42 protein-coding genes and 2 pseudogenes (1 of these 44 cut by a window edge) are annotated in these 55,470 nt (G+C 58.8%); 21 read left to right on the forward strand and 23 right to left on the reverse strand.

Going from position 1 to position 55,470, the window contains the following annotated elements:
• Together KGB21_RS11045 and KGB21_RS11050 are read left to right on the forward strand one after the other, a co-directional pair.
• A protein-coding gene (locus tag KGB21_RS11045) for a gamma-aminobutyraldehyde dehydrogenase (RefSeq protein WP_223505124.1) crosses the window boundary here: on the forward strand, positions 1 to 94 show its end. Its footprint begins 1,331 nt before the window's first position; the window shows 94 of its 1,425 coding nt (coding positions 1,332-1,425); its start codon lies beyond the left edge, outside the window; it ends in the stop codon at positions 92 to 94.
• Positions 95 to 326: 232 nt separating this feature from the next.
• Complete coding sequence (locus tag KGB21_RS11050; protein ID WP_034150758.1) at positions 327 to 1,811, forward strand: APC family permease; 1,485 nt, start codon at positions 327 to 329, stop codon at positions 1,809 to 1,811.
• A 77-nt stretch (positions 1,812 to 1,888) separates the two neighbouring features.
• On the opposite strand, the gene KGB21_RS11055 is transcribed toward KGB21_RS11050, so the two are convergent.
• Together KGB21_RS11055 and KGB21_RS11060 are read right to left on the reverse strand one after the other, a co-directional pair.
• A complete protein-coding gene (locus tag KGB21_RS11055; protein ID WP_223505125.1) occupies positions 1,889 to 2,290 on the reverse strand; it encodes a type II toxin-antitoxin system VapC family toxin in 402 nt (133 codons plus the stop codon).
• Positions 2,290 to 2,535, reverse strand: coding sequence for an AbrB/MazE/SpoVT family DNA-binding domain-containing protein (locus KGB21_RS11060; protein WP_223505126.1), 246 nt, complete (start codon positions 2,533 to 2,535; stop codon positions 2,290 to 2,292). Before KGB21_RS11060 ends, KGB21_RS11055 begins: the two co-directional genes overlap by 1 nt.
• Positions 2,536 to 3,051: 516 nt before the next feature.
• Here KGB21_RS11060 and KGB21_RS29590 point away from each other — a divergent pair.
• Positions 3,052 to 3,144, forward strand: a pseudogene (locus KGB21_RS29590) (phage antirepressor protein); the annotation flags it as partial.
• Positions 3,145 to 3,445: 301 nt separating this feature from the next.
• On the opposite strand, the gene KGB21_RS11065 reads toward KGB21_RS29590, so the two are convergent.
• Complete coding sequence (locus tag KGB21_RS11065) at positions 3,446 to 3,631, reverse strand: hypothetical protein (protein WP_034150759.1); 186 nt, start codon at positions 3,629 to 3,631, stop codon at positions 3,446 to 3,448.
• Between the two features lie 415 nt (positions 3,632 to 4,046).
• Between KGB21_RS11065 and KGB21_RS11070 the strand changes: the two genes are divergently transcribed.
• From KGB21_RS11070 to KGB21_RS11105, 8 genes are all read left to right on the forward strand, one after another.
• Complete coding sequence (locus KGB21_RS11070; RefSeq protein ID WP_034150760.1) at positions 4,047 to 5,672, forward strand: glucan biosynthesis protein D; 1,626 nt, start codon at positions 4,047 to 4,049, stop codon at positions 5,670 to 5,672.
• A 377-nt stretch (positions 5,673 to 6,049) separates the two neighbouring features.
• Complete coding sequence (locus KGB21_RS11075; protein ID WP_034150761.1) at positions 6,050 to 6,964, forward strand: glutamate/aspartate ABC transporter substrate-binding protein; 915 nt, start codon at positions 6,050 to 6,052, stop codon at positions 6,962 to 6,964.
• A gap of 195 nt (positions 6,965 to 7,159) precedes the next feature.
• Positions 7,160 to 7,906 carry an amino acid ABC transporter permease gene (locus KGB21_RS11080; protein WP_034150762.1) on the forward strand — a complete coding sequence of 249 codons (747 nt, stop codon included), beginning with the start codon at positions 7,160 to 7,162 and terminating at the stop codon, positions 7,904 to 7,906.
• The gene (locus tag KGB21_RS11085) at positions 7,906 to 8,577 is read left to right on the forward strand and encodes an amino acid ABC transporter permease (RefSeq protein ID WP_034150763.1); all 672 of its coding nucleotides are present in this window, start codon (positions 7,906 to 7,908) and stop codon (positions 8,575 to 8,577) included. Before KGB21_RS11080 ends, KGB21_RS11085 begins: the two co-directional genes overlap by 1 nt.
• Positions 8,574 to 9,308 carry an amino acid ABC transporter ATP-binding protein gene (locus tag KGB21_RS11090; protein ID WP_007975082.1) on the forward strand — a complete coding sequence of 245 codons (735 nt, stop codon included), beginning with the start codon at positions 8,574 to 8,576 and terminating at the stop codon, positions 9,306 to 9,308. The genes KGB21_RS11085 and KGB21_RS11090 overlap by 4 nt, the downstream gene beginning before the upstream one ends.
• A 220-nt stretch (positions 9,309 to 9,528) precedes the next feature.
• Complete coding sequence (locus KGB21_RS11095) at positions 9,529 to 11,433, forward strand: sensor histidine kinase (RefSeq protein WP_223505127.1); 1,905 nt, start codon at positions 9,529 to 9,531, stop codon at positions 11,431 to 11,433.
• Positions 11,430 to 12,758 carry a sigma-54-dependent transcriptional regulator gene (locus KGB21_RS11100; protein ID WP_034150765.1) on the forward strand — a complete coding sequence of 443 codons (1,329 nt, stop codon included), beginning with the start codon at positions 11,430 to 11,432 and terminating at the stop codon, positions 12,756 to 12,758. Before KGB21_RS11095 ends, KGB21_RS11100 begins: the two co-directional genes overlap by 4 nt.
• Positions 12,758 to 13,096 carry a GlpM family protein gene (locus KGB21_RS11105; RefSeq protein WP_223505128.1) on the forward strand — a complete coding sequence of 113 codons (339 nt, stop codon included), beginning with the start codon at positions 12,758 to 12,760 and terminating at the stop codon, positions 13,094 to 13,096. The genes KGB21_RS11100 and KGB21_RS11105 overlap by 1 nt, the downstream gene beginning before the upstream one ends.
• Before the next feature lie 47 nt (positions 13,097 to 13,143).
• Here KGB21_RS11105 and KGB21_RS11110 read toward each other — a convergent pair whose 3' ends face one another.
• The 4 genes from KGB21_RS11110 to KGB21_RS11125 form a co-directional block, all read right to left on the reverse strand.
• Positions 13,144 to 14,052 carry a hypothetical protein gene (locus KGB21_RS11110; RefSeq protein WP_223505129.1) on the reverse strand — a complete coding sequence of 303 codons (909 nt, stop codon included), beginning with the start codon at positions 14,050 to 14,052 and terminating at the stop codon, positions 13,144 to 13,146.
• Positions 14,049 to 14,744, reverse strand: a complete 696-nt coding sequence (locus KGB21_RS11115) for a hypothetical protein (RefSeq protein ID WP_223505130.1) — start codon at positions 14,742 to 14,744, stop codon at positions 14,049 to 14,051. The genes KGB21_RS11110 and KGB21_RS11115 overlap by 4 nt, the downstream gene beginning before the upstream one ends.
• 97 nt (positions 14,745 to 14,841) lie before the next feature.
• A complete protein-coding gene (locus KGB21_RS11120) occupies positions 14,842 to 15,507 on the reverse strand; it encodes a DsbA family oxidoreductase (protein ID WP_223505131.1) in 666 nt (221 codons plus the stop codon).
• Between the two features lie 151 nt (positions 15,508 to 15,658).
• Complete coding sequence (locus tag KGB21_RS11125) at positions 15,659 to 16,678, reverse strand: alpha/beta fold hydrolase (protein ID WP_223505132.1); 1,020 nt, start codon at positions 16,676 to 16,678, stop codon at positions 15,659 to 15,661.
• A gap of 195 nt (positions 16,679 to 16,873) precedes the next feature.
• Between KGB21_RS11125 and KGB21_RS11130 the strand changes: the two genes are divergently transcribed.
• Positions 16,874 to 22,090, forward strand: a complete 5,217-nt coding sequence (locus KGB21_RS11130) for a dermonecrotic toxin domain-containing protein (protein ID WP_223505133.1) — start codon at positions 16,874 to 16,876, stop codon at positions 22,088 to 22,090.
• Between the two features lie 106 nt (positions 22,091 to 22,196).
• Here KGB21_RS11130 and metE read toward each other — a convergent pair whose 3' ends face one another.
• Entirely contained in the window at positions 22,197 to 24,506 is a 2,310-nt protein-coding gene (gene metE, locus KGB21_RS11135; RefSeq protein ID WP_223505134.1) for a 5-methyltetrahydropteroyltriglutamate--homocysteine S-methyltransferase, read from the reverse strand.
• A gap of 108 nt (positions 24,507 to 24,614) precedes the next feature.
• Between metE and metR the strand changes: the two genes are divergently transcribed.
• The gene (gene metR / locus KGB21_RS11140; protein ID WP_223505135.1) at positions 24,615 to 25,532 is read left to right on the forward strand and encodes a transcriptional regulator MetR; all 918 of its coding nucleotides are present in this window, start codon (positions 24,615 to 24,617) and stop codon (positions 25,530 to 25,532) included.
• Positions 25,533 to 25,691: 159 nt separating this feature from the next.
• Here the strand turns inward: metR and KGB21_RS11145 are convergent, their stop codons facing one another.
• From KGB21_RS11145 to KGB21_RS11155, 3 genes are read right to left on the reverse strand one after another with little or no spacing between them, the layout of a single operon-like run.
• A complete protein-coding gene (locus tag KGB21_RS11145) occupies positions 25,692 to 26,207 on the reverse strand; it encodes a GNAT family N-acetyltransferase (RefSeq protein ID WP_223505153.1) in 516 nt (171 codons plus the stop codon).
• 2 nt (positions 26,208 to 26,209) lie between these two features.
• Positions 26,210 to 26,848, reverse strand: a complete 639-nt coding sequence (locus KGB21_RS11150; RefSeq protein ID WP_034150775.1) for a LysE family translocator — start codon at positions 26,846 to 26,848, stop codon at positions 26,210 to 26,212.
• 22 nt (positions 26,849 to 26,870) lie between these two features.
• Entirely contained in the window at positions 26,871 to 27,284 is a 414-nt protein-coding gene (locus KGB21_RS11155) for an NUDIX hydrolase (protein ID WP_223505136.1), read from the reverse strand.
• A 96-nt stretch (positions 27,285 to 27,380) separates the two neighbouring features.
• Here KGB21_RS11155 and KGB21_RS11160 point away from each other — a divergent pair.
• Both KGB21_RS11160 and KGB21_RS11165 read left to right on the forward strand, forming a co-directional pair.
• Positions 27,381 to 27,506: pseudogene (locus KGB21_RS11160) on the forward strand (helix-turn-helix transcriptional regulator); the annotation flags it as partial.
• A gap of 164 nt (positions 27,507 to 27,670) precedes the next feature.
• On the forward strand, positions 27,671 to 29,290 hold the full coding sequence (locus KGB21_RS11165) for an FMN-binding glutamate synthase family protein (RefSeq protein ID WP_223505137.1): 1,620 nt from the start codon (positions 27,671 to 27,673) through the stop codon (positions 29,288 to 29,290).
• 72 nt (positions 29,291 to 29,362) lie between these two features.
• On the opposite strand, the gene KGB21_RS11170 is transcribed toward KGB21_RS11165, so the two are convergent.
• The 3 genes from KGB21_RS11170 to KGB21_RS11180 are packed head-to-tail and all read right to left on the reverse strand — an operon-like array spanning position 29,363 to position 32,185.
• Positions 29,363 to 30,871, reverse strand: coding sequence for a glucosyltransferase domain-containing protein (locus KGB21_RS11170; protein WP_223505138.1), 1,509 nt, complete (start codon positions 30,869 to 30,871; stop codon positions 29,363 to 29,365).
• A gap of 1 nt (position 30,872) precedes the next feature.
• The gene (locus KGB21_RS11175) at positions 30,873 to 31,814 is read right to left on the reverse strand and encodes a glycosyltransferase family 2 protein (RefSeq protein WP_223505139.1); all 942 of its coding nucleotides are present in this window, start codon (positions 31,812 to 31,814) and stop codon (positions 30,873 to 30,875) included.
• Complete coding sequence (locus KGB21_RS11180; protein WP_034150781.1) at positions 31,811 to 32,185, reverse strand: GtrA family protein; 375 nt, start codon at positions 32,183 to 32,185, stop codon at positions 31,811 to 31,813. The genes KGB21_RS11175 and KGB21_RS11180 overlap by 4 nt, the downstream gene beginning before the upstream one ends.
• A 252-nt stretch (positions 32,186 to 32,437) precedes the next feature.
• On the opposite strand from KGB21_RS11180, the gene KGB21_RS11185 reads away from it, so the two are divergent.
• Positions 32,438 to 33,562 carry an OpgC family protein gene (locus KGB21_RS11185; RefSeq protein ID WP_223505140.1) on the forward strand — a complete coding sequence of 375 codons (1,125 nt, stop codon included), beginning with the start codon at positions 32,438 to 32,440 and terminating at the stop codon, positions 33,560 to 33,562.
• A 161-nt stretch (positions 33,563 to 33,723) separates the two neighbouring features.
• Here the strand turns inward: KGB21_RS11185 and KGB21_RS11190 are convergent, their stop codons facing one another.
• Positions 33,724 to 35,145 carry an amino acid permease gene (locus KGB21_RS11190; protein WP_223505141.1) on the reverse strand — a complete coding sequence of 474 codons (1,422 nt, stop codon included), beginning with the start codon at positions 35,143 to 35,145 and terminating at the stop codon, positions 33,724 to 33,726.
• A gap of 582 nt (positions 35,146 to 35,727) precedes the next feature.
• Here KGB21_RS11190 and KGB21_RS11195 point away from each other — a divergent pair.
• Positions 35,728 to 38,847 (forward strand): transglycosylase domain-containing protein, encoded by a 3,120-nt coding sequence (locus KGB21_RS11195; RefSeq protein WP_034150784.1) that lies wholly within the window; start codon positions 35,728 to 35,730, stop codon positions 38,845 to 38,847.
• A gap of 153 nt (positions 38,848 to 39,000) precedes the next feature.
• Complete coding sequence (locus KGB21_RS11200; protein ID WP_223505142.1) at positions 39,001 to 43,662, forward strand: dermonecrotic toxin domain-containing protein; 4,662 nt, start codon at positions 39,001 to 39,003, stop codon at positions 43,660 to 43,662.
• A gap of 180 nt (positions 43,663 to 43,842) precedes the next feature.
• On the opposite strand, the gene KGB21_RS11205 is transcribed toward KGB21_RS11200, so the two are convergent.
• From KGB21_RS11205 to KGB21_RS11230, 6 genes are all read right to left on the reverse strand, one after another.
• Positions 43,843 to 45,099: a hypothetical protein gene (locus KGB21_RS11205; RefSeq protein ID WP_223505143.1), complete on the reverse strand. Its 1,257-nt coding sequence runs from the start codon at positions 45,097 to 45,099 to the stop codon at positions 43,843 to 43,845.
• 12 nt (positions 45,100 to 45,111) lie between these two features.
• Entirely contained in the window at positions 45,112 to 45,612 is a 501-nt protein-coding gene (locus tag KGB21_RS11210; protein ID WP_223505144.1) for a CS1 type fimbrial major subunit, read from the reverse strand.
• A 63-nt stretch (positions 45,613 to 45,675) separates the two neighbouring features.
• Complete coding sequence (locus KGB21_RS11215) at positions 45,676 to 46,419, reverse strand: molecular chaperone (protein WP_223505145.1); 744 nt, start codon at positions 46,417 to 46,419, stop codon at positions 45,676 to 45,678.
• Between the two features lie 58 nt (positions 46,420 to 46,477).
• A complete protein-coding gene (locus KGB21_RS11220; protein ID WP_223505146.1) occupies positions 46,478 to 47,731 on the reverse strand; it encodes a hypothetical protein in 1,254 nt (417 codons plus the stop codon).
• Between the two features lie 43 nt (positions 47,732 to 47,774).
• On the reverse strand, positions 47,775 to 50,297 hold the full coding sequence (locus KGB21_RS11225) for a CS1-pili formation C-terminal domain-containing protein (RefSeq protein WP_223505147.1): 2,523 nt from the start codon (positions 50,295 to 50,297) through the stop codon (positions 47,775 to 47,777).
• Between the two features lie 109 nt (positions 50,298 to 50,406).
• Positions 50,407 to 50,889, reverse strand: coding sequence for a CS1 type fimbrial major subunit (locus KGB21_RS11230; RefSeq protein ID WP_223505148.1), 483 nt, complete (start codon positions 50,887 to 50,889; stop codon positions 50,407 to 50,409).
• A gap of 505 nt (positions 50,890 to 51,394) precedes the next feature.
• Between KGB21_RS11230 and KGB21_RS11235 the strand changes: the two genes are divergently transcribed.
• Together KGB21_RS11235 and KGB21_RS11240 are read left to right on the forward strand one after the other, a co-directional pair.
• Positions 51,395 to 51,970, forward strand: coding sequence for a PadR family transcriptional regulator (locus KGB21_RS11235; RefSeq protein ID WP_034150790.1), 576 nt, complete (start codon positions 51,395 to 51,397; stop codon positions 51,968 to 51,970).
• Complete coding sequence (locus tag KGB21_RS11240) at positions 51,967 to 52,752, forward strand: siderophore-interacting protein (RefSeq protein WP_223505149.1); 786 nt, start codon at positions 51,967 to 51,969, stop codon at positions 52,750 to 52,752. The genes KGB21_RS11235 and KGB21_RS11240 overlap by 4 nt, the downstream gene beginning before the upstream one ends.
• A gap of 36 nt (positions 52,753 to 52,788) precedes the next feature.
• Here the strand turns inward: KGB21_RS11240 and KGB21_RS11245 are convergent, their stop codons facing one another.
• Both KGB21_RS11245 and KGB21_RS11250 read right to left on the reverse strand, forming a co-directional pair.
• A complete protein-coding gene (locus KGB21_RS11245) occupies positions 52,789 to 53,442 on the reverse strand; it encodes a Pr6Pr family membrane protein (protein ID WP_223505150.1) in 654 nt (217 codons plus the stop codon).
• A gap of 2 nt (positions 53,443 to 53,444) precedes the next feature.
• Positions 53,445 to 53,675, reverse strand: coding sequence for a VF530 family DNA-binding protein (locus tag KGB21_RS11250; RefSeq protein WP_034150793.1), 231 nt, complete (start codon positions 53,673 to 53,675; stop codon positions 53,445 to 53,447).
• 344 nt (positions 53,676 to 54,019) lie between these two features.
• Here KGB21_RS11250 and KGB21_RS11255 point away from each other — a divergent pair, with 344 nt between their 5' ends.
• Positions 54,020 to 55,402 carry a carbohydrate porin gene (locus tag KGB21_RS11255; RefSeq protein ID WP_317846722.1) on the forward strand — a complete coding sequence of 461 codons (1,383 nt, stop codon included), beginning with the start codon at positions 54,020 to 54,022 and terminating at the stop codon, positions 55,400 to 55,402.
• The last annotated feature ends 68 nt before the right edge of the window (positions 55,403 to 55,470 follow it).

The raw sequence follows: 55,470 nt of genomic DNA on the forward strand, positions 1-55,470 counted from the left end.
CGGCGGTCAGAAATTGTCCGGGTACGGGAAGGACATGTCGATGTATGGATTGGAGGATTACACCATTGTGCGGCATGTGATGTTCAAGCATTAAAAAGCAAAAGCATCGCTGGCAAGCCAGCTCCCACATGATTTCCGCAGTCCCTGTGGGAGCTGGCTTGCCAGCGATGGTGTCACCTCGGTTTCAAGGCCGAAACTGGCATTAGGCACCACCAGGTTCCAGACCATAGAAGTCAAAACAATAACCACCGATCCGGACGGCGCTCCCAAAGCCCCGCCACGGTTTCGGACACCCGAAATCTGCCGATTTCATGGAGCAAACACACATGAGTGCATCACCCGATCTCTCAGCAGCCGTTGCCGACAGCGACGCCGAGCAGCTGCGCAAACTGGGTTACACCTCAAACTTCAACCGCAGCATGAGCCTGTGGGAAAACTTCGCCCTGGGCTTCACCTACCTCTCCCCGGTCGTAGGGGTTTATACCCTCTTCGGCCTGTGCCTCGCCGCTGGTGGGCCACCGATGTTCTGGGCCTACTTGCTGGTCGGTTGCGGCCAATTACTCGTGTGCCTGATCTTCGGTGAAGTGGTTTCTCAGTTCCCGATTTCCGGTGGCGTATACCCGTGGGCCCGTCGCCTGGTGGGCAAACGCTGGGCGTGGATGGTCGGCTGGATTTACTCCATCGCCCTGTGCGTGACCATCGCTGCCGTTGCGGTGGGTGCCGGACCTTACCTCGCTGCAATGCTCGGCTTTGAGCCCAGTAACAACACCAACATTGTCATCGCCCTGGTGCTGACGCTGTTCGCCACGCTGGTCAACCTCAGCGGCACCAAGGTGCTGGCGCGCATCGCCATGTTCGGCTTCCTCTGCGAGCTGGTCGGCGCGGTGATCGTCGGCGTTTACCTGCTGGTCTTCGAGCGTCATCAACCGATCAGCGTGTTGTTCAACACCTTCGATATCAGCGTCAACGGCTCGTATCTGCCGGCCTTCTTGACCGCTTCATTGGCGGGGATGTTCCTGTACTACGGCTTCGAGGCCTGCGGCGACGTGGCCGAAGAAACCCCGAACCCGAGCAAGCAGATCCCGATTGCCATGCGCATGACCATCTACATCGGCGGCATCGCGGCGATGTTCGCCTGCCTGGCGCTGATCCTCGCCGTGCCGGACATGCAAGCCGTGATCGACGGCACCGACAAGGACCCGGTCGGCACCATCCTCAACAACGCCTTCGGCCCGGTCGGTTCGAAAATGGTGATGGGCGTGGTGATGATTTCCTTCATCTCCTGCGTCATCAGCCTGCAAGCAGCGGCAAGTCGTCTGCTGTATTCCTACGCTCGTGACGAAATGGTCATCGGCAGCCGACTGCTGAAAAAGATTTCTCCTACGACCCAGGTTCCGGTTGCCGCGCTGTTCGTCTCCGGCGTCCTGCCGGCACTGATCATCATCCTCGGCTTCTTCCTGCAGGACGCCGTCGCCACCATCGTCAGCTTCGCCGCAATCGGCATCTACCTGGCCTTCCAGATGATCGTCCTCGCCGCTCTCTACGCCCGCATGAAGGGCTGGAAACCCAGCGGCAAATTCACCCTCGGCGCCTGGGGCTGGCCGGTCAACATCGGCGCGCTGGCCTACGGTGTCAGTGCGATCATCAACATGGCTTGGCCGCGTACACCTGATGCGGCGTGGTACATCAACTATGCGATGGTGCTGAGCACTGCGATCGTGATTGGCTTGGGCTTGCTCTATATGTGGATTGCCAAGCCGTATGACCACGGGACGGCGCCTGCGGGGGATGCGTGGAAGGTTAGTCGGTAAAATTAATCGCCCCGGTATCCAGCATGGTTCCGGGGTGGTTACCTAGCTGTAGCCTCGCTACCGAAATTCGATTCGGTTCACGCAGGGGCAATCAAACTGACCGACGGAAAATAACTGCGGTATCGCTTGGCATCTCGCGTTAATAAAGGCAACTTTTTCACGGCTGCATGGGCTCCAATGAAAAAATCTGCCAAAACATTGTGCTTGCTACCGCCCACTTTGCGGTATCGAACGAAAGCTTTACCGGCCAGAAACAAGGCCGGACGAGGAACCTCCTGCATCACCAGCCCCAGCTCATTCACCACTCCATCCAAGGTTTCAAATGTTGAGAACGTTTGAGACAACTCGGCATAGATGATTGGGTTGATCGCCAGTTCATGAACCCGGGATTGAGCGCGAAGTTGCTGGATAGACCAATCGGCCCAAACTGGATCGTCCTCCAGAACATCGATCAGGACATTAGTATCAACCAACACCATCAATCCTCTCCTCGAAGCAAGGCCATCAGGTCATCGGTTCGCCATTTGATATCCGCTTTGCCTCGCACGGCATCGAATCGGTCCGGAGTATTTGCGTTGCCTGATTTGATCTTTGCAGTGTGTAAAACGACCTCACCTTGAGCATTGACACTGAATTCTATGGCCGACCCTGGCGTCAGATGCAACGCATCTCGAATGGGCTTAGGAATAGTGACTTGGCCTTTACTGGTCATAGTGGTCGACATAACACGCCCCTCAAGTATTACTCGCTAGAACAACGTAATACCTGACGACAGCATCTGCAACTTCCGCTGATCGTTGGAATACGTTTCCCCAATCCTCGAAAAAATAGCTGAATAAGTGCGCCTCGCGTACCGCTTCTCTTCACTCAGTGCAAAAACAGGGAAATCCTACAGATTGAACCTTCGAGGTAAGGCACCGATTCCTACAGCACGCGTCGCCAGAGTAGACTTGGCGCCGCGAGCGCCTGACCGATAGGCTTCATTGCGTCGCTGCCAAATCAGCGACCCGGAGTCGAAGCCGGATCAAGTCAAAACGGTGCTCGTGTGCCCCCATAGAACTGTGGCTGTTTTATACCTTCAGTTCTGCAATATGGTGGGCCGTGTGGCGCGGGCCTTTCGGCTTCCGTTTTGACCTGGAAGTGTCCCGACTTCGAACGCCACTCGGTCCGCCACCCAATCTGTCGAAGGGTTGGTGGCGACTTTCCAAACCAAAACGGAAATCACGCCCTACTGGTCCACCATTACCAGCATCACGCGTGGATCAAATGGCGGGATATGCCTGAGTTGATGCAGGTACAACGCCCCTTCCCAATCGCGGGGAGTTGCAGTTGAAGGGATAAATCGAGCGGAAAAAAAGGGCAGACTTCACAGTCTGCCCCTTTGGTTTGAGCCCTCTTATCTAATTGTCCAACTCAATGAGTTGTTTCCACATGAACGAGACCGGCAGCATCAAACGAAACATCCTCCAAGTGATTCCTACTGACAACTCGTTTGCCCAGGTGTACCTCCATGAGCCGAACAGCAATCCGTCTGACAGCAAGCAATCGAGGCCGGCATAGCCGAAGCTGATGCCGGCAGGCTAACCGGCCTGGAAGCCGTGAAAGCCAAATGGCTCCCACGGTAACCGCACGCCTCAAAACCGCGAAACACTCCGCATCGCATCCACCAGATACCTCATCGCAATCCGGTCGCTCTCCGACAACTCCCGATAGCGCTCCAACAGTTTCATTTCCTCCGAATTGAGCCGACGCCTGCGTCGCCCTGTGGCCAGGCACGGAAAGATTCCCAGTATTTCGGTGATGCCTTGTACTTTCGACATGGACGATGTCCTTCTCTACGTCAAAGAAAACTTCAGAAACCGCATCGCCCTAACCTTTTTTCAGCAGCTGTCTGGTGCTCACTGAACCGCACCGGCCCGAAGGGCATAAACCGGTCATGCCCACAGAATAGAAACTATCCGGGCGCTGAAAAGCGGTTTTTAGAGTAATTAGTCGAAAAAAGCAGAAATGCCCTGTAAATCAGAAAGCGCTGTCGGAATTGTTTCCCGACATGTCTTGTTTCATTGCCGAACTAGCGCAGTGCCATCAATCAATTTTGCTCTGCAACCGAACGGTTTAAGCTATCCGGCATCTGTTTAAAGTCCGTCACGTTTGGCCGAAGGCATGTCCGAACCGTTATTTCTGATCCAGCACGTGCCAGGAACGGCGCGGGATCGTTCACGACAGGTTGTACTTATGCATCGCAGGAATTTGCTCAAAGCCTCCATGGCCATCGCTGCCTACACCGGTTTATCCGCCACCGGCCTGCTCGCCGCCCGTGCCTGGGCCGCCACCGGAGCCGCTGATGGTGAAGCCCAGGCCTTCGATTTCGATGCATTGAAGATTCAGGCCAAGCAGCTCGCCAGCAGTCGCTATCAGGACACCAAGCAAGTGTTGCCGCCGACCCTGGCGACCATGACTCCGCAGAATTTCAACGCGATCCGCTATGACGGCGACCATTCGTTGTGGAAGGAACTCAAAGGTCAGCTGGATGTGCAGTTTTTCCATGTCGGCATGGGTTTCAAGCAGCCGGTGCGTATGTACAGCGTCGATCCCAAGACGCGGATGTCGCGCGAGGTGCATTTCCGCCCGTCGCTGTTCAATTATGAAAAAACCACGGTCGACACCAAGCAGCTCACCGGCGACCTGGGGTTTTCCGGGTTCAAGCTGTTCAAGGCGCCCGAGCTGGATAAACACGACGTGGTGTCGTTCCTCGGCGCCAGCTACTTCCGCGCAGTGGACGCCACCGGCCAGTACGGCCTGTCGGCTCGCGGCCTGGCCATCGACACCTACGCCAAAAAGCGCGAAGAATTCCCCGACTTCACCAAGTTCTGGTTCGAGACGCCGGACAAGGACAGCACCCGCTTCGTGGTCTACGCCCTGCTCGATTCGCCAAGCGCCACCGGTGCCTACCGTTTTGACATCGATTGCCAGGCCGAGCGCGTGGTGATGGAAATCGACGCCCACGTCAACGCGCGTACCGCCATCGAACAATTGGGCATCGCACCGATGACCAGCATGTTCAGTTGCGGCACCCACGAACGCCGGATGTGCGACACCATTCACCCGCAAATCCACGATTCGGATCGCCTGGCGATGTGGCGTGGCAACGGCGAGTGGATCTGCCGCCCGCTGAACAACCCGGCCACCCTGCAATTCAACGCCTTCACCGACAAGGATCCGAAAGGTTTCGGCCTGGTGCAGACCGACCACGAGTTCGCCAATTACCAAGACACCGTCGACTGGTACAGCCGCCGCCCGAGCCTGTGGGTCGAACCGACCACGGCGTGGGGCGAAGGCTCGATCGATCTGTTGGAAATCCCTACCACCGGCGAAACGCTGGATAACATCGTCGCCTTCTGGACGCCGAAAAAACCAGTCGCGGCCGGCGATTCGCTGAACTACGGCTACAAACTCTACTGGAGCGCCCTGCCGCCGGTTGGCACACCGCTGGCGCGGGTCAACGCGACACGTTCAGGCATGGGCGGCTTTATCGAGGGCTGGGCACCGGGCGAGCATTATCCGCAAGTCTGGGCCCGTCGCTTCGCCGTAGACTTCACCGGTGGCGGCCTGGACCGTTTGCCTGAAGGCACGGGTATCGAGCCGGTGGTCACGTGCTCAAACGGTGAGGTCAAGGATTTCAGCGTGCTCAAGCTCGATGACATCAAGGGCTATCGCATCCTGTTTGACTGGTACCCGACCAATGACAGCGTCGAGCCGGTTGAGCTGCGCTTGTTCATCCGCACTAACGACCGGACGCTGAGTGAAACCTGGTTGTACCAATACTTCCCACCGGCACCGGACAAGCGCAAATATCCCTGACATACCCTCACTGTAGGCGCCGGCTTGCTGGCGATAGCGATCTGTCAGTCAGCTTGATTTGACTGATACACCGCTATCGCCAGCAAGCCGGCTCCTACAAATGACGATGAGAATTAACCCACCATTCGGTTTTCCGAACGCGACCTGACGGTCGGTTCGGTTAACCGGATTATTCGGTGGTACAGAACTCGCCATAAATATTTAATTCCCTTATAAATCAACTACTTGATTCATCAAGCCTGGCCTGGCACGAGTCATGCTCTACACTTCTTCGACGAATGCCTGTTGCGCCAACACTTCAGGAGCCGTCAGGCATTCGAAGCACAAAAGGGCCGATAAACTGGCTCCATAAAAAAAACAATGTCGAGGAAAATTTGATGCGCATCGTTCCCCATATCCTGGGCGCAGCCATTGCTGCCGCTCTGATCAGCACGCCAGTTTTCGCCGCCGAACTCACCGGCACCCTGAAGAAGATCAAAGAGTCCGGTGTCATCACCCTCGGGCATCGTGACGCTTCCATTCCTTTCTCCTACATCGCGGACGCTTCCGGCAAACCGGTCGGCTACTCCCACGACATCCAGCTGAAAGTCGTCGAAGCCATCAAAAAAGACCTGGACTTGCCGAACCTGCAGGTCAAATACAACCTGGTCACCTCGCAGACTCGTATCCCGCTGGTGCAGAACGGCACCGTGGACCTCGAGTGCGGCTCCACCACCAACAACGTCGAGCGTCAGCAGCAAGTTGACTTCTCCGTCGGCATCTTCGAAATCGGTACTCGCCTGCTGTCCAAGGCAGATTCCAAGTACAAGGATTTCCCGGACCTGGCCGGCAAGAACGTCGTGACCACCGCTGGTACCACGTCCGAGCGCATCCTCAAGGCGATGAACGCCGACAAGCAAATGGGCATGAACGTCATCTCCGCCAAAGACCACGGCGAATCCTTCCAGATGCTGGAATCGGGCCGTGCCGTTGCCTTCATGATGGACGACGCGCTGCTGGCCGGCGAAGCCGCCAAAGCCAAGAAGGCTACTGACTGGGCCGTGACCGGTACTCCACAGTCCTACGAAATCTACGGCTGCATGGTGCGCAAAGGCGACGAGCCGTTCAAAAAGGCTGTGGATGACGCCATCAAGGCCACCTACGCGTCGGGCGAGATCAACAAGATCTACGAAAAATGGTTCATGGCGCCAATCCCGCCTAAAGGCCTGAACCTGAACTTCCCGATGAGCGACGAACTCAAGGCCCTGATCGCCAATCCGACCGACAAAGCGGCTGACGACAAGAAATCCTGATTTCTGACTAACCTTATCTCCTGAGAGGGCTTCGGCCCTTTCAGGAGGTTGTCACTCCCTGCTGGCACTTTTGGAAACACTCGAACCGGTGGCTGTCGAGCCGTTCGTGTGTGCCTGACCGTCAAGGTTCGGGCGGGAACGGAGCTTCCCCCAAGCGGGTACTTGTACATCGATCGAATCCGAGGGGAGACCCTAATGAATTACAACTGGGACTGGGGCGTGTTCTTCAAGTCCACCGGCGTGGGCAGCGAGACGTATCTCGACTGGTACGTGTCCGGTCTGGCCTGGACCATCGGCATCGCCATCGCGGCCTGGATCATCGCCCTGACACTGGGCTCGATCCTGGGCGTCATGCGCACCGTGCCGAACCGCATCGTATCGGGCATCGCCACCTGCTACGTCGAACTCTTCCGTAACGTGCCGCTGCTGGTGCAACTGTTCATTTGGTACTTCCTGGTGCCCGACCTGCTGCCAGCGGACCTGCAAGAGTGGTACAAGCAGGACCTGAACCCGACCACGTCGGCCTTCATCAGCGTCGTCGTCTGCCTCGGCCTGTTCACCACCGCCCGTGTTTGCGAACAGGTGCGCACCGGTATCCAGGCGCTGCCAAAAGGCCAGGAATCCGCGGCCCGCGCCATGGGTTTCAAGCTGCCGCAGATCTACTGGAACGTGCTGCTGCCCCAGGCTTACCGGATCATCATTCCGCCGCTCACCTCGGAATTTTTGAACGTCTTCAAGAACACCTCCGTGGCCTCGCTGATCGGTTTGATGGAATTGCTCGCGCAGACCAAACAGACCGCCGAGTTCTCCGCCAACCTGTTCGAAGCCTTCACCCTGGCCACGCTGATCTACTTCACCCTGAACATGAGCCTGATGTTGCTGATGCGTCTGGTCGAGAAGAAAGTCGCCGTACCGGGTCTGATTTCCGTAGGGGGTAAATGATGGAATTCGACTTCTCGGGCATCGTCCCGGCCATTCCCGGCCTGTGGAACGGCATGGTCATGACCCTCAAGCTGATGGTCATGGGCGTGATCGGCGGGATCATCCTCGGCACCATCCTGGCGCTGTGCCGTCTGTCGCACAACAAACTGCTGTCCAACCTGGCCGGTGCCTACGTCAATTACTTCCGCTCGATCCCGCTGCTGCTGGTGATCACCTGGTTCTACCTGGCGGTACCGTTCGTATTGCGCTGGATCACCGGCGAAGACACGCCGATCGGTGCGTTTGCCTCGTGCATCGTGGCTTTCATGATGTTCGAAGCGGCGTATTTTTGCGAAATCGTCCGTGCCGGTGTGCAGTCGATTCCCAAGGGCCAGATGGGCGCTGCCCAGGCATTGGGCATGACCTACGGCCAGATGATGCGCCTGATCATCCTGCCGCAAGCGTTCCGCAAGATGACGCCGTTGCTGCTGCAACAGAGCATCATCCTGTTTCAGGACACCTCGCTGGTTTATGCCGTCGGTCTGGTGGACTTCCTCAATGCTTCGCGCGCCAGTGGCGACATCATTGGCCGCTCCAATGAGTTCCTGATTTTCGCGGGTCTCGTGTACTTCATCATCAGCTTTGCCGCCTCTCAGCTGGTCAAGCGTCTGCAAAAAAGGTTCGCCGTATGATCTCTATCAAAAGCATCAACAAGTGGTATGGGGACTTCCAGGTACTGACTGATTGCAGCACCGAGGTCAAAAAAGGCGAAGTGATCGTGGTGTGCGGGCCCTCGGGTTCCGGCAAGTCGACCCTGATCAAATGCGTCAACGCCCTGGAACCGTTCCAGAAAGGCGACATCGTGGTCGATGGCACCTCCATTGCCGACCCGAAGACCAACCTGCCGAAACTGCGTTCGCGCGTGGGCATGGTGTTCCAGCATTTCGAGCTGTTCCCGCACCTGACCATCACCGAAAACCTGACCATCGCGCAGATCAAGGTGCTGGGCCGCAGCAAGGAAGAGGCCACCAAAAAAGGCCTGCAATTGCTTGAGCGTGTAGGCCTCTCGGCCCATGCCCACAAGCACCCGGGCCAACTGTCCGGTGGTCAGCAACAGCGCGTGGCGATTGCCCGTGCGCTGGCGATGGACCCGATCGTCATGCTGTTCGACGAACCGACCTCGGCGCTCGACCCGGAAATGGTCAACGAAGTGCTCGACGTGATGGTGCAACTGGCCCACGAGGGCATGACCATGATGTGCGTGACCCACGAAATGGGCTTCGCCCGTAAAGTGGCCGACCGCGTGATCTTCATGGACGCCGGCAAGATCATCGAAGACTGCAAGAAGGAAGAGTTCTTCGGCGACATCAGCCACCGCGCCGAGCGTACGCAGCACTTCCTCAACAAGATTCTGCAGCACTGATAAGCAACTGATTACGTCCCTTGTGGCGAGGGAGCTTGCTCCCGCTGGGTCGCGCAGCGGCCCCGAAACCGGAAAATGCAATTTTTCTGACACACCGCATTTTCCGGTTTTACGACTGCTTCGCAGCCGAGCGGGAGCAAGCTCCCTCGCCACAGGTTCCGCGCTCCACTGGAAACCAGAGCAAGCCCATTGCCACGCTGGTTGACCCAAGGCATCTGTGATGAAATGCGACCCCTCTCTCTATCGCGCCGCACCGCCATCACTCGCCGTGAAACCCCGTCTGATTCGCCATCTGTTCCTGCCGCCGCTGATCATCGCGTTGATGATCGGACTGGGTTACATCGGCTTTTGGGTCAGTGAGCACTACGGCATTCGCAGCCTCAGCGAAAACGGCCAGCGCCAGCTCGAATTGCACGCCCGCGCCGTCGAAAGCGAAATCAGCAAATACACCTACCTGCCCAGCCTGCTGGAGCTCGAAACCAGTGTTTCGAAGCTGCTGGCCGATCCGTCGCCGGAGCACCGGCAAACGGTCAATGATTACCTTGAAGGCCTGAACCGGCGCAGTCGCAGTCGGGCCATTTATGTGATGGACACCAGCGGGCGCGTCATGGCCACCAGCAACTGGCGCGATGTCGACAGTTACCTCGGTGAAGACCTGTCCTTCCGCGCGTATTTCCAGAACGCCGTGCGCGGCCAGCCGGGGCGTTTCTACGGCATTGGCAGCACCAACGGCGAACCCGGTTACTACCTGGCCCATGGCCTGGAAGAACACGGCAAGATCATCGGCGTCGCAGTGGTCAAAGTGCGCCTCGAAGCCATGGAAGAACGCTGGCAGCGAGCGCGTCTCGAAGCGTTTGTCAGCGACGAAAACGGCATCATCATTCTCTCCAGCGATCCGGCTCGGCGCCTGAAATCAGTGGTGCCGCTGAGCGAAGAGACCAAGGAAAAACTCGCCCGCAGCCTGCAGTATTACTGGTTCCCGCTGAACGAACTGCAGCCGCTGGCCCGGGAAACCCTGTCCGAGGGCGTGGAGAAACTCACGTTCCCCGCCAACAGCGAACTGGCGTCCGACGACGATGAAAACATCAGCTACCTGGCACAGACCCGCCCCTTGAGCGATACCCCTTGGAACTTCACCCTGCTCACGCCGTTGCAGGATTTGCGCCGCGAAGCGATCAATCAGGGGATGCTCGTGGCCGTGGCGTTTGCCCTCGTCGCGTTCCTGTTGATCGCCTGGAACGAGCGGCGCAAGGTCATTGCCACCCGCCTCGCCGCGCGGGAAGCCTTGCAGGAAGCCAACAATCAACTGGAGCGTCGGATTACCGAACGCACCGTCGACCTGCGCGCCAGCAACGAACGGCTCAAGGGTCAGATCCGCGAACGGCGTCACGCCGAAGAGACCTTGCGTCGCGCCCAGGATGAACTGGTACAGGCCGGAAAACTCGCCGCAATAGGCCAGATGTCCACCAGCATCGCCCACGAATTGAATCAGCCACTGGCGGCGCTGCGCACCCTGTCCGGCAATACCGTGCGCTTCCTGGAGCGCGGTCAGCTGGACGTGGCCAGTACCAACCTCAAGACCATCAACGAACTGATCGACCGCATGGGCCGGATCACCGCCAGCCTGCGCTCGTTCGCCCGCCGTGGTGACGACAAGGGCCAGGCCTGTCTCGGTAAAGGCGTGGACGCGGCCTTGCAGTTGCTCGGCGCAAGAATGGAAAACGCCCATTTGCAACTGCACCGCCACTTTGACGATGTACAGGTGCAGATCGACCAGACCCGCCTCGAACAGATTCTGGTCAACCTGATCGGCAACGCCCTCGACGCCATGCAGGCGCAGCCGCAACCGGAGTTGTGGCTGGAAGGCGAAGTGGTCGACGGCAAATATCGCTTGCGCGTCCGGGACAACGGCCACGGCATCGACGCCGAAGCGCGCAAGCACCTGTTCGAACCGTTCTTCACCACCAAACCCGGTGAGCAGGGCCTGGGCCTTGGCCTGACCCTTTCCGCGAGCCTGGCCGCCGCCACTGGCGGCCACTTGGGTGTCGAGCACCCGGCCAGCGGTGGTACCGCTTTCGTCCTCAGTTTACCGTTGGTAAGCCCCACTCCCGCCGAGCCAATATGAACAACGACCTTAGTGTTTTGATCGTCGAAGACGACCCCCATGTGCTGCTCGGCTGCCAACAGGCGCTGACCCTGGAAGACATTCCCTGCATCGGCGTGGGCAGTGCCGAAGAGGCTTTGGAACGGGTCGGCGACAACTTTGCCGGCATCGTCATCAGCGATATTCGCCTGCCGGGCATCGACGGCCTGGAACTGCTGACCCGGCTCAAGGCCCGCGACCGCAGCCTGCCGGTGGTGCTAATTACCGGTCACGGCGACATTTCCATGGCTGTCGGCGCGATGCAGAAAGGCGCCTACGACTTCATGGAGAAACCGTTCTCCCCGGAGCGTCTGGTGGACGTGGCACGGCGTGCCCTGGAGCAACGCAGCCTGGCGCGGGAAGTCTCGTCGTTGCGGCGGCAACTGGCTGAACGCGATTCCCTTGAAGGACGAATCATCGGTCGTTCGCCGGCCATGCAGAACTTGCGCGAACTGATCGCCAATGTCGCCGACACTTCAGCTAACGTGCTGATCGAAGGGGAAACCGGCACCGGCAAGGAACTCGTCGCCCGTTGCCTGCACGATTTCAGCCGTCGCCATACCAAGCAGTTCGTGGCGCTGAACTGTGGCGGTCTGCCGGAGAACCTGTTCGAAAGCGAAATTTTCGGCCACGAAGCCAACGCCTTCACCGGCGCCGGCAAGCGGCGCATCGGCAAGATCGAACACGCCGACGGCGGCACGCTGTTCCTTGACGAAGTGGAAAGCATGCCCCTGCCCTTGCAGATCAAATTGCTGCGGGTCTTGCAGGAGCGCACCCTCGAACGCCTCGGCTCGAACCAGAGTGTGGCGGTGGATTGCCGGGTGATCGCGGCGACCAAGTCTGACCTCGACGAGTCGAGCAAGGCCGGCGAGTTTCGCAGCGACCTGTATTACCGGCTGAACGTGGTGACCCTCGAACTACCGCCGTTGCGTGAGCGCCGCGAAGACATCCTGCAACTGTTCGAATACTTCTTGCAGCAGTCGTCCTTGCGCTTCGACCGGATCGCGCCGGAACTGGACAACCAGACCGTATCGAACCTGATGAGCCACGACTGGCCGGGCAATGTGCGCGAACTGCGCAACGTCGCCGAACGCTTTGCCCTGGGCCTGCCGGCGTTCAAGAAACCCGGCGCGGGGGGCAGCGCGCAAGGCCTGGCGTTCGCCGAAGCCGTGGAAGCGTTCGAACGCAACCTGTTGAACGACGCCTTGCAGCGCAGCGGCGGCAACCTGACCCAGGCCAGCCAGGAACTAGGCATGGCCAAGACCACGCTGTTCGACAAAGTGAAAAAGTACGGACTGAGCCACTGATGGACCTGTTTCTCAAAGCAATTCTCGGCGCGGGCGTGGTGGTGATTCTCGCGATGCTGGCCAAGACCAAAAACTACTACATCGCCGGGCTGGTGCCGCTGTTTCCGACCTTTGCGCTGATTGCCCATTACATCGTCGGAAAGGGCCGTTCGGTGGATGACCTGAAGACCACCATCGTGTTTGGCATGTGGTCGATCATTCCCTACTTCATCTATTTGGCGACGTTGTACGTGATGGTCGACCGGATGCGCCTGGAGGCGTCGCTGGCCGTGGCGACGGTCGCGTGGTTGATGGCGGCGACGGTGTTGGTCAGCGTGTGGGTTCGCGTTCACGCCTGACCACAACCACTGTAGGAGCCGGCTTGCTGGCTCCTACAGGTTTTGCTCTAGCGTCCGTAGACCTTCTCGAGCTGGGCCTGGGTCAACGCATCCTCAAACGGCACCGGCACCGACTTCACCGCGCCGTAGAGGTTGCGATAGCGCCAATAGTTACCGTTGTTGACCAGTTGATAACCACGCTCGACCACGCGCTGACCATCGAGCACATACCGCAAGGTTTCCTGAGCGGCCGGCGGCGGAGTCGGTTGCATCAAATCCGTGGCCAGAACGCGCATGGACTCGTCGATGCACTCGTCGAGCACGGCAGTGACCTTGGCCAGTTCCAGACCGCCGTCATCGATACACTGCTGGCCACAGCGGCGAATCGGCTGGCTGGCTACCTCGATGCGCATGCGATACAGCGGCGAACCGGCGATGTCCTGAACCTGCACCTGATTGATCAGCACAAAACTGCCGCGATCCGGAGTCAGCATCAGCTTCGGCTCGATCAACAAACGCGCGGTGACCTGACCCTCGCCCTGCTTCAGCCCGGCACTTTGCGACGCCTGTTGATAGCGCTGCTGCAAGCGCTCCTGCAACGGCACGCCACCAAGCAGATCGGCCATCGGTCGAGAGTCTTTGACGGCGGCTTTTTCCGCATCGCGCTGCAAGGTGCCACTGCCCATCTGGGTGTTGACCAGACTGGCCACCAACACTCCGGCCAACCCGGCACTGGTGCCCGAGTTCAGCAGCAGAGCCTGACTGGATGAGGCAGCCTTCAAGGCGTCCTTGCTATCGATCACCGTGCTGGCGCCGACGAACGCTTGTGGCACTTGCACATCAACCTTGAGCCCGTGGGCCTGAACGTAAGGCAATGCCCCCTGATCCTTGAAACCGGCTTCAGGAGCCGGTTTCTGCGCGCAGCCAGCCACCATCAGCAGGGCCAGCGCACTGGCCGCTACGATTGCACGCTTCATTTGGCGAACGGGGTGATCATTTGCTGACGGCTGTTATCCACAGCCTGGTAGAACGCGTTGGACAGGTTGGTGTAGGTCGGCTCATCCCAATCGCCCTGCGCGGCCTGGACCGCAACAAAAGGCTGGAACCACAGCAGTTTGTTGTCGGCCAGATCAACCACCATGCCCTGCCCGCCCACCTGCGCCATCGGCACACTGGTCGGCACGATGCTGTAGTAGCTGCGGGTCGCACCGGTGGCGGTGACATACACCAGCAACAGGCGATCGACGCCGTATTTGGTCTTCATCGGGGTCAGGTCTTTGATGGTGTAGCCTTCGCGGAATTTGGTTTCCTTGTAGGTCTTCAGGTCAACCTTCTCGTCGATGCGCTTGGCTTTGTAGCCCTTGGCTTGCAACTTGGCGACGATCACGTCCGGCAGGGTGTCGAAATCGCGTACTTGCCAGGTTTTGACGTTGTCACTGAGCTTGCTGTTGACGCCCGCGTTGATCGCGTAGTCGAGAATTCCCTGGTTACCGGTCAACGCCAGTACCGGCGGCGGCAATTCGCTGATCGCGACGCCAATGGTCGGCTCCTTGGCATCCCAGAATTGTTGGTCCAGCGGTACGGGAGGTTGTACGTTGGCGCAGCCGGTAAGGGTCAGGCAGGCGAGCAAAGTCAGTGCAGCAAGAGTGCGTAAAGCGTGAAAAGACATGGATCAAGTCCCTATGATTGAAAAGTCGCTGTCTGTATCGACAGCGACGGCGCAAACAATAGTGGCACATTGATATATTTTTTACCGCAGTTACCCGTTAGCTGACGGTTCCACCCTTTGCTTCACTCATAATTTGCCGGATGGCCCCGACAAAAGTTTCCACCGGTTGCCCGCCCGTGACCGCGTACTGGCCGTTGAAAACCACGGTCGGCACCGAACTCACCCCGCGCGACAGCCACAACTGTTCTTCTTCGCGAACCTCTTTGGCGAACTCATTCGAAGCCAGAATTGCCTCGGCCCGCTGCCGGTCCAGGCCGACGCTTTCAGCGATTTGCGCCAACTGAGCAGTGGCGGAAGGATTTCCGCCGTCGGTGAAATACGCCTTGAACAGCGCTTCCTTCAGTTGCAGTTGCAACCCTTCCAGTCCGGCCCAATAGAGCAAGCGGTGAGCATCGAAAGTGTTGTAGATGCGGCTGTTGCCGTCGGTGCGAAACGCGAATCCGACCTCGGCACCGCGGGCGCGGATCGCCTCGCGATTCTTCTGTGACTGCTCGGGCGTCGAACCGTACTTTTCGGTGATGTGCTCGGTGATGTTCTGCCCTTCGGCGCCCATCTTCGGGTTCAGTTCGAACGGCTGGAAACGGATCTCGGCCTGTACTTCATCACGCAAGCTATCCAACGCCCTGGTCAGGCCATACAAACCCACGACGCACCAGGGGCAAGACACATCGCTGACGAAATCGATTTTCAAAGGGGTACTCATTACACACCTCGCTGACTGAAATGCGTCGCAAAGTCCGAACGATACACCTGTAGCTCACTCTGTAGGAGCCGGCTTGCTGGCGAACCAGACAACACGGTATATCGTGCATGCCGCCATCGCTGGCAAGCCAGCTCCTACAGGGGATTGGGGGTTAGAGGAGATTGTGGTCGGCCACCGGCTCGATCTGCGCCCAATGGGACGTGTCTTCGCGGTGCTCGCGCAAATATGGCAATACCGCCGCCAGCAATGGCGCCTTGAATTCCTCCTGAAAACGGTGGGCCAGTCCCGGAATCAACTTCAACTGACTACCGCGCAAATGCGCCGCCAGGTGCACGCCATGCATCACCGGCAATAACGGATCGGCGGTGCCATGCACCACCAGCGCCGGCACGCGCAATTGGTTAAGCAACGTCACTCGGCTCGGCTCAGCGAGGATTGCCATGATCTGGCGCTTCACGCCTTCGGGATTGAACGCTCGGTCATAGGACAGCGCCGCCTGATGCAGCAATGCCTGGCGATCATCCGTCACCGTCGGACTGCCCAACGCCGCCAACAAATCAGCTTGTTGTTCCAGGGCAATTTCGCGATTGGGCGCGCCACGACGCGCGAGCAATTGCACCAACGCGGCACTCGGCGCCGGCAAGCCTTCGGCCCCGGAACTGGTCATGATCAGGGTCAGGCTCTCGACCCGTTGCGGGGCCATGGCCGCCATGTGCTGGGCGATCATTCCGCCCATGCTCGCGCCCAGCACGTGGAATTGCTCGATGTGCAGGGCATCCATCAGCCCGAGGCCATCTTCGGCCATATCGATCAGCGAATACGGCGCCGACACCGGCAAGCCGAGTTTGTAACGCAGCACTTCGAAGGTCAGGTTGGCCTCCACCGGCATTTGCCGCCACGTCGACAGGCCGACGTCGCGGTTGTCATAACGAATCACTCGAAAGCCTTGCTGACACAGCGCGACCACCACCTCGTCAGGCCAGTGAATCAGTTGCCCTCCAAGGCCCATCACCAGCAACAACGCCGGGTCCGACGCGCGGCCAATGCTCTGGTACGCCAGGCTCACCTGCGCCAGATCGACCCGTTCGGTCGGAACATTGACGTCACACCGAGACGCCGCCAACGACGGCAGGCCGAACAACAACGCGGCCAGAAGAAAAAATACACGCATGAAAAACACCGAAACGCAGAACCCCAGTAGAGCGCGAGTCTGATGAAGTTTGTTCAAGCGCGCTGCCACAGTTCCATGACAGTTTGATGAAGAGCGCCGGGCGGTCATTCGGACGCGATAACTATGTACCACCAACCCCACTATCGACTGATCTCTAATGGCCCGACTCACTCACCCATTGGAGTCCTTCACTTCATGCTCGAAGCCCCCACCACACCGCCCGCCGACTTCGGCTTGAGCCACTCACTGGCGCAAAAACTGGACGAAAACCTCAACCTGAGTGCCTCGGCGCACTGGAATGATTGTCGCGATCAGTGGCTCGACCTTATGGCGCAGAACCCGCAATCGCCACTCGATGCAGACTGGTGGAGCGCTCGTGCGCGCGGTACGGATGTTTCCCGCAAGGCACAGGCCATCCGCCTGTATCGCCAACATTTCGAGGCGTCCAGCCAGTGGGCGTTTGCCCAGGGCGCCTTGAGTGTCGAGCAGATGAACGCGTTACAGGCACTCGTCAATCCGGCAACAACGCCCGAGGTTCAGGTGTATGTCGAACAACTCAAGCTCAAGGGCAACAACGGCCTCTATGTCGAACTATCCGGCGCGCTGGTCATCACCCTGAATACCGATCAACCGGTCACTCAATTGCTGTATCTGCCGTCTCGACCATCGCCGTGGATGACCTTTGAAAAACGTAATGATCTGGAACGCTGGCTGATCGAACAGCAGCCCCCACTGTTCGATCAGCCGCGACTTCAAGCAAACACCATTAGCGTCGACTACACCGTTCCACGCGATCCTGCGCTGCAGACAAGTGCCGAATCCCTGCGGTCCCGACTGTCCATTGCCCCTGCGGATCGGCATGCCAACGACGCTGTGTTTGCCGCGCCACCCGACCTGCCGATGGCAGATGCACATGACAGCCCCGCCCCGTTCGGCCAACTGACCCCTGATATCCCATTGGGCCTTCGGCTCAGCGCGTTGGCGCAACAACAAACAGCGCTGGAGAACCTGCTCGGCAAAGACTTCCAGGGCGATCACAACGATCCGCGCCTGCTACGGTTGCAACAACAACTTGATGCCCTCACGGCCGCCGAACAAGCCAGCAACAATGCCGCGACAGCGCTTCTGCAGACCGACCAAATGCTGGAGCTGCGTCGCCTGCCGAATCCGCATTACACCGCCCTTTACCAGGCTCGCCAGAACGGTTTGCTTGCCGAAGCCGAGCTGCAATTGAGCCTGAGCCAGATCAGCAGCGATGAACATCAATGGCTCAAAACCGCACTGGATGCACCTGATCAACCCCGGCCGGCCGATGTGGTCGTCGCCCGGCTGATGCTGTCGGCGACGGAGACCGAGGGCGACACTCTCCGGACTCAAACCCATGAACTGGACGGTGTATTGCTGTTTGCCCATCCCGACGCGTTGCTGGCGTCCTCGACCCGAAGTCTGTTGCTCTACTGGCCCGAACGTTTCGGCGGCCTGCAACGGTTCGCCTCGCGCCAGGCACTGGAACAAACGCTGTTCAAACTCCCGGCCAACGACACTACGCAAGCCTTGCACCTCTTGCCGCTGCGCGGTAACCCCTTCGAATACACCTTGCAAACCCAGCTCTATACCTGTGAACAACTGGCAACCCGGCTGCTCACCGCCAATCCCGTGCCTTCTCACACCCGCCAACGCGCGGTGGAACTGGAAAAGCTGCGCGAACTGACCCTCGCCCGCCTGACCGTCCCCATCGTCACAGCCCGGGAACTGGCTTACGCGCAGGTCGTCGAGCAAAACCACAGTGCCGCACTGGCAAGCCGACTGCCGTCGACGTTGAGCGCTCTGACCGAGGACAAACGCAATCGCCTCAAGTCGCTGTTCACGTCGTACATCAAAGCGATGAAACGATCCAATGAAATGCTGGAACGCGAACTGCCTCACCGTGACGCCTTCAGCCAAAAGGCCATCGACGCGCACCTGCGTCAGGAGTTCGGCCTCACGCAGAACGTTGAGGTCATGCTGGATGTTCCCGACTCCACGACATGGCGCAAAGTGGTTACCGAGGGCGCTGCGCCCGGCACACCCCAGCAAAATACGCTGATCGCCAGCGCGCAATGGAGCAAGCTTTCTCTCGCCGAACTGGCGCAAAGCAACATCAACCAGGCGATGTGGTGGCGATTGTCGTTGATGCAGGTTGAGGTCAGTGGCGGCGATGAAGCACAGAGCCAGAAGGTGAAAAACGGCATCAAGCAAGCCTGGCTGCGCAAAGTGATCACTGAACTGGATCTGGCCGGGAAGTATGAAACGCTGATCCGCGAGACGTTCCTCGGGCCGTCGGGCGAGTCCGCGTTCAAAAACGCCTACCGCCGGGAATGCCTGAGCGAACCGTGGCGCCTGATGCTCAAACTGCAAGGCGAGTTCGCCCTGTTGCAACGGGACATCAAGGCTGACGGCCAGCAAGTACTGGAGATCGCCATCGACGCCAATAGCCGCGACGCCTACGCGGCCAATGGCAAACGTATCGTGTTATTGCCGGCGAACCTGACGGTGGGTGGTGAGGACACGCAACATCAGGGACCGACCACCCTCGCCGGTGTCACGTTCATTGAAGAACAAATCAGCGGCTTGACCCTGCTCTACCTGCCCGACAGCCCTGACGGAACATTCCTGCGTCAGTACGACAACCTGGAAGAGGCGCGCATGGCGCTGTACAACCAGTGCCTGCACACCCGAACGGTCAACTACCTGGCTGACCGAGCCTTGAACGGGGATTTCTCCCGTCACGTCAGCCGGATCAATCAGGCGCTGTTGAAGAATTTCGACGCCCTCATTGGCGCGGGTACGGCCTGGCCGGCAACCACCTCCCTGGCGACCCACTTGCTCAATGTACATATGGGTCGATTGCTGGAAGCGCGTCGGGGGACATCACGCTCCAACGATGCGTTGTACCTGGAGGGTGTCGCGTTGAAATCCGGCGCGTTGTTCAACTACCTGAAGATGGCGCTGGGCATGGTGCCCTTCGTCGGTTCCGCCATTTCGCTGTATGACGCCTGGAACAGTGCCAACCTCGCGGTCGCGGGTTTTCTGCGTGGTGATGTCGGCCATGGCCTGGCCGAGATGGAAGCGGTGTTGTTGTCTTTCATTGATGCGGCGATGGACATTCTTCCCAGCGTTGCTGCCACGTCCGGCGGAGCGCGTTCTCTCACACGTTTGCGCCACTTGAAAGCCGCGACCAAAAGCCCGGGCGGTTTGCAAACTTCAACGCAACGGCAGGCCCGGCGGACCCTGGAACGCTTTAAGGGTTATGAGTATGAACAGGAGATTTCCCTTGCCGGCCTGCAACCGGGCACCGAAGGCATTTATCGCAATGTGTATCGACACGCCGACGGCGACTTCATGCTCAGCCAGGGTCGCATCTACCGTATCGAACTGGCCAACAATCCGCCGCAATGGCGTTTGAGCGCAACGAGCACGCGAACCTACAAACAACCTGTCGCCCTCGATGAAGCCGGCCACTGGAACACCCATTACGCCGTGTACGGCACCGTGACGGCAGGAGGTGGTGTCGGCGGCGGCGCGGTGCTCGGTCATATGGCCGACGGCCTCGACCCACTCTGGCCCGCCGCGATTCGCCGCTGGCTGCCGCGCTGGTGGACGGATCGCGCCTTGCGTCGGCAAATGACCCTGACCAACACCGCCGATGCCTACACCCGACGACTCGAAACCCAGACCAACAGCTCCAACGCGACCCTTGAACATTATTTCGGTCTCGAACCGAACCAGCGTCAGCCCCTTCGTGCCAATGCCGACATCGCTTGCGCCAACGACATCGATCTTGCACAGGCCCAATACCTGAACCTTGAGGAACTGATGCTGTTCAGTCATGGCCGAAAACGCGTGATGATCGAAGACATTCAAAGTCGCTGCGCCTGGATCATTGTCGATCGCACCGTGCGGCGGATCGGTTTGGCCAAGGAGCGTCTAGTGGAACATCTCGACCGTATCGATCATTTGGTTGCCCGTTCGGATGCCACGCCGTTCAGCGATACCGCCACACATGTGCAACTGATGGCGCAACGCAAGGAAATACGAAAAGACTTTCTCAAGGACTTTGATCTGCTTCACTCGCACGTCGCCGCAGCGAATCGATGGAATGGCAGAATCACCAATCGTGCGCAAAAATCGAAGATGGCCCCGGACCTGGCCACCGTTAATGAAAAGTTCAGCGACACCAATCATTACTACCTAAAAGCGGCGCATGAGCTGGAGATCATCACCCACTACACCGCCGTCACCGACCAGTCCTGGGTTTACTTTCACGTGCAGTTGAAACAGGCCCGCAACAAGCTCGGGCGTGCCTTGCTGACCCAGCATCATTTGCCTGAAGTACAGGCCACTTTTACCCAGCGCAACAAGGTGCTGCAAGACTGTCTGGCGACGTATGCCGAGTTTCGCCGCAATCTTGGCGCCTGGTCGTTGGGCTATCCGCAGCATCTGGATCTGGAGCAAGTCGCTGCGTTTCTCGACAACCTGGAAAAAGTGGAAGAGTTCGCTCGCCATGCCATCAAGACACGCCCCTCCACCACGCCGAACGCGGGACGTTCAAGGAAGCAACTGTTCGAGACCGAAGACAACCAACTGCTCATCGGTGTCGCCAGTAACGATGCCGTGACCCGGCAAAAACGCTTCACCATCGAGGGTGTCGATGGTCATACGGAAACCTGGCTACCCCGTTCCTCAAGCGGCAAATATCACCTCAGTGAACCCGTGGCTGCCGCACAAACACCGCTTCCAACCGATGTCACGCCGATGCTGGTGGAGGCCAGGAAACGACTCGGTACCGTCGACGCCTACCAAAGCAAAGTTGAAGGTCACACCCGACGAGACATGCTGCCGGTCGACCTTGAGCACATGATGAGTAGCGAGGCAGCGGAACTGAACATGCGTGCCCAGGCCATCGAACGGCTGTCGCCCACGGAGCCGGTCGCTGTGCAATTGCGCAATCGCGCGGCTGAACTGTTGCGCGCCGGCCGTACGCTGAGGATTGACCAGACCCTGAACAGCAAAACCCCTTCCGAAGGTTATCTGGATTATCTGCTTGAGCAGAATGTCGTGGACATCCGCAAGGAAGGCGGCCTACGGGACTTGGGTAAACGCCCGGATGGACGCAGGGATTTTCTGCAAGAGTACGAAGTGCGCGATCTGACCCAAGAGCATGCGCGAACCTTGTGGTACGCACACTTCCACTACACCTCGGCCAAGCCTGCATTCAACGACTTCGTCAAAGGTCATCTGAAACTGCCGGAGCAACGCAACCTGGGGCTGCAATGGCAACAGGCTCAGGCTGCCAGTGGTGCCCATGTACAACCGATATGGCGCGGCGACATCGGCAAACCGCTGGGGGTCAAACACTTCTCCGAGCTCTGAAAAATACAAAACCCTGTAGGAGCCGGCTTGCTGGCGATGGCGGTGTGTCAGGCAACAAACGTTTCGCCTGTACCCGCGCGATCGCCAGCAAGCCGGCTCCTACACCTCAGGCCAGTTGACTGCGCAACTGACGGGCCGCCGCGACCATGTTCACCAGCGCCGCTTCGGTCTCCGGCCAGGCACGGGTTTTCAGGCCGCAATCGGGGTTGACCCACAAGCGTTCGGCGGGAATGCGCTTCGCCGCTTTGCTCATTAACTTGACCATTTCGGCAGTGTCCGGCACCCGTGGCGAGTGGATGTCGTAGACGCCCGGGCCGATGTCGTTCGGGTAATCGAACGCTTCGAAAGCCTCCAGCAGTTCCATGTCCGAACGCGAAGTTTCAATAGTGATCACATCGGCATCCATCGCTGCGATGGCTTCGATCACGTCGTTGAATTCGCTGTAGCACATGTGGGTGTGGATCTGGGTTTCGTCCCGCACACCGCTGGCACTCAGGCGGAAGGCTTGCACCGCCCAATCCAGATATTCCTGCCATTGCGCCCGGCGTAGCGGCAGGCCTTCGCGGAAGGCGGCTTCGTCGATTTGCACAATCTTGATCCCGGCGGCTTCCAGATCCACCACTTCGTCACGCAGGGCCAGGGCCAGTTGTTGCGCCTGGACTTTGCGCGACACGTCTTCGCGCGGGAACGACCACATCAGCATGGTCACGGGACCGGTGAGCATGCCTTTCATGACCTTGTCGGTCTGGCTCTGTGCATAGCTGATCCAATCGACAGTCATGGCGTTCGGACGGCTCAGGTCGCCGTAAATGATCGCCGGTTTCACGCAGCGCGAACCGTAGCTCTGCACCCAGCCGAAACGGGTAAAAGCATAACCATCAAGCTGCTCGGCGAAGTACTCGACCATGTCGTTGCGCTCGGCTTCACCGTGCACCAGCACGTCCAGCCCGAGGCGTTCCTGAATCTGTACGGCGTGGCGGATTTCGTGGTGCATGGCGTCGGTGTAGTCGTTGGCCGACAGCTTGCCTTGCTTGTAGGCCTGGCGCGCCAGACGGATCGATCCGGTCTGCGGGAACGAGCCGATGGTGGTGGTCGGGAACGCCGGTAGTTTCAGGCGTGCGCGCTGTTGCTCGATGCGTTTGGCAAAGGGCGATTGGCGTTGGCTGTCCGTCGGCCCAATCGCATTGATTCGGGCTTGCACGTCGGTTTTGTGAATGCGCGGCGACTCGGCGCGACTGATCTGAATCGCGCGGCTTTCGGCCAGGGCCGCTTGCACCTTGGGCGCTTGCGGATCGTTCAGGGCATCGCGCAGTACGGCGATCTCACCACACTTTTGCACGGCGAACGCCAGCCAGCTTTTCAGTTCCGGGTCGAGTTTGTCTTCGCGCTCCAGATCCACCGGGCTGTGCAGCAGCGAACAGGAACTGCTGACCCACAAGTTGTCGCCAAAGCGTTCCTGGGCCAGTTGCAGTTGCGCGAGCACCGGCTCCAGTTCGCAGCGCCAGACGTTGCGGCCGTTGACCAGACCCACCGAAAGAATCTTGTAGGTCGGCAAGCGATCGAGCACGTGCAGCAATTGGTCGGGCGCCCGTACCGCGTCGATGTGCAGGCCTTGTACCGGCAGGCCGACTGCGAGGCCGAGGTTGTCTTGCAGACCGCTGAAGTAGGTCGCCACGAGTTTTTTCAGCGGCGAGTATTGGAGGATGTGATAAGCGCGTTCGAATGCGCTTTTCCATTCTTGCGGGAGGTCGAGGGTCAGGATCGGTTCGTCGATTTGCACCCACTCCACGCCTTGAGCCGCGAGGCGACCGAGGATTTCGTTGTAGACCGGCAGCAGGCGTTCGAGCAGGTCGAGCTTGTCGAAGTCGTTGCCTTTAGCCTTGCCCAGCCACAGGTAAGTCAGCGGGCCGATGATCACCGGCTTGACGTTGTGACCGAGGGCGAGGGCTTCGTCGACTTCATCGAACAGCTGTTCCCAGCTCAGCTTGAACTGTTGATCCGCGCTGAATTCCGGGACCAGGTAGTGGTAGTTGGTGTCGAACCACTTGGTCAGCTCTTGAGCGTATTGCGCCTGACCATGCTCGCCGCAGCAGCTCGCGGTGGCGCCACGGGCCATGGCAAAAAGCGTGTCGAGGGTCGGCAGGCCGTTGGCATCCCTGGCGCTGTCGAAACGCTCGGGGATCACGCCGAAGGTCAGGGAATGGGTCAGCACCTGGTCGTACCAGGCAAAGTCGCCGACCGGCAACAAGTCGATACCGGCGTCTTTCTGCAATTGCCAGTGGGTGGCGCGCAATTGGCGGCCGACACTGTTCAACGCGGCCTGATCGATGTCGCCCTTCCAGTAGGCTTCGAGGGCTTTTTTCAGTTCGCGGTCGGCGCCGATGCGCGGGAAACCAAGGGTGTGGGCCACGGCCATGTCGAATGTGCTCCTGTAAAAGATGGCGCTATTGTCGACAGCCAAGGCAACATGAGACAAACTCAACCTTTTCGTGTTGATCACAAGTTTTCCTCATGGAGCCCCACGGTGCTTGAAATCCGTCACTTGAAGACACTGCACGCCTTGCGCGAAGCCGATAGCTTGGTGGACGCGGCCGATCGCCTGCACTTGACCCAATCGGCGCTATCTCACCAGTTCAAGGAACTGGAAGAGCGCATGGGCATGCCATTGTTCGTGCGCAAGACCAAACCGGTGCGTTTCACCAGCGCCGGTCTGCGCTTGCTGCAACTGGCCGACGCCACCCTGCCGCTGCTGCGCGCCGCCGAACGCGACATCGCGCGGCTGGCCGGCGGCACCGCCGGGCGTTTGCACATGGCGATCGAGTGCCACAGTTGCTTCCAGTGGCTGATGCCGACCATCGACCAGTTCCGTGATGCCTGGCCGGAAGTCGAACTGGACCTGGCGTCGGGTTTCTCTTTTGCGCCGCTGCCGGCATTGGCGCGTGGCGATCTGGATCTGGTGGTGACTTCTGATCCGGTGGAACTGGTCGGCATCACCTATGTGCCGCTATTTACCTACGAAGCGATGCTTGCCGTGGCCAACCAGCACAAACTGGCGAGCAAGGCCTACATCGTCCCGGAAGATCTGCTCACGGAAACCTTGATCACTTACCCGGTGGAACGTGACCGGCTGGACATCTTCACTCGTTTCCTCGAACCCGCCGACATCGAACCGGCCCAGGTCCGCACCTCGGAACTGACGGTGATGATGATGCAACTGGTGGCCAGCGGACGCGGCGTGTGTGGCATGCCCCATTGGGCGCTGCATGAGTACAGCTCACGGGGTTATGTGAAGGCCAAGCGACTGGGCGAGAAAGGTTTGTTTGCGACGCTGTATGCGGCGATTCGGGCAGACATGCTGGATGCGCCGTATATGCGCGACTTCTTGCTGACGGCGAAAGACACGTCGTTTTCGACCCTGGATGGGGTCAGCGCCGTTCGCTGATTTCCCAAACGCGACAGCATGTGGCGAGGGAGCTTGCTCCCGCTCGGCTGCGCAGCAGTCGTAAAATCTGCGCATGCGGTGTATCCGAAGAAAAATGGTTGCCGGATTTGGGGCTGCTGCGCAGCCCAGCGGGAGCAAGCTCCCTCGCCACAAAGAGCCTTATGCCTGAAGATTTGCGGTGATTTCGCGGCACATGTGGATCTTGTCGAAGTATTCCTCGCCCACTCGTACTGCCATCGGTTCCAGTCCGAACTGGATGAAGCCGCAACGCCGGTACAGGTTGAACGCCGCATCATTGCCGGCTGTGACCGTCAGCTTGATCAGTCGTAACCCTTGATGCGCCTGCGCCTCGGCCAAAACCGCCTGCACCAGCTGATAACCCAGCCCGCGCTGCCGGACGTTGGCGGACACGTACATGCCAAACAGCGTCGCCTTGTGCCGTGCCTTTTCCCGAGGTTCGAAGGCCAGGCCAACGATGCCGGCCAACCTGCCCTCTTCGAACGCGCCAAACACCGCATCCAGCTTGCTGGTCAGGCGCGACTCCCACCAACTCAGCGGCATGGCCGCCCGTTCGCGCACGCTGGAGGTGAACGCCTGCGGGTGACGGTCATAGGCTTCCAGCATTAATTCCCGGTAAGCCAGGGCGTGACTGGCATCCAGCCGCTCGATCCACATGCTCACGCGGTCCTGCGTTGCTCAAGCATCAAGCGCAGCGCCAGGCCACCCAACACGAACCCCATGAAATAGCGCTGCAGCGCCAGCCAGGTCGGGTTGTTGACGAACCACGAGGCGATGCCCGCAGCAAACAGGGCGATCAGCAGATTGACGCAGAAACTGACGCTGATCTGGGTCAGGCCCAACACAATACTTTGGGTGAACACCGAACCGTGCTCGGGGCTGATGAATTGCGGAAACACCGATAGATAAAACACGGCGATTTTCGGGTTCAGGGCGCTGGTCAGAAACCCCATGGTGATCAGTTTGCGTGACGAATCCGGCGGCAACTGCTGGGCTTCGAACGGCGAACGCGCCCCGGGTTTCACCGCCTGCCAGGCCAGCCACAAAAGATACAGCGCACCGGCCCACTTCAACACTTCATAGGCCATCGGCACCGCAAGGAACACCGCGGTCAAACCGGCCGCCGCGGCGAACAGGTGGACGAAAAAACCCGCGACCACACCGAGCAACGACGTCACGCCAGCCTTGCGCCCCTGGCAAATCGAACGGGAGATCAGGTAGATCATGTTCGGCCCCGGCGTCAGGACCATCAGCAACGCGGCAGCGGCGAAAATCAGCAAGTCTTGAAGCGGGATCATGGCGGGTCCTTTGCGTGAATGATCAGGCGGTCGCGGTCAGCGAAGCTCGATAAAACGGCAGGATCAGGTCGCGTGTCAATGGCGCCAGCGTGACATCGCCGTCGGTGGCCGGGTCGATCCAGAGCACTTCTTCGATCTCGGCTGCCGGGGTGACGTCTGCATCAATGGTCAGCAGAAAGATTTCGGCCTGTACGACAAAACCCGGTTCGTTGGCGGCGGGGGCCGAGAACTGGCCAAGGAAGGTGGCGTGCGCCGGGTCGATAACCAGTCCCAACTCTTCTTCCAGTTCTCGGGCCAGGGCATGCACCGGTTGCTCATGGGCTTCGATCTTGCCGCCCGGTTGCATGAAGGCCGTGGTGCCGCGCTTGCGCACCAGCAGGGTTCGGCCGTCGGGACCGATCAGCAGGGCGGCGGCGATGTGGATAAGTGACGACATAAACAAAAGGCCTTGGACTCAAAGGCTGCAAGGATCACATGTCTTTCGCGGATGATCAAAACCGCGGTGTGCAGGAGCAGCCTCGCAGGTTATCGAGCCACCGGACATTTCATTCTCACCGTGTACTATCAACGATACTTTCGTGTGAATGTCGTGGCCGACAAAATCCAGTTTAATTGTCAGCTCGAAGGCGACCGCACATTGTGCCTGTGGCGAGGGAGCTTGCTCCCGCTGGACCGCGAAGCGGTCCCACAACAAGCACCGCGTTCAGTCAGGCAAAATCCGCCCGCAGGTTTCGCGGCTGCTTCGCAACCGAGCGGGAGCAAGCTCCCTCGCCACAAAAGCTATCTGCACCGAACCATTGAGTCCGAACCCAAGGAAACCGTATGAGCCTGTCCCTCCTGAGCCGCTACGCCTTCTTTGCCGTCTGCGTAATTTTCACCCTCGCCAGCCTGCCCTTCCTCGAACACGACTGGCTCTGGCCGATCACCGCCGTCACCGGCGTTCTGAGCCTGATCGGCATTTTCGATCTGCTGCAAAGCCCCCACGCGGTGCGGCGCAACTACCCGATCCTGGGCAACATCCGCTATCTGGTCGAGGCCATCCGCCCGGAAATCCGCCAGTACCTGCTCGAATCCGACAGCGACGCCCTGCCCTTCTCCCGCGCCCAGCGTTCGCTGGTCTACTCCCGGGCCAAGAACGAAAGCGCCGACAAACCGTTCGGCACGCTCATCGACGTGTATCAGTCGGGCTTCGAATTTATCGGTCATTCCATGCGCCCGGCGCCATTGAGCGACCCTAGCGGTTTCCGCGTGACGGTCGGCGGCCCGCAATGCGCTCAGCCCTATTCAGCCTCGGTGTTCAACATCTCGGCCATGAGCTTCGGCTCGCTCAGCGCCAACGCCATTCGCGCATTGAACCAGGGCGCCAAACTTGGCAACTTCGCCCATGACACCGGCGAAGGCAGCATCAGCGCCTATCACCGCGAACACGGTGGCGACCTGACCTGGGAACTGGGCAGCGGCTATTTTGGTTGCCGCACCAGCGACGGCCGTTTCGACCCGGAACGCTTCGCCGCGCAAGCCCGGACGCCGCAAGTGCGGATGATCGAAATCAAGATGTCGCAAGGCGCCAAACCCGGTCATGGCGGTATTCTGCCCAAGCACAAAGTGACTCAGGAAATCGCCGACACCCGCGGCATTTTGATGGGCGAAGACTGCATCTCGCCGTCACGCCACAGCGCGTTTTCCACGCCGATTGAACTGATGCATTTCATCCAGCAGCTGCGTGAGCTGTCCGGCGGCAAACCGGTGGGTTTCAAGTTCTGCCTCGGTCATCCGTGGGAATTCATGGGCATCGCCAAAGCCATGCTGGAAACCGGCATCCTCCCTGACTTCATCGTGGTCGACGGCAAGGAAGGCGGCACCGGCGCGGCACCCGTGGAGTTCACCGATCACATCGGCGTGCCGATGCGCGAAGGTCTGCTGTTTGTGCACAACACGCTGATTGGGCTGAACCTGCGAGACAAGATCAAACTCGGCGCCAGCGGCAAGATTGTCAGTGCCTTCGACATCGCCAGTGTCCTGGCTATCGGCGCCGACTGGGCCAACTCGGCGCGCGGCTTCATGTTCGCCATCGGCTGCATCCAGTCGCAAAGCTGCCACACCAACAAATGCCCGACCGGCGTCGCCACCCAGGACACCCTGCGCCAGCGCGCGCTGGTGGTGCCGGACAAGGCTCAGCGCGTCTACAACTTCCACCGCAACACCCTGAAAGGCCTGGCGGAGATGCTCGCCGCCGCCGGCCTCGAACATCCGTCGCAGTTGTCGGCCAAGCATTTGGTGCGACGGATGTCGGCGACCGAAATCAAGCTGTTCTCGCAGCTGCATGTGTTCCTGAAACCGGGTGAGTTGCTGACCGGTGAAGTGAATGGCGAGTTCTACTCACGGATGTGGCAGATGGCGCGGGCCGACAGTTTTGAGCCCAACGAAATCGCGGCGGCCTGATCAAAGATCAAGAGATCGCAGCCTGCGGCAGCTCCTACATGGATCGCATCGCAGGCTGCGATCTTTTGATCTTCACCAACGCAGTGCTTTGATCGGGGCGGGTTCCTTGATGACGATAAAACCGTAATCGCCAATCAGATAAATCCGGTAGAACTGGTTCTCCACCAACGCCGGATATTGCTGATAACCCACCCGCGTCGCATTGCGCCGCTCCTTCTCCGCGACGACATTGGTGATGCCCACCTTGGGCAGGTTTTCGGCCAGCATGTAGAAGTCGATGTTCAACAGATAGTGCAACACCGGCATCTGCTTGAACGACCCCGCCGCCCCCACCAGCCAGTGATCGGAATAGGTCACCGACAGGTAAATGCGCTTGGCCTCGCGCAGTGCTTGATGGCTGGTAATGTCGCGTTCAAGGCTGAACAACGCGCTGGTCGCGAAGGTTTTCTGCACCGTCAGCACGCGCCCGTAAGCAAACGACAGCGACAGCATCGCCAGCAGCGGTACCAGCAACAGCAGCGGCAGTCGTTCATGCAGCGGTGCCAGTGCCAGATAGCTCAAATAGAACAGCAGCACCAGCAGCACCGCAAATCCCATCAAGGTTCTGGCGCCTTCGTTGAAGTCGCGGAAAAACAACGCGACACCAGACACCAACAGCATCACCACCGGCACTGTCAGCAGGCACATCAGGCCGATCAACCATTGCTTCGCCCGACCATCCTTGTGCTTAACGACGTTTAAACCCAAGCGAACAGCACCCACAATGGCGCATAGCAACAACCCGGCAAACACCCAAGCGAATCCGCCGTGAAACAACAGCACGATTTTCTCCAGCACTCGCGCAAGGTTGATGTCGATTTGCAGCCAAGGCTGCGCCGACCAATCCAGCAACAGCGTGCGGCCCTCGCCCATGAACGGATAGGCCGTGACGCAGTAAATCAACCAGCCCAGCACGATCTGCGCGATTCTCCTTCCGATCAAAACGCCCCACTGCGGCCAGGGCGCTTTGTCATTGGCGGCCCTGAGCAAGTCCAGACAACACAGGCCCAGAAACACATTGATGCTGACCTGATAAAGCCCCAGCGCCAGCGCTATCAGGAACGCCGGCACCAGCCATTGCACGCTGCGCGAAGGGTGACGAAAGGTGATCGCATAGATCACCGCCACCACACTCAGGGTTATGACGGGACCGTCGTATTGATACGACAGGTTTTGCAGGAAGAACGGGTTGTACCAGAGCGGCAACAGCACCAGGCAACAAGCGATGGTGGGCTCACGGAAGTAATGAAAGGTCAGGCTGGCCAGTGCCCAGGACATCGCTAAAGTGGCGATCAACAACGGCAATGGAAAGATGTCCGGCGCGGCATTACTGAAGGTCAGTGCGTTGTAGAACAGCTCGGCGAACAACCGCCCTTCCTTGGCCCAAGCCATGCCGGCCGACAGCGAGCGCCAGTTGTCATCGATGTAGGGATAGTCCGCGAGGATCAGCGGCAGGACATACACCAGGGTCGCCGGCAGGAAAAACAACCAGACCTGACGGCGCCCGAGCTCCTTGATGAAGAAATCGCTGAACCGCCCCATGCTAAAGCTCGTGCCGGGCTTTGCCGCCGACGATGTCTTTGACCACATAGCGCGGGCGGTGCTTGGCTTCAATATAGATACGCCCGATGTACTCGCCGAGGATGCCGATGCCGATCAGTTGCACGCCGCCGAGAAACAGAATGGCGGTCATCAACGACGGATAACCGGGCACGCTGTTACCAAAGAAGACTTTGTCCAGCACCATGTACACCGCATACAACACGGCGAAGATCGACACACACCCGCCGACGTACGTCCATAAACGCAGGGGCACCGTGCTGAACGAAGTCACACCTTCGAGCGCCAGGTTCCACAGTTTCCAGCCGTTGAACTTGCTGCTCCCCGCGACCCGCCTGGCCCGTTCGTACTCCACCACCACGCTGTTGAAACCGGCCCACGACAGCACGCCTTTCATGAACAACTGATGCTCGGGCAACGCGCGAATCACATCCACCACCTTGCGATCCATCAGGCGAAAATCCCCGACGTTTTCCTCGATCCGTGTATAGGAAATTCGATTCAACAGGTGATAAAACAGCGCCGCACTGTGGCGTTTCAAATAACCGTCGGCACTACGGTTGCGGCGCTTGGCCAACACCACGTCGGCGCCTTTTTGCCATTGTTCGATCAACAGGGGGATGACGTTGATCGGGTCTTGCAGGTCGACATCCATCGGAATCACAGCGTCGCCAGTGGCGTATTCCAGGCCGGCGAACAGCGCGGGTTCCTTGCCGAAGTTGCGCGAAAAATTGATCAGCGTGACCAGCTCGTCTGCCTGCGCCAGCGCAGTGACTTGATCGGCCGTGCGGTCGGTGCTGCCGTCGTTGATGAAGACGATTTCGAATTCGACGCCATCGAGCGTCAACTCACGTCGCACAGCCCGATAAAACAGCTCGACCGCCTGTTCTTCGTTGAACACCGGAACGATCAGCGAGACTTTCATGCGTCACGCTCGCGAAACACCACGTATTTGGAAAACAGAAAGCCGAGCACCAGGCTCAACGCCGAAAACAGCGCAACGGTCAGCAAACCATGCAGGCGCCATACGTCGCCCAGATAGCCGACGCCATAACTCAGCGCCCCCATCGCCGCCATGAACAGCAAATACCCGCCGACCGACAACTTACCGTCAAACGTGTACAGCGCATTCATATAGAAGGAAAACGAGGCTGCGACGCAGAAGGCTGCCAGGTTGCTGACAGCCTGACGCCAACCCGCCGCCACACTCAGCAGGAAAAAAATCTGCCAGTGAATAAGGGTGTTGGCGACCCCGATCACCGTGTAACTGGACAACCCTTTCCACAACCGCCTCATGCTGAAGCTCCCGGGTTACAACGCGGCTTTTCCCATATGTATTTGAGCTTGTCTACTGTCAGAAATCGCAGAATCACCGGCCTTTCAGACCAGCGGTTGAGCGCGAGGACAATGCAAGGAGACATTCCGTAATATCCCGACTTTGCAATTGCCGGCGAATCGGGCCACCCTGCGCGCCGCCGATGAGCGGCGCGCCACTTTTTGCGCTGTCGACGACTCCTTTGTTCAACAACCGTTTACGAGCCTGCCGTCATGACGTTAGCGCGCGATCACCGGATCGACTTTTTTCGTGGCCTGGCACTGATCTTCATTTTCTGGGATCACGTGCCCCACAACCCGCTGGGTCAAATCACCCTGCGTAACTTCGGCTTCAGCGATGCGGCCGAAATCTTCGTGTTCCTGGCCGGATATGCCGCCGTGTTGGCCTACGGCAAAATCCTTGCGCGAGAAGGCTTTCTGATTGCCTGCGTGAAAATCCTCCGGCGCGCCTGGGTGCTGTACGTGGTGCATATCTTCCTGCTGGCGATGCTGATGGGCATTGTGTTCTTCGCCAACAGCCACGTGGAAACCCGCGATCTGGTGGAAGAAATGGGCATGCACCATTTCATCAGCGACCCACAGCAGGCCTTGATCGATGAGCTGCTGCTGCGCTTCAAGCCAAACCTGATGGACCCGCTGCCGCTGTATATCGTGCTGCTGGCGGGCTTGCCGCTGGTGTTGCCGATGCTGGTGCGCAAGGCCTGGGCGGTGGTGGCGGTGTCCTTTGCGCTGTACCTGACCGTGCCGTTGTTTGGCTGGAACCTGGCCGCGATCAAGGACGGCGTGTGGTACTTCAACCCCGTGGCCTGGCAGCTGCTATTTATACTCGGTGGTGCGGCGGCGATTCACAGTCAGCGGCCGCGATTGCCGGAAACCCGTCCACTGATGCGCCAGCCATTGTTTGTCGGTGCGGCGCTGTATGTGGTGATGGCCGGGGTGATTACCGTCGCGTGGCGTTGGCCGCACATTCACGACGCACTGATGCCGGCCAGCCTGAGCGAATGGCTGTACCCGATCAGCAAAACCGACCTTTCGCCCGTGCGCCTGATTCACTTCCTGGCATTGGCCTACGTCACCGCGAAACTGCTGCCCGATACTGGCTGGACGCAAAACTGGCTGGCGCAGCAAAGCTGTCGCATGGGGCGTTTTTCCCTGGAGATCTTCTGCCTCGGCGTTTTGCTCGCGCCACTGGCGGACATGATCAATGCGCTGACCGACGATGCGTTCGCCATGCAGGTGTTTACGGCGTTGGTGGGGGCTGGGGTGATGGCATTGCTGGCAGTTTGGCTGGAGTTCAACAAGCGTTTGAATCGTTCGCCTCAAGTCGCGCCCGCCTGAGCGCTTTTGTGGCGAGGGAGCTTGCTCCCGCTGGGTCGCGAAGCGGCCCCAAAAACGGGACTGCTGCGCAGTCCAGCGCGAGCAAGCTCGCTCGCCACAAGGGTCACATGAAAAAGCCCCGGCCAAATGGACCGGGGCTTTCTCGTTTCAGGCGTTAAGACTTACGACGCCGAATGCACCGCACCCTGCGTCACATTGGTCGGTTGCAGCTTGAACACATAGAACAACACCGTCAGCAGCACCAGGAACGCCGGGCCGACATACAGCGCCACGCGGGTATCCGGGAAGTAGGCCATCAGGCCGACCACCAGCACCAGGAACGCCAGCGCCAGATACGAACTGACCGGGTACAGCCACATGCGGTATTTCAGGCCGGCACGTTCGCTGGCGCTCAGGCCTTTGCGGAACTTGAGCTGGGCCAGCAGGATCATCACCCAGGTCCAGATCGCGCCGAAGGTGGCAATCGCGGTCACCCAGACGAAGACTTTTTCCGGCACCAGGTAGTTGAGCAACACGCCCAGCAACAAGGCGCCCATCGACAACAGCAACGCGCGGCGCGGCACACCGTTGCTCGAGGTCTTGGCGAAACCGGCCGGCGCCTGACCATTCTGCGCCAGGCTGTAGAGCATGCGCCCGGTGCTGAAAATGCCGCCGTTGCAGGACGACAGCGCCGCTGTAATCACCACGAAGTTGATGATACCGGCGGCCGTCTTGATGCCCAGACGCTCGAACGTCATCACGAACGGGCTGCCCTGGGTGCCGATTTCGTTCCATGGGTAGATCGACAGGATCACGAACAACGCACCCACGTAGAACAACAGAATCCGCCAGAACACCGAGCCGATCGCATCAGGAATGGTCTTCTGCGGGTTCTTCGCTTCACCGGCGGTCAGGCCGATCATCTCGACACCGAGGTAGGCGAACATGACCATTTGCAGCGACATCAACACGCCTTGCATGCCGTTGGGCATGAAGCCGCCGTGGGTCCAGAGATTGGAAATGCCCAGGGCCACGCCGTCGTTGCCGAAACCGAAAGCGATGATGCCGACACCGCCGAGCACCATGGCGATGATGGTGACGATCTTGATCAGGGCGAACCAGAATTCGAATTCACCGAACGCCTTCACGGCGATCAGGTTGATGGTGCCCATGCTGACCAATGCCGACAGCGCCCAGATCCAGCGCGGCACATCGGGGAACCAGACGCCCATATACACCGCCACGGCGGTGATTTCGGCGACACAGGTCACCAGCCACAGGAACCAGTAGTTCCAGCCGGTCAGGAAGCCCGCCAGCGGGCCGAGGTAGTCTTGGGCATAACGGCTGAACGAGCCGGCCACCGGGTTGTGCACGGCCATTTCGCCGAGGGCGCGCATGATCACCAGGATCGCCAGACCGCCGATGATGTAGGACAGCATGATCGCCGGCCCCGCCATTTCAATGGCCTTGGCCGAACCGAGAAACAGACCGACGCCGATACAGGCACCGAGTGCCATCAAGCGTATATGCCGTTCGCCGAGTTCGCGTTTGAGCGGACCGCCCTGAGCGGTTTCGCCGTGGGGCAGATGATTGCCTACGGACATGGGGGTACAACCTCGTCTTGTTATTGGATATGACCACCGAGTGTCGAAGTGCCGACCGATAAGCCAGTGCTTCGCGAAACCGGGCCTGCTTCGTGGGCGGGACCGTCTTGCCGGGTAAAACCTGCAAGATCAGCGGGGCGTGCAGTATAAAAAGCTCGCGTCAGAGTTTTTCACTCTATAAATCACAAAAATCAGGCGTAAATCCCGGTAAAACCGCTACTCGCGGAGATGGATTGTCTGGGTTTTGTAGGATTTTTCGCTTTTGAAGCGGTGGCGAGTATTGCACGGTATTGGTGCGTCGTCATGCCCCGACGTAGGTCTTATTTTTGCTTGCGATGGCTCTAAATCGGTGGTTTCGGATGCCGTTTCGATGCGCGAACACATGTTCCCCTTTGCGCACGATTTACTGTAGGAGCTGCCGAAGGCTGCGATCTTTAAGCGGCCGTTACCGCAGAAATGGATATGTACACAAACCGATACCCCAAATCACCCTTTTGAATCCTCACAATTTTTTCACCAACGCCAACCACCGTCTAAGCTTCAGACAAGTCCGATCAATCTGCGTGAATGGATCAGTCGACTATGGGCGCTTTATGGCAAACCGATTCGAGTAAAACCGTGGTCCCGACTGAACGAGTGGATGAAGCGCCTACACCTGAAAAACCCCGTCGCACTCGCGTCAAGCACGGGTGGAAGGCGTTTTGGTTGCTGCTGGTGATCATTGCGATTGTCGTGGGGCTGGCGGCGTCCAAGGAAATGCGCACATCGAGGTTTCAAGCCCGCGAAGCCAGCAAGTTCGCCAAAACCCTGAGCTATGAACTGCACTCCGGTCCCAGCGACTCGATTCGCTATCCTGGCGCCGGCCCGTTCGACCTGCGTCTGGGCTACAGCTCGCTGGGTGACTTTCTGCCACGGCTGATCAAGCGCGATTACGTGATTTCTGAACAAACCCGCTTTTCTCCGGCGCTGATGAGCTACACCGACAAGGGCTTTTTCGTGCCCTACTCGGAGAAAATCCAGGCCGGGTTGTCGATCACCGATTGCCGCGCGGCGCCGTTGTACCAGTTCAAATATCCGCAACAGCTCTATGCCAGCTTCGAGGCGATTCCGCCGGTGGTGGTCAGCAGTTTGCTGTTCATCGAAAACCGCTTTTTGCTCGACCCTCGCCAACCCTTGGCCAACCCTGCCGTGGACTGGCCGCGGTTCGGCATGGCAGCCTATACGCAAGTCGCCAAACTGCTGCACCTGCCCGGCCAATCGGCGGGCGGCAGTACCCTGGCGACGCAACTTGAGAAGTACCGGCACTCGCCCGATGGCTTGACCGTGTCGGGCGGGGAAAAGATCCGCCAGATGATTTCCGCCAGCGTGCGGGCCTATCAGGACGGGCCGGAAACACTCAAGGCCCGGCAGAACGTGGTGCGCGATTACCTCAACAGCGTTCCGCTGTCGGCCGTGCCCGGCCACGGTGAAGTGCATGGCATGGCCGAAGGTTTGCGCGTGTGGTACGGCGCCGATTTCAATCAGGCCAACACGACGCTGGCGAGCGACGCCACGGATCCAAAAAGCCTTGCGGACAAAGGCCTGGCCCTGCGTGAGATGCTGTCGTTGATGATCGCTCAGCGCCGCCCTTCCCATTACCTGACCAAGGGCCGCGATGAATTGGCCGAACTCACCGACAGCCACATTCGCCTGTTGGCGCAGAATGGCGTGATCGATGCACCGTTCGCCGCCGCTGCGTTGGCCAGCAAGGTGACGTACCGCGACTGGGCCACTCAACCGACCATTCAACCGATCGAAACCAACAAGGGCATCAGCGTCGCGCGCAGCCGCTTGGGCGGTTTGCTCAATCGGCCGTTGTACGACCTCGACCGTCTCGATCTCTCGGCCACCAGCACCCTGCAAGGCGACCTGCAAACCCAGGCCACGGCGTACCTGAAAAAACTCGCCGACCCGGCCTATGCCGCAGAAATCGGCCTGCTCGGCGAACGCCTGTTGACCCCCACCAGCACCACCCAGGTGCGCTACAGCTTTACCTTGTTCGAGTTGACCCCGGATGGTTCGAGGGTGCGGGTGCAGACCGACAGCACCGACCAGCCGTTCGACATCAATGAAGGCAGCAAACTGGAACTGGGCTCCACCGCGAAGATGCGCGTGCTGACCACTTACCTGCAGATCATTGCCGAGATTCACGATAAATATGCCGCCCTGAGCATCCCGGAACTGAAGAAACTCGAGGTGCCGGAACAGGATCGCCTGAGCCGCTGGGTCGTCGATTACTTGATCGAGAACAAAGACCGCAGCCTGCCGCCCCTGCTCGGTGCTGCGCTGGACCGCAAATACTCGGCCAGCCCCGGTGAAGCGTTTTTCACCGGTGGCGGGTTGCACACGTTCCATAACTTCCGCAAGGAAGACAACGGTCGCAATCCCACCTTGCGCGACTCTCTGCGTGAGTCGATCAACTTGCCGTTCATCCGCCTGATGCGCGACCTGGTGCGCTACACCACCTATTCCGGCCCCAACAACAGCTCTGAACTGCTCAAGGACGACCGCGACCCAAGGCGTCAGGAATACCTGGCCTCGTTCGCCGATCGCGAAGGCACTTCGTTCCTGCTCAAGTTCTGGAAAAAGTACAAGAACAAGGACACCCAGGCGCGCCTTGAAACCTTCCTCGACAGCATGCGCCCGACGCCGATCCGCATGGCCGCCGTGCACCGTTACCTGCTGCCGCACGCCAGTCAGGAGAGCTTCAACACGTTCGTGCGCTCGCACCTGACCAACGAAAAACTCACCGAGAAACTCACGGACGAACGCCTGAAACGGCTCTACGAAAGTTACGGCCCCGGCGCATACGACCTGCCTGACCAAGGCTTCATCGCCAAGGTCCACCCGCTGGACCTGTGGATGATGGGTTACCTGCTCAAGCATCCGGACGCCACGTTCAAGGATATCGTCAAGGCCAGTCAGTTCGAGCGCCAGGAGGTTTACAGCTGGCTGTTCAAAAGTCGACACAAGGGCGCCCGTGATAGCCGTATTCGCACCATCCTGGAAATCGAAGCGTTCCTCGATATTCACCAGCGCTGGCAGAAAGTCGGCTATCCGTTCGACCATTTGGTGCCATCGCTGGCGACCGCCATTGGCAGCTCCGGCGACCGCCCGGCGGCATTGGCCGAATTGATCGGGACCATCCTCAACGATGGTGTGCGGATGCCGACCTTGCGCATCGACAGTTTGCATTTTGCGGCGAATACGCCTTATGAAACCAAGTTGAACAATGACCCGGATGCCGGTAAACGGGTGATGCCTTCCGAAGTGGCTACCGCCATGCGCGAAGCCCTGTCACAAGTGGTTGATGCCGGGACCGCCAAGCGCGTGGCCGGCAGCTTCAAACTGCCGGACGGCACCCCGCTGGCCATGGGCGGCAAGACCGGTACGGGCGACAACCGCATCGAAGCCGTCGGTTCCGGCGGACGGATTCTGAGCTCCAAGTCGCTCAACCGCACGGCGACGTTCGTGTTCTACATCGGCGATAACCATTTCGGCACCCTGACCGCTTTCGTGCCGGGTCGCTCGGCCGAGAATTTCACCTTCACCTCGGCGCTGCCGGTGCAGGTGCTCAAGGGCATGGCGCCGATTCTGACGCCGTACCTGCAACCGGGTACTCACACGATGTGCCAACCTACTTTGGCGGCTGCTGAACGTTAATGGAGAGTGGCGGTAACTATGTATTTTTCACCTTCGAATTTTGCGAGGTTCGAGGCGAAACACGCTGCCTTTCAAACACATTTTTGAGCTTTTTTTGGGCAAGGCGCGTCCCTAGTCTGGGTGCTCCACTCTTGATCAATGGACGATCGAACCATGCCCAATCCTCCCCTGACGCTTCATCGGCCAGAGCAGTCTGCCGATAAAAGTGTTCATTATGAGTTGGTCAAAAAGGCCATCCCTTCCTGGCTGCTGACCGCCTCGCCGTCACGGGTCAAAGCGTTGAAAAGCGTCCCGCTGACGTTGCCCGACTGGCACCGCAGCGCTCCAGCGACCACCCACCAACAACTGAAAAAACAGATGCAACTGGCCTGGACCGCGCAGAACGACGTCGATAAGGCGTTGAGCGAATTGCAGGATGTCTACACCTTCGCCAAGCCCTTGCTGCAAAAGGCGCTGAAAGACCAGTACGGTGTCGACGATGACGTCGAAGACACCTGGTTGCGGCTGTACATGCCCGTCAAAACCTCGTGGTGGGTGCATGATTTCGCCAAGGGGACGCAGAGCCGAACGGTTTCCTTGCTCGATGCCGCGTTGCATAACTTTTCACATGACGAAGCATTCACGGCTGACTCCGGGTTCATCACCCGCCCCGATTTCCGCGGGCACTTCGACGTGAAACATCTCAAGCACAAAATCAGCATCAATCAGTTCAAGTCGTTGTGCCGTGAACTGGACATCGGGGCTCGCTATCAGCAGCACCTGAAAAAGTTTTTGCTTTCGCAAAATCCCGTGGCCAGTAATTACCTGCGCATCAAGGTTGTTGAAAGCCAGAAGCAGGCACTACGTGTTTCAGCGCATATGGCCCTGCAAAAAAAAGACATCGACCAGCATGCTTTCGATGCCGTTCAGGGGATGCTCGAAGATCGCGTCCAAGTACGCTGGAACGGTCAGGTCGTCAGCTATTACAACCTGGCAATGATGGACACGCCCCTGACGGGCATTGTCCTGATCAGCGCAGACTTCACCACCGCCACTCGCCCCCTCCCGGTGATTGCCTACGTTCCCCATGACCCGGAGCACCCACTCAAGCAGTACCCGTCGTCACTGGAGCTCATGGCCGAGCTGACTCGCCAACTGCGCGACAACCAACCCGACGCTTCGTATCAACGGTTCTTCAGCCAATTCGTGCCCCATCAACAACGAGGCTATTTTTTTGCGCGGCTCAATGACCGTCTTACCCAGGTGAAATGGCAACCGGTACCACCGGGCACAGACTTGCCGAGCTGGCGCGAAACACCTGTGGATAACCCCAACCTGCAATTCCGTATATCGAGGATTCAGGACGACCGTGAGACCCGCTTTACCGGTGACCTGTGGCTCTACCTCTACCAGCAAAAACTCAACAAGATTCTCAACGACGCCCGGGAAATAGCCATTTCCACCGAATACGCCGACCGCATGGCCCGTTGGGCCTGGTGGGACAACCTGGAAAAAATGCTCTCGGACATCTTCAATATTGCCTTGCTGGTGGCGATTCCGTTCGTGCCCGAACTGGGTGTGTTGATGCTGGCGTTTACCGCGTATCAAGTGACCGACGAGGTGGTCGAGGGGATTGTCGACCTTGCCGAAGGCCATTTGCTCGAAGCGGGCGCACAGGCGATCGGCGTGCTGGAAAGTATCGTGCAGTTGGGCATTTTCGCGGCGGGAGCTTCGCTGGGCAGCGCCGCAGTAGCGAAGCTGTCGCCATTTTTCGAAGGCTTGATACCGGTGCAATTGGCCGATGGCCGAACACATTTGTGGAACCCCGACCTGACGCCGTACCAACAGCCGGGCCTTACCCTGCCAGCCGACGCCAGGCCCAACGAACTCGGTATTTACCAGCATCAGGGCCAACCCATTCTGCGACTGGAAAACCAGCATTTCAAAGTGACAGAAGACGCCGCCACCGGGCAGTACCGCATCCAGCATCCACAGCGTGCCGATGCCTATGCGCCGAGCCTGCGACACAACGGCCAGGGCGCCTGGGTCAGCGAAACGGAAAACCCGCGGGAGTGGGAAGGCTCGACATTGATGAGGCGCATCGGCCACACCACCGATGGTTTCAGCGACCGACAGCTCGAACAGGTTCGTCAGATCAGTGGCACCCAAGACGCCGAATTGCGCCGGGTGCATGTCGAGAATACCCCTCCTCCGGTGCTGCTGACCGACACCCTGCAACGTCTCGGCACAGCGGAAATCACCCCGGTCGCGCTGTCCCCGGAAATCACCTTACTGTTCAGCGATTTCCCTGAACTCCCTGCCCGAGTTATGGAAAACATCATGGCTGGCGCAACACCCTCGGAGCATCAATATATTTCGCGAAAACTTCGACTCCCCTTACGTCTCAAAACCCAGGCGCGAGAGCTTCAGTTCGAGGTGCAATCAGTCCGTGCGGCCCAAGGTCTGTACAACGATGCCTTGAGCAACATCGACACCGAGCGCCTGACCTTGGGCGCATTGCGTATCAACACCGACACCTTCGGCAACCTGCGCCTGGAAATCCGTCAGGGTGCATTCGATGGCGAACTGCGTTGCAGCGCCGGACCCGAAGATGCGACGCAGGTGCGGGTATTGATTCGGGACGATACAGGGAAATATGAGGTGCGTGATGGTATGGATCAGCCGATTCATGAGCCGGATGGTTTTTTCGAAGCCCTGATCCATGCCACGCAAAGGAACGGACGAAATGCGTTGGGCTACAGGCCGGGGAATGGCGAGTGGTTCAGGCAATGGGTGATTGCCAAGTCAGCTCCACCCAGTGAGCGTCGAACAGTGCTTGCCACGCCACCTGTTCGCGCGGTTGCCGAGCATGAAACGATGTTACTGGTTCGTGGAGGCGGACTCAGCAAGGAAGGAAAAACACTGCACGAGCGCATTCAGGATCTTCATCCTCACTTCAGCGAGGCCGAGGTTGACACGCTCGCGAATGCCCTGATCGAACAGGGCGAACCAATGAAGCTTCTGGAGGAACAAGAAAACGATCTCGAACAACTGCGCAAGCTCGTCGAACTCTGGGAAATCCAGTCCGCCGGGTTGGATGCCGATAATCCGCTTCCTTTGCGCGGTGTCCGGCTACACGTTGCCCAGCGCTTGCTCGACTGTTTTGAGCGAAAAAACACTAAGCTCGGTAGCCGTACCGATTTGCACGGCTATGCGCTCGACCTGTCAGAGGATCTGCTGCCACTGGACCTGGAATCCGGGTGGCCGGAACGACCGCAGCTAAAAAGGTTTCTGGACAAGGTCACGATCCTGAAACTCGACAACATGCGTTTTTCGGGCAGGGCGAACGGCTTGTTGAAAGATTTCCCCAATCTTCGCGAACTGAGCGCCAGAAAATGCGCGCTGACGACCTTGCCGGAAAGGATTGGCGCCATGCACCGGCTGGAACGCCTGCGTTTGAGCGACAACGAGATCGTGTTGGACGCCCCTGCTGTCGAACGACTGAAGCACTTAACCTATCTGGAAATCCTGCGCCTCGATGAAAATCCGTTGGGCCGCGTCGTAGACATCTCACGCATGCCACGCCTGAAAGTGGTGGGACTACGGGCCACCGTGATCACCACCTGGCCCGAAGGCGTTCTGAGTAAACCCAGGCCCCGAGGTTTTCTGCTGGACCTTCGGGACAATCCGATCAGTCTGATTCCGGAAGTGGTCCCAGGCTCACTGCAGGCCTGGACGGTGGCGCGCTCCCGGGTGGATGTTGGCAAACTGTCGGAACTGAACCAAGTGCGCTACCAGGAAATTCGTCGTTCGATGGCCCTGCCCCCGGAGCCCATCGTTCCTTTCAATAGCCAGACAGACTTGGTGATCAGTTCGAACTACAGCGTTGACCACTGGAACAACGTGCCTGGCTGGGGTATCGAGAGGGCCAACATTTGGTCAGACCTGATCGATGAACCCCAGGCCCAGCGGTTCATGGCCGTATTGCTCGGCACCAAAGACTCAGCCGACGGCCGAGCCGGCGGCCAGGCTCGTGACCAACTGTTGCAACGCGTCTGGCGCATGCTCGACGCCGTGCATGTCGATACCCGCCTGCGGGAGAAACTGTTCACCCTGGCGGCCGCCCCGGTGGATTGTGCCGACGCCGGCGCGCAGTTGTTCAACCACATGGGCATCAACGTGCTCGCCTCCGAGGCCTACTCGTACTCCATCGACGGGGCAGAACTTGAACAGAAACTGGTGACCCTGGCCAAAGGTTCGGCGCGACTGGAGCAAGTGAACGACATCGCACGGGCCGACGTCGCCAGTCGTGGCGGCAACCCTGACGAGGTCGAAGTCTATCTGGCTTATCAGACCGGATTGGCTAAGCGCCTCGGCCTGCCCTGGCAATCGGAAGGCATGCTCTACCGGCAGGTTTCCGGCGTCACTGACAGCATGATCGATCAAGCCTATGACACGGTGCTGGCCCTGGGCGAAGGCGATGGTCTGGTGAACAGAATGCTCGAGCAGGACTTTTGGGAAACCTACCTGAATGAACGCTATCCGGTGCGCATGGAAACCAACAAGCGCCGCTATCAGAACCTGTTCGATCAGTTGGAGACCTTGCGCGACACGCAGCGCGAATGGGTCGCGTCGACGTCGGCTGATCAACGAGCGGAACTGCGCAGCCGGCTCGACGAACTCCAGAAGGATCTGTCAGTGTCGCAGACGCTGGTCTTCAGCGATGCCCCGATCAGCGACGCTGACTATGACCTGTTGTTGGCCGATCTGGGTGACGCCGAAAAAGAATTGTCGAGGCAATTGACCCGGGATGCCCTGAGGCGCGCGGGGCAATAGCACGGGAAACCTCACGAGCTAAGTAAGGACAACCCCACACCCTTTGGGAGCGAGCCTGCTCGCGATGGCGGCACGCCAGGCGGCATTAATGTTGGATGTGCCGCCCTCATCGCGAGCAGGCTCGCTCCCACAGTTTTTTGTGGTGACGACGGCATTGCGAGTACTCCGAATCCCCTGCCCTCACACCTCGGAATCCCAGATCACCGTGATATTCCCGCGATAGCTGGCCGCCACACCGGCCTGCACGATCTCGCTCACGAAATACGGCGACATCTCAAAGTGCAGGATGCCAGGGGCTCGATCCACGTAAAAACCGGGTTGGAACACCTGGCGATCCGGCGACAGGCCGATACGCAATGGCCGCCGGCTGACAGGTTGTCCGGCGAGATCCGTCAAGCCGTTGGGCAGACTGACGCTCACCTGCACGACGGCAACTTTTTGAGAAACCGGGTCGCGAATGGCACAGTTGAACAACTCCGTGAACTCACATTCCAGACTCATTTTGAAACGAGACGATGCCGAGATATTAAAGGTCTGCTCACGGAACAATCGCGTCGGCTTACGCCCGGTGTGCAGCCAACTCTGCCAGCCGCCTGGCGGTATCAGGTGGACTTTGTTGCCACCGGGCGGGATCTCGACTTTCAACTCATGCTCAACATCAAGCTGGAAGTCCAGGACGATCACGTCGTCATTGGCCACCATGACATCGCCCAGGTCAAAGTCCTGGCCAGGCCCCACACGAAACACATGTTGCCCGGTGTATTGCCCCGTGACCATTTGCAGGGGGTTGGGGGTCCTCAGCTCGTAGGTGATGTCAAAGGTTTCATACTTGAACGGCTGGGGAATATCGAACATAGCCCGCTTCGCACAGGTACCGGCGCCGATCGGATGCCGCCAGAAACTGTTGAAGCCGATGTCATTCCCGGCGCCCCTCAGACCGATGCACGGCGTACCTGCATAGGCCCAGATACCACCTTCCCAAAGAAAATCATGCCCGGCCCCGTCGGTTAACTCCGGCGCCGGTTTTGGCAACTTGTACGATACCCCCATGCCCGCTACTCGAAACATGACTTCCTGTGACGGGGCCGTGGGATGGGTAACCGTGATGGATTGCCATTGCGACGGGATGTTGAACATCGCCCCCATGCGCGGGTTGTTATGACCGCCCTGAATCGTCGCATTTGAAAAGGATTGAATGGGCAGACGCAAACTGAACAAATTTTCGGCCCGGCATTGCGGCGGGTTGTCCAGGCAAAAGCCGCTAATCGGCGTTCTGTTCTCAAACTCATTGAATTGCGGGTTGGCCGGGTTGGGCTTGAACACCGCCATGATCTGCTGGTTGAACGCTTCGGCAGAACGTGGCAGTAGTGCCGACAGCGTAAACAGAATGGCGAACACGCTCTTCGACGCCGTGAATATTCCTGAAAGATTGATCACTGACACAAGTCCTCAAATACCTGTTGGCGCCGCGGCATTAAAAATCAGCTGAACGCTTCCGTAGTAGGTGCCCGGCTTGTAGCCGCCGACCGGAATTTTCGGTTGTATTTCCAAAGGAAAACGTCCGCCTGTCATGGCTTGCGACGCCGATACGACTTCGCGCGGCTTCGGGTCGTGGCTCAACTCCTGCCCGTTGAAGCTGACCCGCAAATAGATGTTCTGGTCATCGCGCCCATTGGACAAATAGGGTTCGGCGTCCAGCCGTGCCTCGATTGCACTGGTGTCGTGCTTGACGTCGAAGTTCTTGCGCAGCCCCTCCAGCCTCGAGGTGTTGATGTTCCACGGCAACGTCTGTTCGAGATGAATCCAGTTCGATTCGGCGGGTATCACGTAGAAGTCCAAGGTCGGAATATCCACCGACACCTCGAACGTATGCTCTTCGCGCGCCGCGAAAACCTGGGCACTCGTCAGCGCCATCACGCTCCACAAAGCGATGGTCGATTGCTTGATCATTTCAGCTACCTGTTGCGTAAAAATAAGCCGCGAGCCAGCCCAACCGACTCGCCGCTGGAGGCCTTACTGACTGGCGATGCGCAGTGCTTTTTTGGCTGCGCCCTCCACCAGGTTGAAGCGGTACTCGCGACCGGGTTTCTTCTCGAACTCGAAGGTTTTGCCCGCCAGGATGTGGTGCTTGGTGGTCGGCTCGCATTCGGTTTCGTTCTTCAGCGAGCAGTTACGAAACTCATCGATCACCACCACGGTGTTGCCGTTGTTGCGCAGTTTGTACACACCTGCGCTGTCATCGATCACACTGTCGTAACGACTGTTTTTCGGCCGCACAAAAAACACCGTGCCGAAACCGGTCATCACGTTGACGCCCGCCGACAGGTTCTCTTTGTAAGCGTCTCGCTCTTCACTGGAGACGGCGAACTCGTCTTCTTTTTCCGGCACCACCGGTACGAAACGCACGCGGAAATAACGCTCGGCATCACGCGCTCCCATATGCAGCAAACGCGTGCCTTGCATGCCTTTAGCCGGCACGATCAGGCGCGCGGGGCTGGCCATCAAGCCATCGCGCCCGCTGCCGTCCGCTCGCGTTTCAAGGGGTATTTCGCGGTGGCTGCCATCGGCGTCGTAAACGATCTCCAGAATGTTGACCTTGACGAACGCGGTGCTATCGCCGCTGTTGAACACGCGCTTGAGGTAGGTGCTCTTGTCGCTGTCCAGATAGTCGTAAACCGTTCCGACGTTGATCTGCGGCCCGGCACTGACCGAACTGGAAAACACCACACAACATACCCACATCAAAAAATACTTCATTGCTTCTGACCTCGACCGTTCAAGACATCTTTGCTCAGTGGCATATCAGGTCTGCGCACTAAACTTCTGAATCCCAGATAACAACGACAGTGCCGGAGTAACGTTTGGGCATATTCGGTGCGAACACGATATCAATCGCATCCTTGTGCAATTCAAAATGTAATTTCCCAGACTGTCGATCGACGTACTGGCTTGGCTGAAACACAACGCCATACTCCTCCCCTACTTTTAAGGGTTGCCGACTGACGGGTTTACCACTGCTGTCCATCAACCCCGCAGGCAAACTGACGCTCACATCAATTGGAACGAAAATGTTCTTTCCGTCATTCATATAGCAATAGTTTCCAGGTCCGAACTGACAATCCAAATACATCTTGAAACGCGACGACGCTGAGATATTGAAAGTCTGATCCCGGAACAGGCGCACTGGCTTACGCCCCGCATGCAACCAGCTTTGCCAGCCACCGGCCGGAACCATTTCAACTTTTTCGCCACCCGGCGGGATATCAACCTTGAGCGTGTGTTGCACGTCGAGGTTGAAGTTCAGGGTCAATGCCGAATCGCTGGGTAACATGACATCGCCGAAATCGAAATCGCCATGGGGGCCGACGCTGTAGTTCAACGAGCCGGTGTAGTGCCCCGAAGACATGCCCAAGGGGTTGGGGGTCTCCAGTTCGTAGGCGAAGTCGAGGTGTTCAAGTCGCATCCAGGGCACATTAAATTTGGCCTGCTTGGCGCACACGGCTTCTGTCGGGGTTTTCCAGAAAAAGCCGTAGGTGGTGGTGGTGAACCAGCCCACACCGCTGTAGAGACAGGGCGAAGGGCTATTCACCCAACTCGACCCCCACAAAACACTATGCGCAGCCCGGTAATCATCCGCCCCGCCCACCAACTCCACCACATCGTCAGTCCTGTATCTCGAACCGATGCCAGCGATGCGCACCCTGACTCTTTCAGGCTCACGGGTCGTTTCGTGATACACGGTCAGCTCGCGCCATCGAGCCGGCGCCTTCAACATCGCCCCCTGACGCTGGGAAGCATGGTTGGCCAGAATCGGTGTACGGGAATCGAACTGAATCGGCACTTGCAGACTGAACATCTGGTTATCTGCGCATTGCTCCGGGTGTTGGGCGCAATAACCACTGGGCGGCGTGGTGTTCTTGAATTTGTTGAGATGCGGATAGGCTGAGTCCGGCTTGAATACGGCAGTGATCGACACGTTTTCAGCGTTGACCGGTAACGCCACTGTGCAGGTGATCAGAGCGCCTGCCAGCCTTGTACAGCGTGAAACCAAAGAACGTAAAACGTTCATGAATGCTTAACCTCCGATGGCCTGATTCGACTACGGGCCGCGATCATCCCGCCGCCTCAGCCTTGTAAGTGGCGTCCGCCAGCGTGTCCGGCGAACACCGCAAGTCACCGATCATCAACACGTTGTTTTCACTACGGTGCCGGTCGACATCGAGGCGGAACTGGCACAACAACTGATCGGCATAACGCACCTCCAGAGTTGGCGAACCGGCGTTCATTTCCATCGAGAAGAAACCATCGACTTCGCTGACCCCACGGCTGGCGTGATTGATCACGTGGTGGCCCTTGAGCGGCCGTCCTTGCGGATCAACTAAACGGCCGAGCACGGTCAGGGTTTTCATCACCCGCACCTTGCGGTACTCCACGCCGCCCTTGTTCAGGTGGTAGCGGGTGCGCGCCGGTTCGATGGTCGCTGCCGGTACGTGGTTGCCTTCGAAGTCGAAGCTCACCGAACTGTTCTTGTATGCCGTGAGTGGAATGAAATTGCGCCCCGGACGTAGTGCTGCGCTGCCGCCACTGAGGTCGTCGGCGCGCAAGGCGATACCGTCGATGTCGGACTCGACGTCGACAATCATTCCCGCGCCTCGCCCTTGATGCTGGCTGGTCAACGCCATGCGCTGGCCACCGATCACCAGCGTGCTGTCGAGGTTCACGCCACCGGTGAAGTTGTCGTTGAAAGACGAGCGCTGGATGAACCCGTCGCCATTGATAGCGTCAGTACGAAAGTTCGCCAGGCTCGACATGCCCACGCCATACGTATCGGTAAGCGCCGTCACCGAGACGCTCTGCAACACGTGGTCTTGCAAGTCTTTGCGGTAGCCGATTGACGCATTGTTATCACGACCACCATCACGAGCCGTGCGGCTGCCAATGCTGCCGGAAATCTGCTGCCCCGGACTGCCGAGCGCCATGTTGATACTCAGGTCGACCCCGCGGTTACGCGCATCGCCGCTGCTGTAACTACCGGGGCGATCAAACAGTGACAGCCGCCAACTGGCATCGCTGCCAAACAACTCCGTACGTTGTGTCCAGCCCAGGTCGACGCCCACGCCTTCGACATTGCCCTCACTGTGGGACACCCTCGCGTTGAGCGAACTCTTGCGGCTGATCCGATGGTTCAGCGCCAGCGACGAGTTGCTGGTCTGGCCGGTGAACACGTTGCGTTGGCGCACACGGGTGCCGTCGGGCAAGGTCTCGTAAGTATTGGTAGTGTCGAGCCAGCTGCGGTTGTGGCTGATCACCAGACTGCCGGAGCCATAGTTGTAGAGGCCTTGCAGGTCGGCGCCGGTGCCGTGGTCTTCGGTCTGGTACAGGTTGGCGTACAGGCTGGTGCTGTTGCCGAGGGTCCAGTCGATGGAACTGCCGTATTGCAGTTTGTCCTGCAGCTGGCGTGCCGATACGCCGAGAATCAACCGTGGGTGCAGCAGATAGTTGATCGAAGCGCCCGCCGTGGCATCGCCGCTGTCCTGCTGATCCCAGTTGCTCAGCAGTTTGCTTTCTTGTCCGGCGAACAGGTTGTAGCGCCAGCGCTCATCGTGGTTGCGCCAGTTGTTCGGCTTGTAGATCAGCTCTTGCGTAGTCGAGGTGATTTGCCCGTCTTCGATCAACCGCACTTCCACTTCGTAAATGCCGCCGGGCAACGGCCGGGTGTCGAGGGTTTGCAAACCAGCCGGGACTGACTGGGTGTTGATCAGCAGTCCGTCGCGGTAGATTTCCACCGAACCCTGACGGTTGGCCGTGACATAAACCGGGTACACGCTGGGCTTGGGGCTTTCGATCGCCAGGCTGTCGGAACTGCCATACATCACGCCCACGGCGGTGTCAGGGCTGGTGCCGAATGAGCGCGGCTGACGGGTCAGGCCTTCGGAGTTGGGCGTGAAATAGCCCAGACGGAAAAAACTGCCGTCCAGTTCGCGTTGGGTGTAGAGCTCATGAACGGCGTGATAGGTCTTGTCGTCCGGCCCACCCAGACGGGCCAGTTGCATGTTGAAGGTCTGGCTCCAGTTGCCCAGGCTGCCGCTTGCCTCCAGGCCGAAACGACCGCCCAGGTCTTGATCCTGGCCGCCGTTGAGATTGAGTTGGTTACGTACCATCAGGCCGCTGCTGCCGCCTTCGGGCTGATCGTAGAAACGCTTGGCTTCGCTGTCGCGCTCGGCATTTTCGGAGACGATCGACAGCAATGAATTTTCCAGGTTGTAGTGAACCGCCAGCATTTGTTCCGGGCATTGGCCGGTGCAAGTGCCCAGCGCCACGCCGGGTTTGAGGATATCCGCCCACGTCTCGCGTTCGCTGGCGCCGATGCGACTTTCGCTGGTGTCGGTGAATTCGAGCAACGTCACCCGGTCATCCCGGGATAACACGATCATCGCCTCGCCCAGCGGTTGTTGATCGAGCTCGACCCGAACCGCCAATGGAACATCAAAGAAATGCTCCTCGAACTCGGCCGGCAAGCCTTTGGCCTGGGCCAGCAAACTTCGCGGCGTATTATCAGCGGGAGTGGGTGCCGCAAATGCACTGCTGCATAACAGCAGCGCAAGCGCGGCCGCGATGGGCGTCATCGGGAACATGAACAAATACTCTAGTTACGAGAAATCAAAGCTCGGTCGACAAACCGCAAAGTTTGCCGACCGATAACGTTACTCTGAGCAAGTAAGCGCTTTTGCGTCGCAGACTTACTTAAGCGGCAGGTACAGCTTCGATGCTCAAGGTCACTACGCCGGTATAGTCGCCGGCATCGAACTTGGTGCCTTTGGCGCTGATCTTGAACGGTGCGCGATAACGCACATTGGATTCATCTTTACCCACGACTTCCTGGGACGTAGTGGTGAGTTCCTTTCCGTTGAGCTCGACCTTCAGATCGATGGTCTTGTTGCCGGCGATCAGTTTCGGCGCGCTTTCCAGCCGAGCGTGGACCTTGCCGGCGGTATGAAGAACGTCGAAGTGCCCGTCAACGGTGCGCATCAACCCGGTAGACGGGTTGTAGCTCATGTCCTGGTCCTTGTTAACCAGATCCGCATCGACTGGCACCGCATAGAAATCATCGGTCGGAACGTGAGCAATGATATTGATGGAATGCTTGGCTTCGGTTGCAGCAAACGCCATCGAGGAGCTCAGTGCCAGAACAGCCAAAGGTGCAGCGAACGCGATTTTCTTGAACATCTTTCAGTACCTGTTTTTTTAAATGGTCGAAGAGTTGAAAGTTCCTGATGAGTAAAAACAGTCACGAGCAGTTATTTACTCAGCTGAACTTTCAACGCCGAAAGATGATCGACCAATTTATCTGGAAAGTAAGCAGGCAAGTTCCTGCAAGCGCGTAGCCAAAGTGCTATCGCCCCGGAAAGAAAAAACGTGAAAAAAGATCAAAATCAATGTTTGACTGTAAGAGACAGACTACAAACCGCACGCTATAAGCAATGAGAAGCAGATACTAACGAAGTGACTTCTGTAAGACCAATACTACATATTCAGCAATCAATGGACGAAACCACAACATTAGAGAGTTAACACTAATTTCACACTTTTAACCCGCATTAAAAATCACTTTTTTTTCGATCTGACGTGTTTTTTTGGGGGGGCGCCTGGGGACGTCCGCTGGTCGGGTGGTCTTGCCTTCACCATAAGATATATCTTAAGTTGTATCTAAACACGACAGAGAGAAGGAAAAATGAGAGACCATCATTCCCCCCACCGCGAACACAGCGACGGTCGCGACGGCTTCGAGAAACGCCCCGGCCGCGAACGCGGTGGTCGCGGTCCACGGGTATTCGCCCCCGGCGACCTGAAACTGCTGTTGCTGGCGTTGATTGCCGAACAGCCCTGCCACGGCTATGACTTGATCCGCCAGATCGAAGGCATGTTCGACGGCGCCTACAGCCCGAGCCCCGGTGTGATCTACCCGACCCTGACCTTTCTCGAAGAAAGCGAAATGATCCAGGGCGACGCCGAAGGCGGGAAAAAGCGCTACAGCGTGACCGACGCCGGGCGCCAGTCGCTGACCGAGCAAGCCGTCGCCCTTGAAGGCGTGCGGGTGCGCATCGATGTGAGCAAACGCTCACTGCGTGGCCATGATCGGCCGCCGGAAATTCACGAAGCGGTGCATAACCTGCGTCATGCCCTGCAACTGCACCACGGCCGCTGGAGCGCCGAAGAAATCCAGCGCGTCGCCGCCCTGCTCAACGACACCGCCAAAGCCATCGTCGACGGCCCCGCCGTTCAAGCTGCCCAGGAGAAAGCCGAATGACTGAAGTGATCACGCAATCCATTCACCGTGTCATGCACGAAATCAAACGCCGTCGTCTGCAAGTGTTGCGGGTCGTCGACCTGACCCCGCGCATGCGCCGAATTACCTTGGGCGGGCCAGAGCTGGCAGGTTTCGTCAGCCTCGGCACCGACGACCACGTCAAGCTGATGTTCCCGCAGAACGCGGCGGAACAAGCGGCGATGGAAACCATGAAGCTCGGCGCCGGCAAGGACGACGGCCCGAAGCCGGCTATGCGCGATTACACGCCACGCCGCTACGACCTCGATGCTCTGGAGCTGGACATCGATTTCGTGTTGCACGGCGACGGCCCTGCCTCGACCTGGGCGGAACAGGCCAAGCCAGGACAGTTCCTGCACATCGGTGGGCCACGGGGCTCGATGATCGTGCCGGACATGTTCGACAGCTACCTGCTGATCGGCGACGAAACCGCCCTGCCCGCTATCGCCCGGCGACTCGAAGGCCTGGCGGCCAATCGCCGTGCATTGGTGATTATCGAAGTGGAGAACGGCAAGGAGCAGCAGGTGCTGGAGAGCGCGGCCGAGGTCAATGTGATCTGGGTGCTGCGCGAGGGTGGCAAGGATCATTTGCTGAACACTGTGAAGCAGGTGCAAGTGCCTGCCGGCAATCTGTATGCCTGGGTCGCGACCGAGAGCAAAGTGTCGCGGCAGATTCGCCGGGTGTTGCTCGATGAGCATGGGCTGGATGAGCAGTTCGTCAAAGCTGTGGGCTACTGGCGGCTGGACGACACCGACGAGGAGTAACCACCGCACCTGTGGCGAGGGAGCGCTCATCAACGTTCAGATTCGGGCACGCCACCGATCCAACCCGATCAACACCAATGAAATCAGTACAAACCCCGCCAACAATCCCCCGGCATTGATAAACACCTGTGGATAACCCAGCTTATCCACATCAATGAATGGATACGGATACGCCGCCAGCAAATGTCCGCGCAGCAGCGAATAGGCGAAGTACACCAGCGGATAAATCACCCACAACCCGATGTGCCGCCATCGTAAAGTACCCTTCGGCACGCAGCACCACCAATAGCCCAGAAACAGCAGCGGCATGACGTCATGCAGCAGCTCATCGGCCAGCCATTGCCAGCCTTCGGGATGCCACAAATGGCGCAACAACAGGTTGTAGGCCAGGCCGACTATCGCAATGCTCACGGCAATGCCGCTGCTGACCCACGGTTGCAAAAACCAGCGTCGCGTCGCCGACTCGCGGGACGTCAGTTCACAGGTCAGCACCGTCGCCACGAGGGTATTGCTCAGCACCGTGAAGTAGCTGAAGAAGCTCACCAGCCCCCCGATCAGACTGGCTTCCAGCGTCCAGCGCGAATAGAAAATCAAGTACAGCTGAATGCTCAATCCGGCCCAGCCGAGAACAGCCGCCACGGCAACAAAACGACGCCGCGTAGCAGCTGCTGACGTCGATGGATTGAACATGTTCAGAGCGGTCGCTTGGTACGCATCAGCTTCACATACAAGCGCTCTACCTTCTCCCGCGCCCAAGGCGTTTTACGCAAAAACGTCAGGCTCGACTTGATGCTCGGATCACTCTTGAAGCAACGGATATCGATGCGCTCGGCCAGCCCCGACCATTCGTAGTGTTCAACGAGGGCGTTGAGGATTTGCTCCAGCGTTACGCCGTGCAGCGGGTCAGTGTTCTGTTCGGTCATGCCGGGCCTTTGAACGAAGAGGGTTGGGAAGCCGCGCACCTTAGCCGAGGGCTTCGTTGGGGGGAAGCGATCTGTGTGCTCTCGATTAAATGTAGGTGAAACAGAAAAGATCGCAGCCTTCGGCAGCTCCTGCAGGAATGCGCATTTCAATGTAGGCGCTGCCGAAGGCTGCGATCTTTTGTCACTGTTACAGAAACTGAAAGGATGCATGTCAGGAAAAGTCCTTTCTCTATTTGTAACAGAACATTATCCTTGAGCCCGATTCAGCTGAAACGCTTCTGCCAACCCGGTTCACGCCTGCTGCTCACGTTCATCCCCCAGAAAAAGATCAAGAATTTCCTTCTATGCCTGATTTACCATTCTTGCAAGACAGCGCTGTCTCTATGTCGATCGCCTGCCGAAAAGCCCTGAAAGTCCTTGGCGGTTGTGCCGCGTTGAGCCTTGCCACCTGCGCCCACGCCGCCCCGGCCTTCGACAGCGACTCCCCATGGATGCTCGGCGACTGGAACGGTACTCGCACAGAACTTGCGGAAAAAGGCTACGACTTCAAAGTCGATTACACCGGCGAAATGGGCAGCAATCTTCACGGTGGTTACGATCACGACCGTACAGCACGCTACAGCGATCAGTTTGCCCTCGGCACCCATCTGGACTTGCAGAAGATCCTCGGCTGGAACGACGCGGAATTTCAGCTGACCATCACCGAACGCAGCGGCAACAACATCAGCAACGACCGCATCAATGACCCGCGTGTCGGCGGCTTCACTTCGGCCCAGGAAGTCTGGGGCCGTGGCCAGACCTGGCGCCTGACGCAGATGTGGTATCAGCAGAAATTCTTCGATCAGAAACTCGATATCAAGGTCGGCCGCTTCGGCGAAGGCGAGGACTTCAACAGCTTCCCTTGCGACTTCCAGAACCTGGCGTTCTGCGGTTCTCAGGTCGGCAACTGGGTCGGTGGCATCTGGTACAACTGGCCGGTCAGCCAGTGGGCGATGCGGGTCAAGTATCACCTGACGCCAGAGCTGTACGCGCAGGTCGGCGTGTATGAACAGAACCCGTCGAACCTTGATCGCGACAACGGCTTCAAGCTCAGCGGCAGCGGTACGCAAGGTGCGATTTTGCCGGTGGAACTGGTGTGGACGCCCAAGCTCAATGGCCTGCCGGGCGAGTACCGTGCCGGTTACTACTACAGCAACGCCAACGCCACCGATGCCTACAAGGACAGCAACGGCCAACCCGCTGCCCTGAGTGGCGAGGCCTATCGCAGTGCGTCGAGCAAACACGGTGTGTGGCTGGGGATTCAGCAGCAGATCACCAGCGTCGCCAGCGATAACAGCCGCGGTTTGAGCGTGTTCGCCAACGGCACGATGCACGACAAGAAGACCAACGCCATCGACAACTACGTCCAGGCCGGTGTCGTCTACAAAGGCCTGTTCGACGCCCGCGCCAAAGACGATATCGGCTTCGCCATGGCCCGCGTGCACGTCAACCCGGCCTATCGCAAAAACGCCGAGGCGACCAATCAGGCCCACGCGGTTTTCGACTACGACGACCCGGCCTTCCTGCCGCCGCAAGACACCGAATACAGCGCCGAACTCTATTACGGCGTGCACGTGACCAACTGGCTGACCGTGCGCCCGAACCTGCAATACATCCGCCACCCCGGTGGCGTGAACGAGGTCGATGACGCGCTGATTGGCGGGATCAAGATCCAGTCATCGTTCTAAACGACACCATAAAACCCTGTGGGAGCTGGCTTGCCAGCGATGGCGTCCGAGAGATCGCCATCGCTGGC

The sequence above is a fragment of the Pseudomonas sp. GL-RE-29 genome, from assembly GCF_019947275.1.
In the GTDB taxonomy this organism is placed as follows: domain Bacteria; phylum Pseudomonadota; class Gammaproteobacteria; order Pseudomonadales; family Pseudomonadaceae; genus Aquipseudomonas; species Aquipseudomonas fluorescens_A.

Excerpts from the sequence above, each read along its gene's own strand:
- KGB21_RS11050 (WP_034150758.1), top strand. The coding sequence starts at position 327 with ATGAGTGCATCACCCGATCTCTCAGCAGCCGTTGCCGACAGCGACGCC.
- KGB21_RS11055 (WP_223505125.1), bottom strand. The coding sequence starts at position 2,290 with ATGGTGTTGGTTGATACTAATGTCCTGATCGATGTTCTGGAGGACGAT.
- KGB21_RS11060 (WP_223505126.1), bottom strand. The coding sequence starts at position 2,535 with ATGTCGACCACTATGACCAGTAAAGGCCAAGTCACTATTCCTAAGCCC.
- KGB21_RS11065 (WP_034150759.1), bottom strand. The coding sequence starts at position 3,631 with ATGTCGAAAGTACAAGGCATCACCGAAATACTGGGAATCTTTCCGTGC.
- KGB21_RS11070 (WP_034150760.1), top strand. The coding sequence starts at position 4,047 with ATGCATCGCAGGAATTTGCTCAAAGCCTCCATGGCCATCGCTGCCTAC.
- KGB21_RS11075 (WP_034150761.1), top strand. The coding sequence starts at position 6,050 with ATGCGCATCGTTCCCCATATCCTGGGCGCAGCCATTGCTGCCGCTCTG.
- KGB21_RS11080 (WP_034150762.1), top strand. The coding sequence starts at position 7,160 with ATGAATTACAACTGGGACTGGGGCGTGTTCTTCAAGTCCACCGGCGTG.
- KGB21_RS11085 (WP_034150763.1), top strand. The coding sequence starts at position 7,906 with ATGGAATTCGACTTCTCGGGCATCGTCCCGGCCATTCCCGGCCTGTGG.
- KGB21_RS11090 (WP_007975082.1), top strand. The coding sequence starts at position 8,574 with ATGATCTCTATCAAAAGCATCAACAAGTGGTATGGGGACTTCCAGGTA.
- KGB21_RS11095 (WP_223505127.1), top strand. The coding sequence starts at position 9,529 with ATGAAATGCGACCCCTCTCTCTATCGCGCCGCACCGCCATCACTCGCC.
- KGB21_RS11100 (WP_034150765.1), top strand. The coding sequence starts at position 11,430 with ATGAACAACGACCTTAGTGTTTTGATCGTCGAAGACGACCCCCATGTG.
- KGB21_RS11105 (WP_223505128.1), top strand. The coding sequence starts at position 12,758 with ATGGACCTGTTTCTCAAAGCAATTCTCGGCGCGGGCGTGGTGGTGATT.
- KGB21_RS11110 (WP_223505129.1), bottom strand. The coding sequence starts at position 14,052 with ATGAAGCGTGCAATCGTAGCGGCCAGTGCGCTGGCCCTGCTGATGGTG.
- KGB21_RS11115 (WP_223505130.1), bottom strand. The coding sequence starts at position 14,744 with ATGTCTTTTCACGCTTTACGCACTCTTGCTGCACTGACTTTGCTCGCC.
- KGB21_RS11120 (WP_223505131.1), bottom strand. The coding sequence starts at position 15,507 with ATGAGTACCCCTTTGAAAATCGATTTCGTCAGCGATGTGTCTTGCCCC.
- KGB21_RS11125 (WP_223505132.1), bottom strand. The coding sequence starts at position 16,678 with ATGCGTGTATTTTTTCTTCTGGCCGCGTTGTTGTTCGGCCTGCCGTCG.
- KGB21_RS11130 (WP_223505133.1), top strand. The coding sequence starts at position 16,874 with ATGCTCGAAGCCCCCACCACACCGCCCGCCGACTTCGGCTTGAGCCAC.
- metE (WP_223505134.1), bottom strand. The coding sequence starts at position 24,506 with ATGGCCGTGGCCCACACCCTTGGTTTCCCGCGCATCGGCGCCGACCGC.
- KGB21_RS11145 (WP_223505153.1), bottom strand. The coding sequence starts at position 26,207 with ATGTGGATCGAGCGGCTGGATGCCAGTCACGCCCTGGCTTACCGGGAA.
- KGB21_RS11150 (WP_034150775.1), bottom strand. The coding sequence starts at position 26,848 with ATGATCCCGCTTCAAGACTTGCTGATTTTCGCCGCTGCCGCGTTGCTG.
- KGB21_RS11155 (WP_223505136.1), bottom strand. The coding sequence starts at position 27,284 with ATGTCGTCACTTATCCACATCGCCGCCGCCCTGCTGATCGGTCCCGAC.
- KGB21_RS11165 (WP_223505137.1), top strand. The coding sequence starts at position 27,671 with ATGAGCCTGTCCCTCCTGAGCCGCTACGCCTTCTTTGCCGTCTGCGTA.
- KGB21_RS11170 (WP_223505138.1), bottom strand. The coding sequence starts at position 30,871 with ATGGGGCGGTTCAGCGATTTCTTCATCAAGGAGCTCGGGCGCCGTCAG.
- KGB21_RS11175 (WP_223505139.1), bottom strand. The coding sequence starts at position 31,814 with ATGAAAGTCTCGCTGATCGTTCCGGTGTTCAACGAAGAACAGGCGGTC.
- KGB21_RS11180 (WP_034150781.1), bottom strand. The coding sequence starts at position 32,185 with ATGAGGCGGTTGTGGAAAGGGTTGTCCAGTTACACGGTGATCGGGGTC.
- KGB21_RS11185 (WP_223505140.1), top strand. The coding sequence starts at position 32,438 with ATGACGTTAGCGCGCGATCACCGGATCGACTTTTTTCGTGGCCTGGCA.
- KGB21_RS11190 (WP_223505141.1), bottom strand. The coding sequence starts at position 35,145 with ATGTCCGTAGGCAATCATCTGCCCCACGGCGAAACCGCTCAGGGCGGT.
- KGB21_RS11195 (WP_034150784.1), top strand. The coding sequence starts at position 35,728 with ATGGGCGCTTTATGGCAAACCGATTCGAGTAAAACCGTGGTCCCGACT.
- KGB21_RS11200 (WP_223505142.1), top strand. The coding sequence starts at position 39,001 with ATGCCCAATCCTCCCCTGACGCTTCATCGGCCAGAGCAGTCTGCCGAT.
- KGB21_RS11210 (WP_223505144.1), bottom strand. The coding sequence starts at position 45,612 with ATGATCAAGCAATCGACCATCGCTTTGTGGAGCGTGATGGCGCTGACG.
- KGB21_RS11215 (WP_223505145.1), bottom strand. The coding sequence starts at position 46,419 with ATGAAGTATTTTTTGATGTGGGTATGTTGTGTGGTGTTTTCCAGTTCG.
- KGB21_RS11220 (WP_223505146.1), bottom strand. The coding sequence starts at position 47,731 with ATGAACGTTTTACGTTCTTTGGTTTCACGCTGTACAAGGCTGGCAGGC.
- KGB21_RS11225 (WP_223505147.1), bottom strand. The coding sequence starts at position 50,297 with ATGTTCCCGATGACGCCCATCGCGGCCGCGCTTGCGCTGCTGTTATGC.
- KGB21_RS11230 (WP_223505148.1), bottom strand. The coding sequence starts at position 50,889 with ATGTTCAAGAAAATCGCGTTCGCTGCACCTTTGGCTGTTCTGGCACTG.
- KGB21_RS11235 (WP_034150790.1), top strand. The coding sequence starts at position 51,395 with ATGAGAGACCATCATTCCCCCCACCGCGAACACAGCGACGGTCGCGAC.
- KGB21_RS11240 (WP_223505149.1), top strand. The coding sequence starts at position 51,967 with ATGACTGAAGTGATCACGCAATCCATTCACCGTGTCATGCACGAAATC.
- KGB21_RS11245 (WP_223505150.1), bottom strand. The coding sequence starts at position 53,442 with ATGTTCAATCCATCGACGTCAGCAGCTGCTACGCGGCGTCGTTTTGTT.
- KGB21_RS11250 (WP_034150793.1), bottom strand. The coding sequence starts at position 53,675 with ATGACCGAACAGAACACTGACCCGCTGCACGGCGTAACGCTGGAGCAA.
- KGB21_RS11255 (WP_317846722.1), top strand. The coding sequence starts at position 54,020 with ATGCCTGATTTACCATTCTTGCAAGACAGCGCTGTCTCTATGTCGATC.